The sequence below is a fragment of the Rhizobium sp. 9140 genome, from assembly GCF_900067135.1.
Classification (GTDB): Bacteria; Pseudomonadota; Alphaproteobacteria; order Rhizobiales; family Rhizobiaceae; genus Ferranicluibacter.
Genome location: NZ_FJUR01000001.1, coordinates 1,876,328 through 1,933,453, shown reverse-complemented (window position 1 = coordinate 1,933,453; position 57,126 = coordinate 1,876,328). Strand labels below are relative to the sequence as shown.

Here is a 57,126-nt window from a genome sequence, read left to right as displayed (position 1 = left end):
GCCCATCTTGAAGAGGGCCAGCGCCCAGAAATGGGCGGGCGTCCAGAGGAAGATGATGAGGAAGAGGACGATGCTCTCGATGGACACGCCGCCGGTGACGCAGGCCCAGCCGATCATCGGCGGAAAGGCGCCGGCCGCACCGCCGATGACGATGTTTTGCGGCGTCGCCCGCTTCAGCCACATCGTGTAGACGACGGCATAGAAGAAGATGGTGAAGGCGAGAAAGCCGGCGGCGAACCAGCCGACCACGAGGCCGAGGATGCAGACCGAGAATGCCGAGAGCGTCAGGCCGAAGCCAAGCGCTTCCTCGCCCGTGATGCGACCGGCAGGGATAGGCCGCGTCGCCGTGCGCTTCATCACCGCGTCGATATCGGCATCGTACCACATGTTGAGCGCGCCGGACGCGCCGGCGCCCACCGCGATGCAGAGAATGGCGACGAAACCGATGAACGGGTTGATCTCACCGGGCGCCAATACCATGCCGGCAAAGGCCGTAAACACCACGAGCGACATGACGCGGGGTTTCAGGAGCGCCCAGTAATCGCGCGCCGAGGCCTCCGACAGGCGGATATCGCCGTCGTTGAGGTTTCCGGTGGTGTCGATGACTGTCATTCCGGTTGTGTTCCTTCATGCGTTTTCGGGTGGGGCTGTTGGCCCTTACCCTAAGCGAGGCTGCGGGTTGTGGCTGCCCCTCACCCTAGCCCTCTCCCCGCTTGCGGGGAGAGGGGACGTGCCCCAAGCGTTGGGACGTGTCCCGAGCTGCGTTGTGGAGCGAGCGGTTGCCGCAAGTCCCTTCGCCCCGCCATGCGGGGAGAAGGTGCCGGCAGGCGGATGAGGGGCCAGCTGCGACCCCTCCCCAATCCTTACCGGATGCGGGGCAGCTGCTCCCACTGGTGGAACGGCGGCGGCGACGACAGCTGCCATTCCAGCGTATTCGCGCCCTCGCCCCATGGATTGTCGCCAGCAACGCGCTTCTTGGAGAAGGCTTCCCAGACGCCGTAGAGGAAGATGAGCACGCCGACGGCCGAGATGTAGGAGCCGATCGAGGAGACGAAATTCCAGCCAGCGAAGGCATCGGGATAGTCGATATAGCGGCGCGGCATGCCGGCGAGACCGAGGAAATGCTGCGGGAAGAACACCAGGTTGACGCCGATGAACATGACCCAGAAGTGCAGCTTCCCAATGAACTCGTTGTACATGTAGCCGCTCATCTTCGGGAACCAATAGTACCAACCGGCGAAGATGGCGAAGACGGCGCCCAGCGACAGGACGTAGTGGAAGTGCGCGACGACGTAATAGGTGTCGTGCAGCGCGCGGTCGAGGCCGGCATTGGCGAGCTGGACGCCCGTGACGCCGCCGACCGTGAACAGGAAGATGAAGCCGATCGCCCAGACCATCGGCGTCGCAAAGCGGATCGAGCCGCCCCACATCGTCGCGATCCAGGAGAAGATCTTCACGCCCGTAGGAATGGCGATGACCATGGTGGCGAAGACGAAGTAGCGCTGCGTGTCGAGCGACATGCCGACGGTGTACATGTGGTGCGCCCAGACGATGAAGCCGACGGCGCCGATCGCCACCATCGCATAGGCCATGCCGAGATAGCCGAAGATCGGCTTGCGCGAGAAGGTCGAGACGATGTGGCTGATGATGCCGAAGCCGGGCAGGATCAGGATGTAAACCTCGGGGTGACCGAAGAACCAGAACAGGTGCTGGAACAGGATCGGATCGCCGCCGCCTTCCGGCGCGAAGAAGGAGGTGCCGAAGTTGCGATCCGTCAGCAGCATGGTGATGCCGCCGGCCAGAACCGGCAGGGACAAGAGCAGCAGGAAGGCGGTGATCAGCACCGACCACGCAAACAGCGGCATCTTGTGCAGCGTCATGCCCGGTGCGCGCATGTTGAGAATGGTGGTGATGAAGTTGATCGCGCCGAGGATCGAGGATGCGCCCGCGATGTGCAAGCCAAGGATCACGAGATCCATGGCCGGCCCCGGTTGTCCGGATGTCGAGAACGGTGGATAGATCGTCCAGCCCCCACCCGCGCCGAAGCCGCCGGCCGGGCCTTCCACGAACATGGACAGGAGGACGAGCAGGAAGGCCGGAATGATCAGCCAGAAGGAGATGTTGTTCATGCGCGGAAACGCCATGTCCGGCGCGCCGATCATGATCGGCACCATCCAGTTGGCAAAGCCGCCAATCATCGCCGGCATGACCATGAAGAAGATCATGATCAGCGCGTGCGCGGTCGTGAACACGTTGTACATGTGCTTGCCGCCGTCGATAGCGGCATCGCCTTCGAAGCCGTAGACCATGGATGCCAGACCGTGGAAGATCTGGATGCCCGGCTCCTGCAACTCCGCCCGCATGAAGACCGACAGCGTACCGCCGATGATGCCTGCAAAGATTGCGAAGATCAGGTAGAGCGTGCCGATGTCCTTGTGGTTGGTGGACAGGAACCAGCGTTGGAAGAAGGTCAGCGGCTTGTGGACGTGATCGTCATGCGCGTGGTCGAGCGAATGATCCTGAAGGTGATCGGTGTGCGCGGTTGTTCCGGCCATTGTTCTCAAGCTCCCCGAATTACTGTGCGGCGGCGGTGGCGACGTCGGTCGTCTTCACCGCATCGACGGAGGCCATGAGGGCCTTGTTGGCATCGCCGACATTGGCGGCAGCGGCGGTCAGCCACGTATCGTACTGCTGCTGGCTGACGACGCGGATGGCGATCGGCATATAGGCGTGGTCCTTGCCGCAGAGCTCGGAACACTGACCGTAATAGAGACCTTCGCGATCGGCCCTGAACCAGGTCTCGTTCAGACGACCGGGAACCGCATCGATCTTGACGCCGAAGGACGGCATGGCGAAGGCGTGGATGACGTCGGCCGCGGTGACGAGCACGCGCACCGTCTTGCCGACGGGCACGACGACCTCGTTGTCGACCGCAAGCAGGCGCGGATAGGCGTTCTTGTCTTCCTTGCCGAGCGCCGCACGGTCCTCTTCCTTCATCAACAGGCTGTCGAAGGAGAGCGGGGTTTCGCCGACTTCATACTCATAGGACCAGTACCACTGGTTGCCGGTCGCCTTTAGGGTGAGATCTGGATTGGCCGGCGGGGTCAGCTGCGCGGTCAGAAGCTGGAACGAGGGAATGGCCAGGAAAAGGAGAATCACGACGGGACCAACGGTCCAGGCGATCTCGATGGCCGTGTTATGGCTGGTGCGAGAGGGGACAGGGTTCACCTTTTCGCGGAACTTGACGACGACGACGACCAGCAGCGCCAGCACGAACAGCGTGATCGGAATGATGAACCACAGCGTGTAATGCTCGAACCAGGTAACCTCTTCCATGATGCCGGTCGCGGCCGCCTGGAAATTGGTCTGCCAGTTGACGGGCTTGTCCGCGAGCGCAGTGCCCGCGGAAAGCAGACAGCTTGCCGCCGTCACACATGCTGCGAGACCCGCAAAAGCCTTGTTTTTCACCATTCGTAATTCCCCTCTCCATCCCGCTTTCGCCGGATCGAACAATCTCCGCCCTCTACAGCGCTTCAAACCACAGTTTGTCCAGTGCCGCAACATCTGTCCATGCGTCCCGGCAAACGGCCTGCTCCTCACTTACAGAATGCCACAGAACGGCCGCTGCCGCCACACTGGCGCAGACCGTCTCCATGCGGCATTTCGCGCAAGCGCCGGGCGGCCTTTCGCGCGGAGGTGGACAGGGCGCACCTCCGCGGGATAGATGATGCCGCAGACGTGATGTGTGCGGGGAAAGGCCGGAAATCCGGGTCGTATTTCCGCCACACCGCCCTCTGATAGAACGTCGCCTGCCTTTGACACTTGTCTCTGGCCTTCGATGGAACGGGTTCGGCTTTTCAAGTGTCCTTTGAAAGACGAGCGGCACGAGACGTCACGCGCCCCTTCGGGGGTTTTCATTTCCAGGCCGGCCCTTCAAGAATAGCCGGACTGATTCGGTATTTTGAGGTTTTCATGGGCCTGTCCCTGCTTTTTCGCCCGTCGATCATCGGAGCCGCGCTCGCTCTGGCACTGCCTTTGGGGCTTCTGCCCGTCTCCGCCGTCGCGCAACAGCAGACGCCTGCGGCCCCCGGCACCGTCAAGTCGAACCATGGCGCATGGTCCATCGTCTGCGACCAGCCGGCCGGGGCTTCGGCCGAACAGTGCGCGCTGATGCAGAACGTGATCGCCGAGGACCGGCCGGAGGTCGGCCTTTCCGTGGTGGTGCTAAAGACCGCCGACCGAAAGGCGAAGATCCTGCGCGTTCTCGCGCCGCTCGGCGTGCTGCTCCCGAATGGTCTCGGGCTGAACGTCGACGGCAAGGATATCGGCCGGGCCTACTTCGTGCGCTGCTTTTCGGACGGCTGCTATGCCGAGGTGGTGCTGGAGGAAGAGTTGCTGAAGACCTTCCGCTCGGGCGCGACGGCGACCTTCATCGTCTTCCAGTCGCCTGAGGAAGGCATCGGCATTCCGGTCGATCTCAAGGGCTTCGGCGAAGGTTATGACGCGCTGCCTTAAGGGTTCCCACGGGGTTTCCGCCTTGCCCCTCACTCGGCGCGCGCCTACATAGCGGCTTCACTGACCTGACGGAGTGCCAGACATGAACACCGACCTCATCACCCTGTTCGACGGCGACGAGGCGGCGGTGCGGCGCATCCTTGCGCAGACGCTGCAGGGGGCCGACGATGGCGAGCTGTTCATGGAGCATATCCAGTCGGAATCGCTCTCCTTCGACAATGGCCGCCTGAAAGGTGGCAGCTTCAATACGGACCAGGGTTTTGGCCTGCGCGCGGTGGCTGGCGAGGCGGTGGGCTATGCCCACTCCGGCGATCTCTCGCTGGCGGCGCTGAAGCGCGCGTCCGACGCCGTTTCCGCCGTCACGCGCGGCTATGCCGGCACCTATGCGGCCGCGCCACAGAAGACCAACCGCAAGCTTTATGGCGACGAGAACCCCATCGGCGAGCCGAGCTTCGAGGCGAAGGTTGCGTTGCTGTCGGAAATCGACGCCTATGTTAGGGCGAAAGACCCGAAGGTCCGGCAGGTGACGGCGTCCATTGCTGCCAGCTGGCAGGTGGTCGATATCCTGCGCGCCGATGGCGAGCATGTGCAGGACATCCGGCCGATGACGCGGGTGAATGTTTCCGTCGTCGTCGGCGAGGGCGACAAACAGGAGAGCGGCTCCTTTGGCTTCGGCGGGCGGCGCGGCTTCGGCGACCTCATCACGAGCGAGACCTGGCGCTACGGCGCCGACGAGGCGCTGCGGCAGGCGCTCGTCAATCTCGAGGCGATCGACACGCCGGCCGGCACCATGGATGTGGTGCTGTCGTCGGGATGGCCGGGCGTGATGCTGCATGAGGCCGTCGGCCATGGGCTCGAAGGCGACTTCAACCGCAAGAAGACCTCCGCCTTCGCCGGCCTGATCGGCGAGCAGGTGGCGGCAAAGGGCGTGACGGTGGTGGATGACGGGACGATCGAATCCCGCCGTGGATCGCTGACCGTGGACGACGAAGGCACGCCCTCGGCCTATAACGTGCTGATCGACGATGGAAAGCTGGTCGGCTACATGCAGGACCGGCAGAACGCGCGCCTGATGGGCATGAAGGCGACCGGTAATGGACGGCGCGAGTCCTACTCCCACGTGCCGATGCCGCGTATGACCAACACCTACATGCTGGCGGGCGACAAGACGCCGGAAGAGATCATCGCCTCTGTCAAACGGGGCATCTATGCCGTGTCGTTCGGCGGCGGCCAGGTGGACATCACCTCCGGCAAGTTCGTGTTCGGCTGCACGGAGGCTTATCTCATCGAGAACGGCAAGGTCGGCGCGCCGGTGAAAGGCGCCATGCTGATCGGCAACGGCCCTGATGCCATGAAGCGCATCACCATGATCGGCAACGATATGCAGCTCGACACAGGCATGGGCAATTGCGGCAAGGGCGGACAGTGGGTGCCCGTGGGCGTCGGCCAGCCGCACCTGCGCATGAACGACATGACCGTCGGCGGCACACAGGCCTGATTCGCAGCCCTTCTTCATTCGGCTAAAAAAGCGTTTCATTTCAGTCGGAAGGCGCGACCTTCTCGCCTGAAGTCGCGGAACCTTTCTCTCCTCGCCTCGTTGACGGTGGTCAAAGCCGGACAGTGCGTCCGGCCATCGAAGGAGAGACATCATGGGACGCGGAATTCTTCTCTGGCTGCTTGGGATTCCGATCCCGATCATCATCCTGATCATGCTGTTCGTGCGCTAGGGAGAGAGGGATGGCAAAGCCACTCACCGCCGCCATTCCCGCGGCGGCGGCCTCCGTATCCTCGGCCGAATCCGCAAAATCCGCTGTTAGCTGGGGCGCCATCTTCGCGGGCGCCGTCGCCGCGTCGGCGCTGACGCTGCTTCTTACTCTCCTCGGCTCCGGCCTTGGCCTCAGCCTTGCAACGCCCTTCGGCGGCGATGGCCCCTCGGTCACGACCTTCGCGGTTTCGGCTGCAGTGTGGCTTGTCATCGTGCAGTGGCTGTCTTCGGCCTTTGGGGGCTACATGACCGGTCGGCTGCGCACCAAATGGAGCGGGATCCACAATGACGAAGCGTTCTTTCGCGATACCGCGCATGGCATTCTCGCCTGGGCCATCGCGACCCTGGTCGCAGCAGGCTTGCTCGGTTCGGTCGTCTCCTCGACCATCGGCACCGGCGTTCAGGCTGCGGCTTCGCTGACCGGCACCGCGGCCGCGACGACGGCCGGCGCTGCGGCCACCTCTGATAGCGCCAGCAATGCGACGTCCTACTTCGTCGATACGCTGCTGCGCCCGGCCGATCCACGCACCGTGCAGGCAGGCCCGAACGGCACGGATGTAACCTCCGAGGTGTCACGCATCCTGATGAACGGCGCGACGACCGGCTCAATCTCGGAAGGCGATCGGACCTACCTCTCGCAGCTGATCGCCGCCCGAACCGGCCTGTCCGAAGCCGATGCCAACAGCCGCGTCGATAGCGTGCTGAAGAGCATCGAGGATGCGAAGACCGCAGCGGCAGATGCCGCAGAGACGGCCCGCAAGGCGAGCGCGACCACCGCCCTTATCGGCGCCATGTCGCTCCTCATCGGCGCGATCTGCGCCGGCATCGGCGCGGCGCTTGGCGGTCGCCAGCGCGACGACGACAACCTTTATATTCGTCGTTAAAATTTCTCATGGAGATAAATTTGAAACAGGCCGCGAAAGCGGCCTGTTTCTATGTCATTGATGTGAGATGAAAAAGCTCCGGGCACGAAGCGCATAAATCCCGAAAAGCCCTGACGCTCAGTCCGCGACGCGAATGTCGAACAGAGCATCACCTTTCAGCGTGTTGCTGACGGTGCAGATCTCTTCTGCCGCCTCCGCCAGATGCCGGCGCGTGGCTGCATCCAGATCGCCCGTAAACGTGAACACGATGTCGAAGCGGATGATTCTGCTCGGCTCCTCCTTCGATTTTTCACCCGTGACGTCAGCCCGAATGCCGGTGATCCCGCCAAGGATGCCCATGCGGCTGGCGGCGATTCGCGCGCTGAGCACGAGGCAGGCGGAGAGCGAGGCGTAGAGAAGGTCGATGGGGTTGAAGCCGGGTTGCGAGGCGCCGGTGACGATGTCGAGCGTGCCGCCCGTGACGCTGGTCAGTCGCGGAAAGCCCGTGCGCCCGACGGTCGCCGTAACGCCTGTCGGTCGAATGCGAGCCTTCAATGGCGGCGGCCCGGCCTCTCCCGCGCCATCCGTCATGCCTTCTTCTCCCAGCGTCCCTCGCTGCTCTGCTGCCAGTAGGTGAGCGCGTGGCCCTCGCCCTTCAGCCGCTTCCACTGCGCGCGCGCGCCTTCGAGTTGTGGCTGGTCGTAGCCATCAAACATGAAGACGACGCGGTCGTAAGGGGCGAGATCGGGAGGAACGGCGCCGTCCACCAAAAAGCGGACTGTCGCGTTGTTGGGGTTGCCTGCGCCCGTGGTCAGCAAGACCGGCTGGTTTTCCGGCGAAACCGCTGCATGGGGGCCATCGTCGGTCGCGTGCGGGAGGAAGCTGTCCTCCCGCCAGGTCCAGAGGTGATCGTCCAGCCTGTCGCGCCGTTCCTCGTCGGCCGTCTGGACGACGACCCGCCAGCCGCGCTCGACACTCTTGTCGACCAGCGGCGGCAGGGCATCCTCCAGCTTCGATTCGGTCAGGTGATAGAACAGGATGTCCGTCACGTCGGGTTCATGCCTCTCAATGCTTGCGATCAGCCTTCGTAGTGGGCGCGGACCAGCTCGTTCAGCAGGCGAACGCCATAGCCGGACGCCCAGGACTGGTTGATCTCGTCGTTCGGCGACCCCATCGCCGTGCCGGCGATATCGAGATGCGCCCAGGGCGTATCCTTGACGAAGCGCTTGAGGAACTGCGCTGCGGTGATCGAGCCGGCGTGCCGGCCGCCGGTATTCTTCATGTCGGCGAACTTGCTGTCGATCATCTTGTCGTATTCCGGACCGAGCGGCATGCGCCAGACGCGCTCCTGCGTGAGGAGACCCGCCTGTGTGATCTCGGTGGCGAGCGTGTCGTCGTTGCAGAACAGGCCCGCCTGATGGCCGCCGAGCGCCACGAGGATCGCCCCCGTCAGCGTGGCGAGGTTGATCATGAAGCGTGGCTGGAAGCGCTCGTTGCAATACCAGAGCGCATCGCAGAGCACGAGGCGGCCTTCGGCATCGGTGTTAATGATCTCGATCGTCTGGCCCGACATGGAGGTGACGATATCGCCCGGGCGATAGGCATTGCCGTCCGGCATGTTCTCGACGAGGCCGATGATGCCGACGACGTTCGCCTTGGCCTTGCGCGCGGCGAGGACATGCATGAGGCCGGTGACGGCGGCGGCTCCGCCCATATCGCCTTTCATGTCCTCCATGCCGGCACCCGGCTTGATGGAGATGCCGCCCGAATCGAACACGACACCCTTGCCGATGAAGGCGACGGGCTTATCCTTCTTCGCGCCGCCGTTCCAGCGCATCACCACGAGGCGCGGCGGACGCGCGGAGCCTTGAGCGACGCTCAGAAGCGCGCCCATGCCCAGGTCCTTCATCTCGCTCTCGCCGAGGATCTCGACCTCGACGCCGAGGTCCTCGAGCGCCTTCGCCTTGGCGGCGAATTCGATCGGGCCAAGCACGTTCGGCGGCAGGTTGACGAGATCGCGGGCGATGAACACGCCTTCGGAAACGGCTTCCGACAGCGCCAGCCCCTTTTTGGCCTCATCGGCGATCGCGGTGATGATCGTCACCTTCGTGCGCTGCGGCGTCGGCTCCTCATCCGGCTTCTTCTTGGTCTTATAGCTGTCGAAGCGGTAGGCGTTCAGCTCCATGCCGAGCGCGAAATCGGCGGCCGCACGCGGCGTGATCTCGACACCAGGCGCGTCCAGAAACACGGTGGCGTCGCCTGCGCCGCGCAGCTTCGCCGCTGCGGTTCCACCGGCCTTCAGCCAGTCATGCGCGGTCTGCGCCTTGGGATCGCCCAGCCCGAGAAGGAAGATGCGATCGGCGGGCGAGCCCTCGGGCGCGAGAATATCGAGCGTCGAGAGGGCGCGCGCCTTGAACTTTCCGGCCTTGGCCGCGCGGGCGATGACGCCTGATGGATCGACCGCCGCCGCACCCGCGGCCTCGTGCTCGGCAGCCATCAGGCACAGGACCGTGCCTTCCGTCTTCTTGCGCTGCGCCTTGAAGACAATCTCGAACATTCCGGCCATTTTCGCTCCGATCTTTCCGCCGCCCGGACGCTCGGCCGGGCACCGTCTTTATAGCTGTTTTTCCACAGATGCGATGTCGTCAAACGTTCATCGCGTCTTCGTTATGGACCTAGCCTGACGGGACGCAAAGACCAAGCAAAACCAGCGGACTTTTCGCCATTCTCGGTCTCCCGACCGGAAAAATGAGCGCTCGCACCGGGCGCGCCATCGGATCGGATGCGTCACCAAAAAGACACCAAGCGGGGAAATCTAAGCATCGAAGACGGCGTGAGCGTTGCCGGCCCACCGTAACTTGGCTACTGCGATACCGATGATGATCGAAGCCCAACAGCGCTCACGCGCCAGAGCAGCCCGCCGGACGGACCCGTCCGCGCCGGCATGCGCCCGGAACAGGCCGAGATGACCATACTCCAAAGCTATATTCTCCGGCGTGTCGTGCAGATGTTCCTGTCGGCACTGCTGCCTGTTCTCGGCATCATCTGGACCACGCAGGCGCTGCAACGCATCAATCTGGTGACCGATACCGGTCAGTCGATCGGTGCTTTCGTGCAGCTTGCGACGCTCATTCTGCCGACCGTCATCCCGCTCGTCCTGCCGTTCGCGCTCGCCATCGGCATCACGCAGGCCTTGGCGACGATGAACAACGATTCGGAACTGACGGTGATCGAATCGGCCGGCGGAAGCCGCGGCATCATCCTGCGTCCGATTCTGGGCCTCGCCCTCGCCGTCAGTGCGGTGTCCTTCACCGTGGACAATTTTCTGGAGCCGGTGGTACGCCAGGAAGTGCGCCAGATGATCGCGAGCGCCAATGCCGACCTTCTATCCTCGGTCGTGCAGGAGAACACCTTCCGCAAGATCGCCGACGGGCTCTACATCCAGATCGGCGGCCGGCGCGGCGGTGGCGTTCTTACCGGCATCTTCGTCGGCGATTCGCGCGATCCGAACGTCGAGTTCGTTTACTATGCCCGCGAGGGTGCGGTGGACGAGAACAGCTCGGCGCTGGTGATGAAGGACGGCGAAGTGCACCGGAAGCTGCCCGACGGCGGCGTCTCCATCATCAAGTTCGACAGCTACGCCTTCGACCTCACCGAAATGACCCGCAAGGTGGGTGCTGCAACCCTGCGCGCCCAGGACCAGGATCTCTTGACGCTCCTTCACCCGGACCCCGAGGACAGCAACTACCAGCGCCGTCCGCAGACCTATGTCGCGGAACTGCACCGCCGGCTGACGGAGTGGACGTTCCCGATCATCTTCGCGCTTATCGGCCTCGTCGTCAGCAGCGATGCGCGCTCGCATCGCGAAGCCCGCCTGCACCCGACGGCAACCGCTCTGCTTTTGATGCTGCTCTTCCGCTGGATGACCTTTTATGCGGCGAACGGGGCGGAGGAAGAACCGTTCTTCGTGCCGCTGATGTACGTCATTCCCGCCATCACGACGTTCCTGTGCATTCGCCAGCTCGCGAGCAACAAGCGGCTTGTCATTCCCCGGACCCTCCAGGAGAAGTTCAGCGACCTGACCGGCCGGATCCGCCTGCTGCGTTTCGGCAATTCCGACCGGGAGGCGCGCTGATCCGATGAGCACGCTCAAGATCTATTTCTTTCGCCGGTTCATGGTGACGATCGGCTGGTTCCTCATCGGCGTGTTCTCGCTCGTCTTCATCATCGATTTCAGCGAACTTTCCAACCGCATGTCGAACCTGCCGGGCTATTCGCTCGGCGGCGCGCTGCTGATGACGGCCATGCGCATTCCCATGATCATGCAGCAGACCGTGCCCTTCATCGCGCTTTTTGCCGGCATGGTGACGCTGATCGCGCTCAACCGCCGCTACGAGCTGGTGGTGACGCGCGCGGCGGGCATCTCGGCCTGGCAGTTTCTGCAGCCCTTCGTGCTCGGCGCCCTGCTGTTCGGCGCGCTTGCGGTCGCCATTCTCAATCCGATCGCCGCCTGGGGATCGCGCAGTGCCGAGCTTCTGGAGACCAACTGGGGAAGCTCGTCGTCACGCGGCTCCAAGACCATTCCCTGGCTGCGCCAGATCTATGGTGACGACGACACCATCATCGGCGCCCGCGCCGTGCAGGACGACGGCCGGACGCTCGTCACCGTCACCGTGATCCACCTCGACAAGCAGGGCCGCATCGTCTTCCGACAGGATGCGCAGAGCGCAAAACTCGAAGATGGTTATTGGTTGCTTAACGGTGTCACCGAGACGCGCAACGGCGTGCTGCCGAAGCGTTTCGAAACGGCACGGTTGCCGACCAATCTCCGTGCGGAATTCGTTCAGGAATCGCTCGACAAAGCTGAATCCATTCCCTTTTTCGAGCTTCCCCATAAAATTTCCATCGCGAAATCCTTCGGATTTCCGACCTATGGCATGCAGACCCAGCTTCATTCGCTGCTGTCGCTGCCGCTTCTTCTCGTCGCCATGACGCTGATTGCCGCAAGCGTGTCGCTGAAATTCAGCCGCTTCCACCAGTCGCGCTCGGTAATTCTCGGTGGAATCCTGGCAGGCTTCGTGCTTTATGTCGTGACCGTGCTGGTCAGAGCATTCGGGAGCAGCGGCATCTTGCCTCCGTTCGTTGCAGCCTGGTTGCCGGTTGTTGTCGCGATGGCGCTGGGGTCCACGATTTTGTTGCATCAGGAGGATGGCTAGTGGCGGGCTGTGACCGCAATCATACAAGGCTACTGGCGGCCATACTGCTTTCCAGCGTTGCATGCCTTTCCGTATCCCTAGGCACGTCCGGTTCGGCCTTCGCCCAGTCCGCGCCGACGACGCTTGCGCCGAAACTGCCCGACGACGCCAAGATGGTGCTGTCGGCCAACGAGCTCGTGTACAATCGCGACGCCGAACGCGTCATCGTGCGCGGCGCCGTGCAGATCAATTACGGCGGCTATCAGATGGTCGCCCAGCAGGTTGAATATAGCCAGAAAACCGGACGAATCGTCGCGACCGGCCAGATCGAGCTGATCGAGCCGACCGGCAACAAGATCTATGCCGAGAAGATGGACGTCACGGACAATTTTGCCGATGGCTTCATCGAGACGATGCGAGTCGAGACGACCGACCTGACGAAGCTCGCCGCCGTCAACGGCGAGCGGCGCAATGGCGACGAGATCATCCTGAACCAGGCGGTCTATACGGCCTGTACGCCGTGTGCGACCAATCCGGATTACCGCTCGCTCTGGCACATCAAGGCGCAGCGCATCATCCAGAACGGCAAGACGCACACCGTGCGGCTGGAGAACGCCCGCTTCGAACTGTTCGGCAAGCCGATTCTGTACCTGCCGGTGCTGGAGGTTCCCGACGGCACGGTGAAGCGCAAGAGCGGCTTCCTGTTCCCGCGGTTCCGCTACACGCAGAAGCTGGGTGCCGGCGTCAGCGTTCCCTATTACTGGGCGATCTCGCCCACCATGGATGCGACCGTGACGGCGACAGGCCTGACACGGCAAGGCTTCCTGCTGGAAGGCGAGTTCCGCCAGCGCTTCGAGACGGGGCAGCACGTCCTGCGCATGGCGGGCATCAGCCAGATGGATCGCAGCTCGTTTACGGACGGAACCGTGGACGCGCAGGAGACGGAACGCGGCCTCATTGGCTCGCGCGCCGACTTCAAGATCAATCCGCGCTGGTCGTTCGGCTGGGATGTCCTCGTCCAGAGCGACAACAACTTCGCCAAGACCTATGAACTCTCGACGTTCGACGGCACGACGCATACAAACCAGGCCTATCTGACGGGTCTGGGCAAGCGAAACTACTTCGACCTGCGCGCTTTCTACTTCGATATTCAGGATGCCGATCCGGACAGCGTTGCCGAGAACAAGCAGGCTTACGCGCAGGTTCTCGACTATGACTATACCGCTCCGCAAGCTGTGGCCGGCGGCGAGCTTTCCGCGACCGTCAACCTGACCAACGTCAACCGCAACCGGGAAGACTCCGTCGACGTGTTCGGCGTCGACCGGTTCCGGGGTCTCGAAGGCACGGCGCATCGCCTGACGGCGGAAGCCGAGTGGAAGAAGACCTTCATCGTCCCCGGCGGCCTGTCGCTGACGCCGCTTCTGGCGGCGCGCGGCGATATTCTCGGCCTGACGATGGACAATCCCGGTCCCGCCTATACCGGGGACTATAACGGCGACGACACCTCGACGCGCGGCATGGCGACGGCCGGACTCGAGGCACGCTATCCGATCCTGATGGCGACCGCCAACAGCAGTCACATCTTCGAGCCGATCGCGCAGGTCTATGTTCGTCCGGACGAGAGCAACCCGGGCAGCCTGCCGAATGAGGACGCGCAGAGCTTCGTGTTCGACGCGACCAACCTGTTCGAGCGGGACAAGTTTTCGGGCTTCGACCGCATCGAGGGTGGCTCGCGCGCCAATCTCGGCATGCGCTATACGGGCACGCTCGGCAATGGCTACGGTGTTCGCAGCATCGTCGGCCAGTCCTTCCATCTCGGCGGCGTCAATTCGTTCGCAACCGACGATCTCGTGAAGGTGGGTGCCGATTCGGGTCTTGAGAGCGACCGCTCCGACTACGTCGGCATGTTCGGTATCGATGCGCCCTCCGGCCTGACGGCCAGCCTCAGCGGCCGGCTGGACGAAGAGGATTTCGACCTGCGCCGGACGGACTTCTCGGTCGGCTATGAAGGCATCGCCTGGCAGACAGCCATCACCTATACCAGCATCAAGGCACAGCCGACCTACGGCTCGCCGTACGATCAGGACGAAATCCAGACGGCGGCCGCCTGGCGGTTCCGCGAGTACTGGTCGGTGTTCGGCTCCGTCACCTACGACATTAACAACAGCCTCGTCACCCGCAACGGCCTCGGCGTCACTTATGACGATCAGGACACGCTGTTCTCGCTCGTCTACAAGAACGAGCGCGACCCGGACCAGTCGCTCGCCAACGACTGGTCGATCGGTGCGCGGATCTCCTTCCGCACGTTGGGTGACATCAATGTCGGCGACAGCTCGTTCGACGCGCTGGACTGACCACGGTCCTCGTGACGGAAAACAGGCTCGTGTGCGCGGTTTCGCGCCCACGCTCAGTGATATCGAGGGCTTGTCATCATTCGGCCGCATGGTTTATGCATCCAGCGGGAAACAGGCGCAGCCGCAGGCTTGGCGCTTCATGGAGCGTTGCGAGCCCGTTAAAATGTGCGGCTTGCTCTGAAGGGGATGTCTGATGGGCAACGGAACCGTGCAAAAGCGATCTTCACTGCGAGTGGCGGCAGGTATTCTGCGTGCGGGCCTCTTGGCCGGCGTGCTCTGCCTGCCGACCACCCTGCCCGCTGCCGCAGCGGGTGCGGGCACCGCGGTCGCCGTCGTCGTCAACGGAACGCCGATCACCACCGGTGACATCGCCAAGCGCGCGGCCTTCCTCAAGCTGCAGCGGCAGAGTTCGGCCGGCGCGCGCGAGCAGATGATCGACGAAGTGCTGAAGCGCGCCGAAGTGCTGCGCCTCCAGCAGTCCGTCAGCACCGAAGATGTGGATGCGGCCGTTGCGCGTTTTGCCGCCGGAAACAAGCTGTCGGTGGCGCAGCTTACCCAGGTTCTCGCCCAGGCCGGCGTCGGCATTGACCATTTCAAATCCTATGTCGCGATCTCCATGAGTTGGCCGCGGGCCGTGCGCCTGCGCTTCGGCAGCGGCGGCGGGCGTCTCTCCAACGAGGAGTTGGTGCGCCGCATGCAGGAGAATGGCGGCAACAAGCCGGTGACGACCGAGTACTTCCTCCAGCAGGTTATCTTCGTTGTTCCCGCTGCCAAGCGTAACGCCATCATGGGCAAGCGGCAGGCCGAAGCCAATGCCTCGCGCTCGTCCTATCCGGGTTGCGACGATGCCAAGACCTTTGCCGCGACCATGCGCGACGTTTCCATCCGCAATCTCGGCCGCATGATGGTGCAGGAAATTCCCGAGGACTGGCGTCCACTGGTCGAAAAGGCTGGCGATGGCAAGACGACCACGACCCGCGTGACAGACCGTGGGGTCGAATATCTCGGCATCTGCAAGAAGCGGCAGGTTTCCGACGATCTGGCGGCCGAAGTCGTCTTCCGCGCCGAGGATCTCGGCAAGCAGAAGGGCGGCGAAGACCCCAACAGCGTGAAATACATGGAAGAACTGCGCAAGCGCGCGCAGATCCTGACGAAGTAGCCGGACCATCATGACAGACGAGACCCGGGCGCCGCTGGCCCTGACCATGGGCGACCCGGCCGGTATCGGGCTCGACGTCACGCTGGAAGCCTGGACGCGCCGCGACGCGCTGGAGCTTGCTCCCTTCCTCTTCATCGGTGATCCCGCGGTTCTTGCCGAACGGGCACGCCTGCTCGGCCTCGACGTGTCCATTGCCGAGGCAGACCACCGCTCGGCCGCAGGTCTTTTCGCCACGAGCCTTCCCGTGCTCCCCATCGCCTGTCCGGCGCCCGTGATCGCGGGCCGTGCTGACAGCGCCAACGCGCCGGCGGTTATCGGGGCAATCCAGACGGCCGTACAGATGACGCTGGCCTCCCGGACCGCCGCCGTCGTCACCAACCCGATCGCCAAATCCGTGCTCTATGCGGCGGGCTTTCGCTTTCCCGGACATACCGAGTTCCTGGCAGAACTTGGCAGCGTCGCGCGCAACAAGCCGCTGCTGCCGATCATGATGCTGGCCGGCCCGAAGCTTCGAGCGGTGCCGGTGACGATCCATATTCCCCTGAAGGACGTGCCGGGTCTGCTGACCGCGGACCTTATCTACCGGACGGCCGTCATCACCGCAGCCGACCTCAAGGCCCGCTTCGGCATCGCCGCACCACGGCTCGCGATCGCGGGGCTCAACCCGCATGCCGGCGAGAGCGGTGCGCTGGGGCTTGAGGACGACGCCATCATCCGCCCGGTGGTCGAACGCCTTCAGGCCGAGGGGATCGACGCTGTCGGCCCCCTGCCCGCCGACACGATGTTCCATGACCGGGCGCGCGCGACCTACGACGTCGCGCTCTGCATGTATCACGATCAGGCGCTGATCCCGGCCAAGGCGCTGGGCTTCGACGACAGCGTCAACGTCACGCTCGGTCTACCCTTCATCCGCACCTCGCCCGACCATGGCACCGCCTTCGGCATTGCCGGGCAGCGGGCGAATGGCCGAAACGTGGCGAGGGCGGACAGCCTCGTTGCGGCGCTGCGCATGGCGCGCGAGCTTGCCGACACCGAGCGGGCCAAAATCGAGAGCGCTTCCTGATGACCGCCATCGACGGACTGCCGCCGTTGCGCGACGTGATCCAGCGCCACGGGCTGGACGCCAGGAAGGCGCTCGGCCAGAACTTCCTCCTCGACCTCAATCTCACGCAGAAGATCGCGCGGACGGCCGGCCCGCTCGAAGATGCGACCGTGATCGAGGTCGGCCCCGGCCCCGGCGGGCTGACACGCGCCATTCTCTCGCTCGGCGTCCGCAAGCTGATCGCCATCGAACGCGACAGCCGCTGCCTGCCGGCGCTCGCCGAGATTTCCGATCATTATCCCGGCCGACTGGACGTCATCGAGGGGGACGCGCTGAAAATCGATTTCGCGGAGCTGGCGCGCCAGTCGGGCGCTGACGGCCCGATCCGCATCATCGCCAACCTCCCCTACAATGTCGGCACGCAGCTTCTGGTCAACTGGCTGACATCGGACGTCTGGCCGCCGTTCTACGCCTCGATGACGCTGATGTTCCAGCGCGAGGTGGGCCTGCGGATCGTGGCGGACGAGACGAACGACCATTATGGCCGGCTTGGCGTTCTCGCCGGCTGGCGTACCGATGCCCGCATGGCCTTCGACGTGCCGCCACAGGCCTTCACGCCGCCCCCCAAGGTCACCTCGACCGTCGTGCATCTGGAGCCGCGCGAAACCCCCACCCCCTGCCGGATCGAAGCACTGGAACGCGTGACGCAGGCCGCCTTCGGCCAGAGACGCAAGATGCTGCGCCAGAGCGTCAAATCGCTTGGCGGGGAAGCGCTGCTTGCCAAGGCAGAGATCGACCCGAAGCGGCGGGCCGAGACATTGTCGGTCGAGGAATTCTGCCGGCTGGCCAACTGCCTTTAAGCGCGTTCGAGACGCGCAATCCCCGCGCCTCCGGTAGAGCATTCAGACAAGCTTCGGCGTTTCCGTCAGCAAGCCCTGCACATATTCGAACAGACCGGGGCGGCGGTCGCGGCGGAGGCGTTCGGCTTCGACGATGGCGCGCACGGCAGCAAAGGCCGTGTCCAGATCCTCGTTGACGACGATATAGTCGTATTCCAGCCAGTGCTCGATCTCGGCGCGGGAATTGGCGAGGCGCGTGGCGATGACCTCGTCCGTATCCTCGGCGCGGCGATGCAGGCGGGACTGAAGCTCCGCCATGGTCGGCGGCAGGATGAAGATCGACACGACGTCGCCGGACATCTTGTCCTGAAGCTGCTGGGCGCCCTGCCAGTCGATGTCGAACAGCATGTCGCGGCCTTCCGACATCGCCTCCTCCACCGCATCGCGCGGCGTGCCGTAGAAGTTGCCGTGAACCTCGGCCCATTCCAGCAGGGCTTCCGTCTGGCGCAGGCCCTCGAACTCGCGGATCGACTTGAAGTGATAGTGACGGCCGTCGATCTCGCTCGGGCGGCGCTTGCGCGTGGTAACGCTGACGGAGATGCTCATCTCCGGATCGGCCTCCAGCAGATTGCGGGCGATGGTGGACTTGCCGGCGCCGGACGGCGAGGAGATGACGAGCATCAGGCCCCGGCGTGCAATCGTTGAAGCCTTCGTGGGTGTTTCGGCGGGTCTCATCATTACTCCAGATTCTGGACCTGTTCGCGGAACTGGTCGATGACGACCTTGAGGTCGACGCCTGCGGCCGTGACGGCGGCGGAGGTGGACTTCGAACAGATCGTATTGGTTTCCCGGTTAAATTCCTGGCAAAGAAAGTCGAGCTTGCGGCCGATGGGGCCGCCTTTGGACAGAAGCGCGCGGGCGGCCGCAATATGCGCCCGCAGCCGGTCGATTTCCTCGCGTACGTCCGCCTTGGCCGCCAGCAGCGCCGTTTCCGCATGCAGGCGGTCGCGGTCGAGCGCGGCGGCGTGGCTCGTCAGCCAGTCGATCTGCTGGACGAGCCTTGCGGCGATGGCCGAGGGCGTCCGCGACGGATCGGCTTCGATCGTGGTCAGCAGCGTTTCCATCTCGCCGATTTGCGCCAGGAGCACCTGTTCGAGCGCTGCGCCTTCGCTTTCACGCATTGCGGCGAGATCTGCGAGTGCGAGGTCGAGGCCCTCAAGGACGGCCGTTTCCCGTGCCGCCTTGTCGGCCTCGCTCTCTTCCGGCTCCTTGAAGTCGATCACGCCGCGGATGGCGAGCAGCGTATCGAGCTTCAATGGCGCGGTGTCGATCACGTCGCGCAACTGCTCGCGCAGCGACAGGAGGGAGGCGAGCGCCGTCTGGTTGATGGTCGTCTGGATCTGCGTTTCCCCGGCATTGAGGCTGAGGCCGACCTGCATGTTGCCGCGCGAGAAGCGCGCGGCGATCCGCCGCCGTATATCGGCATCCAGCGCTTCGAGCCCACCGGGCAGGCGCAGCTTCACGTCGAGACCCTTGCCGTTGACCGAGCGCAATTCCCAGGCCCAGCGGCTGCGGCCGGACGTACCCTCGCGGCGGGCAAATCCCGTCATGGACTGCAAGGGCATGGGGGGGACTCCTTGGGGAATACGCCTCGGGGACAAGCGAGCGTTCTGTTTAAGGCCGCAACGACGGCGCCCGCAAGGCCTATTGCGAAAGCGAGCCCGGCCCCGGCGCGTCATCCACAAGGTGACGTGCCGGGGCCGGGCCAATTGTAAGGCTTGGAAGGCCTGGGGGAGACTTAGTTCTGGACAGGCGCCTCTGCGGCGTCTGCGGGCGGAACCGCGCCGGCCGCCTTGGCAGCACTGGCCTTCTCCGCTTCCAGCTTTCGCCAGCGCCGGACATTGGCGTTGTGATCGTCGAGCGTGGTCGCAAAGACGTGGCCGCCCGTGCCGTCCGCCACGAAGTAGAGATCGGCGGTACGCGAGGGATTGGCGACAGCTTCGAGCGCTGCCCGGCCCGGATTGGCGATCGGCGTCGGGGGCAGGCCCTTGATGACATAGGTATTGTAAGGCGTCTTCTTCTCGAGGTCGGACCGCAGGATCGGGCGATCCGCTGGCTTCCCCTCTCCGCCGAAGATACCGTAGATGATCGTCGGATCGGACTGCAGGCGCATGCCCTTGTCGAGACGGTTGAGGAAGACAGAGGCGACGCGCGAGCGCTCGTCGGCGATGCCGGTTTCCTTCTCTACGATCGAGGCGAGCGTCACGAACTCCTCCCGCGTCTTGATCGGCAACTTCGGGTCACGCTTCGCCCAGATCTGATCGACGATGGTCTTCTGGGCGGCTGTCGCCTGGGCGACGATCTCGGCGCGCTTGGTGCCGCGAGAGAACTTGTAGGTATCGGGGCGCAACGTACCCTCGGCCGGAAGGTTCGCCGGCAGGTCGCCTTCGAGAATCGGATCGTCCTGCAGCTTGCGGAACATCTGCTTGACGGTGAGCCCTTCAGGCAGCGAGGCGGAATAGAGGATCGACTTGCCAGACTTCAGGAGTTCCATGATCTCCTGCATCGAGGCACCCGCCTTGATCTCGTACTCGCCCGCCTTCAGGGTCTCGTCATCCAGATAGGCTTCCGACATGAAGCGGAAGACACGGCCGTCGGAGACGATTTGGTTGCGCTCCAGGCTCGATGCGATCTCGGCAATGCCGGCGCCGTTGCGCACGATGAAATTGCTGTTGGCGACAAGCGGTCCCCGTGCCTCATAGGCGGTCATGGCGTAGTAGGCCGTGCCGGCGGCCGCCAGCGTCAGCACGACGATGACCGTCATCAGGAAGTTGAGGAAGATGACCACCTGGCTGCGCGCCTTGCGCGAGCGCCTGGGGGGCTGCGGAACCTTTTCCGGGCGCAGAGCCTCGATCGGCGATTTCGGAATGATCGGCCCCTTGGTGCCGCCCTCGTTCCGGCCGCTCGGAGCCGTGCTGTTTTCTTGTCCGTCGTTCACGCCTGTCCTGCATCCGGAGTTCGCAATCCTGCACGCCCCGCTTCCCGATGCGAACTCCGGAAGAGGTTCGGGACAGCGAAAAAACGATCGAGACAGACCGCCAGCCTGACGGGGCCGCCTTGCGCGAGCGTGGCCACCCCTACCATGTCTCTCGCCAAAAGACGACACCGACATGCAGTGCGTCAACCTGACAACCATCTGCTTCCAACCAAGTCCTTGATGGTGGTCGAAAGCGATGGATCAGGGCGCTGTTTTGAGACGAGCATTGCGGCGAAAAACAGGACCGGAGCGCGGCGACCGGACAATATCGTCCGTTACCCGCCACGGGTCTGCGATCACGTCTGCGCGAGGGCCTCAGGCGTAACGCTGGATGACCAGCGTGGCATTGGTGCCGCCGAAACCGAAGGAGTTCGACAGCGCCACATCGATCGTCTTCTTGCGCGCCGTATGCGGAACGAGATCGATGGCCGTCTCGACGGAGGGGTTGTCCAGATTGAGCGTCGGCGGCGCGATATTATCGCGAATGGCGAGTGCGCAGAAGATCGCCTCGACGGAGCCGGCAGCCCCCAGCAGGTGCCCGATCGCCGACTTGGTCGAGGACATGGAGATGCCGGATGCACTGTCGCCGACGACCCGCTCGACGGCGCCAAGCTCGATCGTGTCGGCCATGGTCGAGGTGCCGTGTGCATTGATGTAGTCGATATCGGAGGGCTGCAAGCCCGCGCGCTTCAGCGCCATCTTCATACAGCGATAGGCGCCGTCGCCGTCCTCGGAGGGCGCGGTGATGTGGAACGCATCGCCGGAGAGACCGTAGCCGACGATCTCGGCATAGATCTTCGCGCCCCGCGCCTTGGCATGCTCGAGTTCTTCCAGAACGACGATGCCGGCACCCTCACCCATGACGAAGCCGTCACGGTCCTTGTCATAAGGGCGCGAGGCCTTGGTCGGATCGTCGTTGTGCTGGGTCGAGAGCGCCTTGCAGGCGGCAAAGCCGGCCAGCGCGATGCGGGAGATCGGTGATTCCGTGCCGCCGGCAACCATGACGTCGGCATCGCCGAGTGCGATCAGCCGCGCGGCATCGCCAATGGCGTGCGCGCCGGTCGAACAGGCGGTCACAACGGAGTGATTGGGACCGCGCAGCTTGTGGCGAATCGATACCTGGCCCGAGGCGAGGTTGATCAGGCGACCGGGAATGAAGAAAGGCGAAACGCGGCGCGGGCCTTTGTCGCGTAGCGTGTAGCCGCCCTCGACGATGCCTTCGAGACCACCGATGCCGGAGCCGATCATCACGCCGGTGGCGATCTGGTCGTCGTCTGTCTTGGGATGCCAGTCCGCGTCGTTCAGCGCCATATCGGCCGCAGCCATGGCGTAGATGATGAAGGGATCGACCTTGCGCTGCTCTTTCGGCTCCATCCAGTCATCGGCGTTGAACGTGCCGTTGGAACCATCGCCGAAAGGAATGCGGCAGGCGATCTTGGCCGGGAGATCCGAAACGTCGAACTCGGTTACGGTGCGGGCGGCGTTGTCGCCGGCGATCAGTCTCGCCCAGCTGGCTTCCGTTCCGCAACCCAGCGGCGATACCATGCCGGTACCGGTGATAACGACACGTCTCATGAACCGCGATCCATCCTCGTAAGGTCTCGATATGCTCCGGCGCGAATGGTCGCTGCCGGCCGACGGAGCCGGTCCCGCGGCGGGACCTCGTCGCGTCTGCCCCGATGGCTGCAGCCACATTTCGGGCCGCCCGAGGGCTCTTCCAGGTCCGGATGAACAGACCGGTCTCCTGGCAGGACCAGAACCGGCGTCACCGGGATGAGCGGGCGGGCTGCTTTCGCGCCCGCCGCACCCGTTCGTTCAGACGAGGCGATTAAGCCTGGGCCTTCTCGATGAACTTGACGGCGTCGCCAACGGTCAGGATCGAATCGGCAGCGTCGTCCGGAATTTCAACGCCGAATTCTTCTTCGAAGGCCATGACCAGTTCGACCGTGTCGAGCGAGTCCGCGCCGAGATCGTCGATGAAGCTTGCGCCTTCAGTTACCTTTTCGGCATCGACGCCAAGATGATCAATGACAATTTTCTTTACGCGTTCTGCGATGTCGCTCATGTCGGATTCCTCGACCTTCGTTTTCTCTTTATCAGGGACGCCCGAGAGCGTTCCCTTGCCAAAGCCTGTTAAACCACTGCGGTTCAACCGGCAATCTTTCAAACCGGAGAGCCCGGCTTTCAAACCGGGAGGGCTCGGACGGGCTCCAGCGAGCCGGCATCCGCGTCTTCTCCGTGATCCGTTCGGACCGTCCGGCGAAGGGCGAAAGCCCCGCGCCGTCCAGACCACTACGGCCCGATTAACACGGTTTAACGGCCGCGCAAAGTCCGAATTTGGGGCGGCAACCCTTGCTCAACAAGCATTTAGGACCGATCCTGCCGCTTGCGAACAGCCTCCCCGTACCCGACTCAGATCATCGCCATGCCGCCATTGACGTGGATCGTCTGGCCCGTGACGTAGGCCGCCTCGTTGGAGGCGAGATAGGCGACTGCGCTGGCCACCTCCGCACCGGTACCCATGCGCTTCATGGGGATGGCGCCCATGATCGCGTCTTTCTGCTTGTCGTTCAGCTTGCCGGTCATCGCGCTTTCGATGAAACCCGGCGCGACGCAGTTGACCGTCACGTTGCGGGTCGCGATTTCCTGTGCGAGCGATTTCGAAAAGCCGATCATGCCGGCCTTGGCGGCGCAGTAGTTGGCCTGCCCGGGATTGCCGGTGACGCCGACGATGGAGGTGATGTTGATGATGCGGCCATGGCGGCGGCGCATCATAGGATGGGTCAACTCTCGGGTCAGCCGGAACACGGCGGTCAGATTGACTTCCAGCACGGCGTCCCAGTCGGCATCGCTCATGCGGACGAACAGGCCGTCCTTGGTGATACCGGCATTGTTGACGAGAATATCGACGCCGCCGAGTTCGCTTTCCGCCTTCTCTCCCAGCGCCTTAACAGCATCCCGATCCGACAGGTTGGCCGGGAACAGGTGCACGCGCTCGCCGAGCGCATTGCCAAGTTCTTCGAGCTTTTCGACGCGCGTGCCGTGCAGACCGACGGTCGCGCCCTGCGCGTGCAGGATACGGGCAATCTCTTCACCGATGCCGCCGGAGGCGCCGGTCACCAAGGCTTTACGGCCTGTCAGGTCGAGCATGATCATCTTCCTTTATCTTCAGTTCCCGAGGCGACCGTCCAGCCGCAGTTCGAGATCAATTGCCCGCAACCGCGAGCGTTTACAGCACGGCCGCGAGAACGGCTTCAATATCGGCCGGCGAATTGACTGCGAGCCCCGTGACGGATTTGTCGATGCGACGGGCAAGCCCGGTCAGGACCTTGCCGGAGCCGACCTCGTAAAGCGTCGTGACTCCGTTTGCACCGAACCACTCCACGGTTTCGCGCCAGCGCACCTGCCCCGTTACCTGCTCGACCAAGAGATCGACGATCTCGTCAGCCGAGGTGACGGGAGCGGCACGCACGTTGGCTATCAATGGCACGACAGGATCGTGGCGTTCCACGGTTGCCAGCGCCTGCCGCATGGCATCCGCCGCAGGCGCCATCAGAGCAGAATGAAACGGCGCGGATACAGGCAGAATGATGGCACGCTTCGCACCGTTCTCGCTGGCCTGCTTTGCGGCCTTTTCCACGGCTTGCCGGTCGCCGGAAATCACGATCTGCCCGCCGCCATTGTCGTTGGCGATCTGGCACGGGCCGATCTCCAACATGTCGGCACAGAGTGCCTGGACGGCGTCATGATCGAGCCCGATGATCGCAGCCATCGCGCCCTCGCCCACAGGCACAGCCGCCTGCATGGCATTGCCGCGAATCCGCAGCAGGCGTGCGGTATCGGCAAGTGAAAAGGTGCCGGCAGCACAGAGAGCCGAATATTCGCCGAGAGAGTGACCGGCAACGAACTGGACGTGTTTGGCAAGATCGAGCCCGCGAGCTTCCAGAACCCTGACGGCAGCGACCGAGACGGCCATCAGCGCCGGCTGGGCATTGGCCGTCAGCGTCAGCCGATCTTCCGGGCCGTTCCACATGACATCCGAAAGCTTCTCGCCCAGAGCATCATCGACCTCGGCGAAAACGGCCGACGCTTCGGGAAAAGCCTCCGCGAGATCGCGCCCCATGCCAACCGCCTGGCTGCCCTGTCCCGGAAACGTAAATGCGATCGCCATGACGAACCTCCTGAATTTTTGGCTTCTCCATTCACATTAAGGGCGGGCGAGTCAAGGAGATAGGGGAAATGGCGGCGGGCAAGCACGACCTCGTGAAGGCTCCGCGAGGCCCCGATGCGTCTCCCGAAGCGCTTGACCTTGTGCCGATGCCGATTATGTTGCGTCGCAGCAGGGCGCCAGCCTCTTTCGCGGATCACCCTCTTTCGTGGATCACCCTTCTTCATGGATCACCCCTCTTCATAGATCACAAGGGGCCGGGTCTCCGGTCTCGTTCGACAAGGTCATTCCTTCATGCAGTACAAACAACTCGGCCGCACCGGCATCGAGGTCTCCACCATTTGCCTGGGGACCATGACGTGGGGATCGCAGAACACGCAGGACGAGGCTTTCGCCCAGCTCGACGCCTCTGTCGAAGCCGGGGTGAACTTCATCGATACGGCGGAACTCTACCCGACGACGCCGCTGTCGGAAGCGACCTATGGCGGCACCGAACGGATCATCGGGAACTGGATGGCGGAGCGCGGCAACCGCGACCGGATCGTGCTCGCGACCAAGATCGCCGGATCGGGCCGCAATTACATTCGCGGCGGCGGCCCTATGACGGCCGACGGCATCGTGACGGCGCTCGACGCCAGCCTTGAGCGATTGCAGACCGACCATGTCGACCTCTACCAGCTGCACTGGCCGAACCGGGGACATTATCACTTCCGCAACGCCTGGAGCTACGATCCGAGCAAGCAGGACACCGACAAGGTGGTCGAGGATCTCGGCGCGCTGCTGCATGCGCTGGATGCACAGGTGAAGGCCGGGAAGATCCGGGCGATCGGCGTGTCAAACGATACGGTGTGGGGCACGCAAAAGCTGATCGATCTCGCCGAGCGCCACGGCCTGCCGCGCGTCGCCTCCGTGCAGAACGAGTACAACCTTCTCTATCGTCCGCACGATCTCGATTTTGCCGAGCTGTCGCATCACGAATCGGTCGGGCTTCTCGCATATTCGCCGCTTGCTGCCGGGCTGCTGTCCGGCAAATATATCGGCGGATCGCGGCCGGATGGCAGTCGCCTGTCGATCAACGGCGATCTCGGCGGTCGGTTTACACCGCATCAGGAGCCGGCGGTCGAGGCCTATGTGGCGCTTGCCCGCGACCACGGGATCGACCCGTCTCAGCTGGCGCTCGCCTTCGTGCTCTCGCGCCCCTTCACGACATCCGCCATCATCGGCGCGACGACGATGGAGCAGCTGAAGATCAATCTTGGTGCCGCCGATCTGGCGCTGACACCGGAACTGGTCAACGGCATTCGCCGGATCCACCGCCTCTATCCGATGCCGATCTGATCGGCATATCGCGCTCTCGATACGGGTGTTTCGCGCTCCGGGTCTTGCAATCCCGGAGAATCCGCGTATAAGCCGCCCTGTTCGAAACACCCGGTCAATCTGGCTGGTGGCTGAACGGAGGGCCGGCGCTCTTGTAGTGCCTGTCGGGATCCTGAAGGGGTCCAGCCTCCCGTGTCTCCGCTCTCGACCGTCTCGAAACAACACTTTCTTGCCGATGCCTCGCGCGTCTTTAAGAACAGTCGTTGAGGCTTAGCGCCGTTGCCGGGTGACGTTAAACGCAAGAAAGGTAAGCCAATCATGGCTCTCTATGAACATGTGTTCCTGGCCCGCCAGGACGTGTCCGCACAGCAGGTCGAAGCCCTCGTCGAACAGTACAAGGGTGTGATCGAAGCCAATGGCGGCAAGGTCGGCCGGGTGGAAAACTGGGGCCTCAAGTCCCTCACCTACCGTATCGCCAAGAACCGCAAGGCTCACTACGTCCTCATGGATATCGATGCTCCGGCACCGGCCGTCCACGAAGTCGAGCGCCAGATGCGCATCAACGAAGACGTTCTTCGTTACATGACCATCGCTGTCGAAAAGCATGAAGACGGCCCGTCCGCCATGATGCAGAAGCGTGACCGCGACGACCGTCCCCGCCGTGATGGCGATCGTCCGGACCGTGGCTTCGGCGACCGTCCGCGCCGTGATGGTGACCGCGAAGATCGTCCGCGCCGTCCGCGCGAAGACCGCGTTTAAGTTCGAAGGGATTATAGACAATGGCTGATATCTCCTCCGCTCCGGCACGCCGCCCCTTCCATCGCCGCCGCAAGACGTGCCCCTTCTCGGGCGCAAACGCTCCGCGGATCGACTACAAGGACGTACGCCTCCTGCAGCGCTACATTTCCGAGCGTGGCAAGATCGTACCGTCGCGCATCACCGCCGTCTCCCAGAAGAAGCAGCGCGAACTGGCCCAGGCCATCAAGCGCGCCCGCTTCCTCGGCCTCCTGCCTTACGTTCTTTCGTAAGTCAGGCTCTGATTGACGAAGGCGGCCGGTCTCGATCGGCCGCGTTCTCCCTTCCGCGATGGGCGCGGATCGGAACGATCGTTTTCGAGCGATCAAACCCATGTTGGGGACGGGTATCGACCCTCCTCTAACTGCCGAAGAGCAGGACAGCGAAACGTGACAGCCATCGACAGGACATCGTTGCTCACCGGCATTCTGGCCGGCGTTACCGCCGCGTTCCTGTCATTCGGCGCAACCACGCCTTCCTCCCTCGCTATTGTTCTCTATGCCGCCTCCGCACTGCCGATCCTGATCGCAGGGCTTGGCTGGGGCAATGTCGCGGCCATCGTCGCGGTCGTCGTTGCAGGTTTCCTTGCGGCTATCGCCGTCTCTCCCTATTTCGCCCTGCTCATCCTCGTCGTCACGCTCATCCCCGCCGCATGGCTGTCGCATCTGGCAAACCTTGCGCGGCCGGCCAGCGAGATCGGCGGACCTGACGATGCGATGGCATGGTATCCGCTCTCGGATATCCTGACCCATCTGGCCGGGCTCGTTGCCGGAGGCATGCTGATCATCGGCGTCGTGCTCGGCTACAGCACGGAAACGGCGGCCGGCATGGTCGATATCGTTATTGAAGCGCTGAAGAGCCAGGAGCCGACCTACAATCCTGATCCCGCCGCTCTCGCGCAGATCAAGGCGGTGTTCAGCGTCGCGCTTCCGATGGTTCAGGGCGCGCTCTGGGTGCTGATGCTGTTTGCAGCCTATTACACCGCAACACGGATCGTGCAGATCTCCGGTCGCAGCCTGCGTCCCCGCGAGGATATCCCCTCGACGTTGCGGATGCATCGCTTCGCCATCTTCGCCTTTCTCGGCGGGCTGGTACTGACATTTGCCGGCGGCTCCGTGGGTGCCGTGGGCGCCCTCGTCTGCGGCACGTTCGGCGCCGGCTTCCTGCTTTCGGGCTTTGCCGTCTTCCATTTTCGGACCCGGGGCAAGTCCTGGCGGCTGCCGGTCCTTTGGCTCGGCTACCTCTCGGTGCTGCTGTTCACCATTCCCGCTTTCTTCTTCCTCCTGTCCGGCCTCATGGATACACGCCGAGCGATCGCGCTGTCTCCCGCCCAGAAAACACCTGGGCAGAAGCCGACGGGAAAGACGCCTGAATAACCATTCCAGACAACCGATACCTGAAAGGACAATACAATGGATGTCATTCTTCTCGAACGCGTCGCCAAGCTCGGCCAGATGGGCGAAACGGTCAAGGTCAAGGACGGCTTTGCCCGTAACTACCTGCTGCCGCTCGGCAAGGCGCTGCGCGCCAACGCTGCCAACAAGGCCCGTTTCGAGAGCGAGCGCGCAACGCTCGAAGCCCGTAACCTCGAGCGCAAGTCGGAAGCCCAGACGGTCGCCGAACAGCTCGACGGCAAGAGCTTCAACGTCGTTCGCTCCGCCGGCGAAACCGGCCAGCTCTACGGTTCTGTCGCGGCGCGCGACGTTGCCGAAGTGCTTGCCGCCGAAGGCTTCAACGTCGGCCGTAACCAGGTCGATCTGAACAACCCGATCAAGTCGATCGGTCTGCATCCGGTGAAGATCCACCTGCATGCCGAAGTCGAAATCACGGTCACGATGAACGTTGCCCGTTCGGCCGATGAAGCCGAGCGCCAGGCCAAGGGCGAAAACCTCAACTCTGCCGACGCTATCTACGGCGTCGACGAAGATGCCCTGCGTCCGGAAGACTTCTTCAACCCGGAAGCAGAATTCGACAACGACGAAGAATAAGCCGTCGCGATCGATTGACGACAAAGGCCCCGGAGCGTTCGCCGCTCCGGGGCCTTTGTCGTTTCAGCCATGCCGTCTCATACGGCTTCCGGTTCATCAATGCCAGGTTCTGGTGTCGGGCAACCCTTCGCCCTCTCCGGCGTCACGCTCGGGCTTGTCCCGGGCATGACGGCAGCGGACTGGCGTCGCTCGACACCGGAACGCTGCCATCGGCAAGCAAGCAACCGGAAGCCGTATCATACCCTCATTCGGCGTCGGCGATCTTCGCGTCGGGATCGAGCGACTTGTCGATGCGCACGACGACCGACAGGCCCGGTGCGAGCCGTTCGGCGGCGGGCTGGTCCGGGTCGATGGAGATGCGGACGCCGACGCGCTGGGCGATCTTGGTAAAATTGCCGGTGGCGTTGTCGGGGCGGATGACGCTGAACTCGGAGCCGGTCGCCGGCGAGAAGCGCTGCACGTGGCCGGTCAGCTTCTGGTGCTCCAGCGCATCCACCGTGAAGGTGACGGGCTGGCCGACCTTCATGCCGTCGAGCTGCGTTTCCTTGTAGTTGGCGACCACCCACAATTCACCCGGCACCACCGACATTAGCTGCGTGCCGGCCGTCACATACTGCCCCAAGCGCACGCCGACTTCGCCCAGATGCCCGTCGCGCGGCGCGCGGATCGCGGTATTGGCGAGATCGATCTCCGCAAGCTCGACGGATGCCTCTGCGCCGGCCACGGCTGCCTGCAAGGAACCGCGATTGACGATGATGGTGGCGAGCGACTGGCGGTCGACCTCGACCGCGGCCTCGGCCTGCGCTTCCGCTGCCTTGGCCTGCTCGAACGTCGCCTGCGCCGATTCGACTTCGCTGGTGGACGCGACGCTGCGGGCCGCAAGCTGGTTCACGCGCTCGGAAGCGAGTTCCGCCCTGCGCAACGCTGCCTTCGCACCGAGAACCTGCGCCTCGCTGGAGGCGATGCTGGCCTTGGCTGAGGCTTCCTGCTGGCGCGAATTGTCGAGGGCCGCCTTCTGCCCGGCGAGCGTAGCGCGGGCCTGCGCCACCTTCTGCTGGTAGATCCGCTCGTCGATGCGGGCGAGCACGTCGCCCTCCTTCACCGCCTGATAGTCGCGAACGGGAACCTCCACCACATAGCCCGCGACCTGCGGGCTCATGATGGTGACGTAGCCCTTCACATAGGCGTTGTCTGTGGTTTCCACCGAGGTAACGAAAGGCGGCAGCCGCCAGGCATAGAGCACGAGCAAGACGCCGATGACGCCGGCAAGAAGGACGAGGATGGTAATGGGAGAGCGGGTGAGCTTGGACATGGCGGACTCTGCTTGAAGACGGCTTCAATGAAAGAATGGTGGCATCAGGCGGGAACGGCTGCCGGGTCGGGGGATGCGACCAGCCGGCGCCAGATCAGGTGGCCGACAAGAATGGCCAGCGAGATCGCGCAGCCGATGAAGATGACGAAGAAGGCATCGTTATAGGCGAGCACATAGGCCTCGCGGCTGACCTGCTGCGTCAGGAGCTGCAGACCCTCGGCATTCAGCAGCGTCTTGTCGGTGATGACCTTGCCGTAGGACCCGGCAAGCTGCGTCACGCGATTGGCAACCAGCGGGTCGGACAGCATGATCTGCTCCGCCAGAAGGTTGGAGTGGAATTTCTCGCGGATGGTGACGAAGGTGCCAAGCGCGGCCGAAGCCATCAGGCTGCCGAGGCTCTGGGTGAACAGAAAGATCACGATGAAATTGACCACGTAGATCGGCCCCTTGGCGAGCGCCGCGCCGAAGCCCGTCGTCATCACCGGCGGCAGAAACATCGCGGCCCCCGCTGCCACCAGCGCCTGGCTCAGATACATCTGCTCCGGGCGCGTGAGGTTGGTCGACTGGCTGTCGAGCCACGCGCCGGCGCCGATGAGGACCAGCGCGATGACATGGGCGAGATCGAGCTGTTTCTTCACCATGAGGAAGGTGCAGAACAGCCCGGCCGCGACCGAAGCGACGAGGACGATCGCGTAGAGCTTCATTGTCTGATCGTTCTGCAGGCCGATCTGCTGGTAGAAGCCGGACACGGTCGCCGTCTGCTCCGACGAGACGGTGCGAAACAGGATGAGGACGCCGGCCATGTGGATATTCGGCCAGGAGAAGATCCAACGCAGGTCGAGCATCGGCTGTGACCGGTTGATCTCGATGGCGACGAAGAGCGAGAGCAGTCCGATGGCAGAGGCAAGCAGGACGCCGAGCCAGGGCGCCTCGAACCACCAGTAGAAGCGCCCGAGCGACAGAATGATGGCGAGACAGCCGAAGCCGCCGGCAAGGATCAGATAGCTGAAGATGTCGAGCGTCTGGATGACTTTCGCGCGCGGCGGCGCGGTGAGCGGCAGCAGGTAGATGAAGGGCAGCGCGATCAGCGCCAGCGCCACCTCGAACGTATAGAGCGCACGCCAGCCGCCATACTGCATGAGGGCGGGCGATATGATGCGGGCGAGCGGCGCGGACAGCAGCGTGTTCATGACCGCGAGGCTGAGGCCCATGGACAGCTTCTTCGCCGGCGGAAAGGCCTCCAGCATGTAGAGAATGCCGATGGTGGACAAAGGCGCGGCCGCGACGCCGTTGACGAAACGGATGATCAGCGCCGAATGCAGATCCGACACGAAGAGATTGGCGAAGGCGGCGAAGACGAAGCAGAGAATGCCAAGCTCGGCGAAGCGGCGCAGGCCATATTGCGTGCGGATCTTGAAGAGCGCCACCGACAGGCTGGCATAGGGCGCCATATAGGCCGCCGACAGCCAGGCGAGTTCGTTGACGGTCGCCGAGAACGCACCCTGCAACTGGTAGAGATTGGCATTGAGCAGGTTCATACCAAGGCCCTGCGTCAGGAACATCAGCACGGACGTGAACATGTAGAGCGAGGCGCGCCCGCGCGAGATATGCACGGCCGGCTGCGGCACGGTTGCCGGCTGGGTGGGTGCCTGTTGGGTGGGTGCCGGTCGGGTGGATGCCTGTTGAGTGGATACCGGAGTGCTCTCCATGGCATCGGGCTCGGGAGCCGTCCGGTTCTCCGGCACGGGCGTGATGCTGTCGGTCACGAGACACTCTCCTGCCCGATCTGGATCATGTTGCCTGCCATGGCCGTCATCACCGCCAGCGCGGTTTCCTTGTCCTTCAAGCTGACGCCGGAGAGAAGGTCCGCGCGGATGCCGCAGGCGATGACCTCGATCTCCTCTGCCAGCGCGCGCCCCATCGGCGTCATGTGGATCTGCTTGGCCCGCCGGTCGGATTTTTCCACGCGGCGCTCGATGAAGCCCTGCGTCTCCATGCCGTCCAGAAGGCGCACGATCGTCGGCGTCTCGATCGCCAGTTCCTCGGCAAGCTCGCGCTGGTTCAACCCATCACGGCGCGACAGCACGAAGAGCGCGCGCGCCCGCGACAGCGTCAGCCCACGCTCCCTGACTTTGGCATCGAAAACGGCGCGGAGCTTCCGGTTCACGGATTGCAAGGCGTCGAACAAGGCGCGATTTGCCAGCTCGTTCAACTGCTACTCTTTCCATACTAGTAGTGTGCTAACTATGTGTGGCCAAAGTAATACAGAAAGACGCCGGTTTCAAGCCGTCGTCATGGCCGTCCACTGCGTTTCATGCGGTCCACGTTTGGCGTATCCTTCCGAAACGATTCGCTGCCGTGACACGTCCGGTGGTCGGTCAAGCAGAGATGGCGCAGGTGGAGCCGATTTCCACCGCACCCGCCCTGAGGCTGTGGAGACCGGTGACAGGCCGTCCCCGCACCCCCGCCCGGCAACTGTGCCGCTTGACTCGGTGCCACTGTCAGCCAATCACAGGACCTCAAGCGGCCAAGACGAGAGATGATGATGAATGAAGCAGCGCGCAGAGTGGCGGCTATGAGCCAGCAGCCGATGGAACCCCAGTACCGGGAAGCTCCGAGCAATATCGAGGCGGAACAGGCCCTGCTTGGCGCGATCCTCGTGAACAACGATGCCTTCTACCGCGTCTCGGACTTCCTGAAGCCTGTGCATCTGCACGAACCGCTGCACCGCAAGATCTACGAAGTCGCCGGCGACATTATCCGCATGGGCAAGACAGCCCATCCCGTGACCGTGAAGACCTTCCTTGCGCCCGACCAGAAGGTCGGCGACATGACGATCTCGCAATATCTGGCGCAGCTTGCCGCCAATGCCGTGACGATCATCAATGCCGAGGACTACGGCCGCGCGATCTACGACCTCGCGCTACGCCGCTCGCTCATCACCATCGGCGAGGACATGGTCAACATCGCCTTCGACGCGCCGCTGGACATGCCGCCGCAAGGACAGATCGAGGACGCCGAGCGCCGCCTGTTCGAACTGGCCGAAACCGGGCGCTACGATGGCGGCTTTCAGGCGTTCAACGACGCGGTGGCGCTGGCCATCGACATGGCGGGCCAGGCCTTCGAGCGCGACGGCCACCTGTCGGGTATCTCCACCGGCATTCACTCGCTCGACGGCAAGATGGGGGGCCTGCAGCGCTCGGACTTGATCGTGCTCGCGGGACGCCCCGGCATGGGCAAGACGTCGCTCGCCACCAACATCGCCTATAACATCGCCGCCTCCTACGAGCCGGAGATCCAGGCGGACGGTTCCTACAAGGCCAAGAACGGCGGCGTCGTCGGGTTCTATTCGCTCGAAATGTCGTCCGAACAGCTGGCGACCCGTATCATTTCCGAGCAGACCGAAGTCTCCTCCTCCAAGATCCGCCGCGGCGAAATCACCGAGCACGACTTCGAGAAGCTGGTCGCCTGCGCCCAGATGATGCAGAAGGTGCCGCTCTACATCGACCAGACCGGTGGTATTTCGATCGCCCAGTTGTCCGCCCGGGCACGCCGCCTGAAGCGCCAGCGGGGCCTCGACTGCCTCGTGGTGGACTATATCCAGCTGATGACCGGCGCCGGCAAATCCGGCGAGAACCGCGTGCAGGAAATCACCCAGATCACGACGGGCCTGAAGGCGCTCGGCAAGGAGCTGAACGTTCCGATCATCGCGCTGTCCCAGCTCTCGCGTGCGGTGGAAAGCCGAGAGGACAAGCGCCCGCAGCTTTCCGACCTTCGCGAATCCGGCTCGATCGAACAGGACGCCGACGTGGTGCTCTTCGTGTTCCGCGAGGAATACTACGTGAAGAACATGGAACCGCGCGACGAGTTCGACCCGAAATACGAGGAATGGAAGCAGACCTTCGAGAAGGTGAAAGGCACCGCCGACGTCATCATCGCCAAGCAGCGCCACGGACCGACCGGCACGGTGAAGCTCGCCTTCCAGTCCGAATACACCCGCTTCACCGACCTCGCCGACCCCTCGTTCACGCAGTACGAGGAGCACTGATCGCGGCGAGTGAACTGCGCGATCTCGCCGAGACGAGCGAGCCTTCCTGAGGCTCGTTCTTTGGAAACTTCTGGGGGCACCATGGACGACGTCTTTTCCGCCGCGGCGAACCGCCTGACCATCGACCTCCAGGCGCTGGCCGACAACTGGCGCCAGATGAAGGCGCGCTCCGGTAAGGCGCGCGCGGCAGCGGTGCTGAAGGCGGATGCCTATGGGATCGGGATCGAAGCGGCGGCGGAGACGCTTTACCGGGCTGGAGCGCGCGATTTCTTCGTGGCGAATGCCGAAGAGGGTGTCGATCTTCGTCCGCTGGTGCCCGAGGGCCGCATCTATGTGCTCGCCGGTCTCTGGCCCGGCATCGAGCCTCTGTTCTTCGAAAACGGGCTGGTGCCCGTCATCAACTCCGAGGAGCAGCTCGCCTTCTTCATGGCGGCTCTATCCGAGCATGGTGATCATCCATGCGTGCTGCATGTGGACACCGGCATGAACCGGCTCGGCCTTTCCATGGAGGAGGCGATGGCGCTTGCCGCCGACCCGGCACGCCCGGCAAGCTTCTCGCCGATGCTGGTCATGAGCCACCTCGCCTGCGCCGACGACCCCACGCATCCGCTGAACGCCCGGCAGTTGTCGGCCTTCCGCGCGGTCAGCGCCGCATACGAGGGCGTCGAGGCGAGCCTTGCCAATTCCGCAGGCGTGCATCTCGGACCCGACTATCATTTCGACCTGACCCGCCCCGGCATCGCCACCTATGGCGGCGAGGCTGTCGGCGGCATGGCCAACCCGATGACGCCGGTCGTGACGGCGGAGGCGCGGGTCATCCAGGTGCGGTCCGTCGAAAAAGGCGGCTCGGCGAGCTACGGCGCCACAGCCGCCTTTGCCCGCGACAGCCGCATCGCCATCGCCTCGGTCGGCTATGCCGATGGCTACCACCGCTCGGTATCCGGCAGCGGTGTCGCGCTGCGGCAGGCCGCACCGTCCGGCGCGTACGGCTTCCTGCATGGCCGCCGGGTTCCCCATGTCGGCCGCGTCACCATGGACCTCAGCCTGTTCGACGTGACCGACCTGCCGGAAAATGCCGTCCGTGCAGGTGATTACATCGAACTCTTCGGGCGCAACATCGCGCTCGACGACGTGGCACGCGCCGGCGGCACCATCGGCTACGAACTGCTGACGAGCCTCGGCCACCGCTACGACCGGGCCTATCGCGAGGCCGACGAGGAAGTTTGACGCGGCATCTTGGAAAGCCGCGGGAGATGCGCTAGAAGAGAACAAAAGGAGATCAGCATGACTGACATCCATTTGAGCGACGAAGACCGCGCCTTCATCGAAGGGCAGCTGAAAACCGGTGCCTACCGCACCGCAGACGATGTGATTCGCGCCGGACTTCAGGTTCTGCGCGAGGAGGACGAGGCGTTGCGGCGCCTGATCAAGGTCGGCGAGGACGATTTGAAGGCGGGGCGTTACGTAACGTTCGAGAAGGCCGGCGACCTGAAGAAACATATCCTCGCACTCGCACGGGAACGACAAGATGTTCGCTCGGCGCCTGAACATGAGCCGTCGGGCACTGAGAGACTTGGCGGACGCGTTTGACTACATTGCGGAAGAGAACGCCGTCGCAGCCGACGCCTTCGTAACCGACATTACGAATCACATCGAAGGGATGGCAGGCCTCGGCCTGATTGGCACAAGCCGTCCTTTCGTTGCCGGCCTCAGGTGTTTCGTCTATCGCGAGCGCTGTATCTATTTTTTCGTTACCGAAACGGAACTGAACATCGCGCGCGTCCTCCACGGCCGCCGGGCAATCTCCGCATCCACCTTTATCGAAAGCGATACCGACTGAATGGCCAAGGCCAGAACGAATTTCATCTGCCAGAATTGCGGCACCGTCACCTCCCGCTGGGTGGGAAAGTGCGAGGGCTGCGGACAGTGGAACACCATCGTCGAGGAAGATCCGCTGGGCGGCATCGGCGGCGGGCCGGGCAAGACGCCGAAGAAGGGGCGCCCCGTGGCGCTGACCACGTTGTCCGGCGAAACCGAAGATGCGCCGCGCATCACGACCGGCATCTCGGAGTTCGACCGGGCGCTTGGCGGCGGCTTCGTACGCGGCTCGGCCGTGCTGATCGGCGGTGATCCCGGTATCGGCAAATCCACGGTGCTGATGCAGGCGGCGGCAGCTCTTTCGCGCAACGGCCATCGTATCATCTACGTCTCGGGCGAAGAGGCCGTGGCGCAGGTGCGGCTGCGGGCGCAGCGGCTCGGCGCTGCGGATACCGACGTGCTGCTCGCCGCCGAAACCAATGTCGAGGACATCCTGGCAACGGTGGCGGAGGGCAAGCGGCCCGATCTCTTCATCGTCGATTCCATCCAAACGCTCTGGAGCGATGTGGTCGATTCGGCACCTGGCACGGTCACGCAGGTGCGCACCGGCGTGCAGGCGATGATCCGGTTTGCCAAGCAGACCGGCGCAACCGTCGTCCTCGTCGGCCATGTGACCAAGGAAGGGCAGATCGCAGGCCCGCGCGTGGTCGAGCACATGGTCGATGCCGTGCTCTATTTCGAGGGCGACCGGGGGCATCACTACCGCATCCTGCGCACGGTCAAGAACCGTTTCGGGCCGACCGACGAGATCGGCGTGTTCGAAATGTCCGACAAGGGCCTGCGCGAGGTCACCAATCCGTCGGAGCTTTTCCTAGGCGAGCGCAACGCGAAATCGCCGGGTGCCGCCGTCTTCGCCGGCATGGAGGGTACGCGGCCGGTGCTGGTGGAAGTGCAGGCACTGGTGGCGCCGACCTCGCTCGGAACGCCGCGCCGTGCCGTCGTCGGATGGGATTCGGCGCGGCTGTCGATGATTCTTGCCGTGCTGGAAGCGCATTGCAGCGTGCGGCTCGGACAACACGACGTCTATCTCAACGTGGCCGGAGGATACCGTATCGCGGAACCGGCAGCCGACCTTGCCGTCGCTTCCGCACTGGTTTCCTCGCTTGCCGGTCTTGCCCTTCCCACCGATTGCGTTTATTTCGGCGAAATCAGCCTGTCCGGGGCCATCCGGCCGGTTGCGCATACGGCCCAGCGTCTGAAGGAATCCGAGAAACTCGGCTTCTCGCAAGCTGTCCTGCCGTCCGCCTCCCCCGACTTGCCCAAGGGCTCGGGCATGGTGTTGGGCGAGATGGAAAGCCTGCCGGATCTGGTCGCGCGCATCGCCGGTTCCAAGGGTGCGCTGCGCCAGACGGATGAGGACGATTGATCGGACGGCGGGAAACCGCAAGACGGCCACTCGGCCATTCCCGCGGAACTCGGGCCAAAGCATATCGGGACACGGCCGCCGTTTCGGTATACATGCTCCGTCCGGTTCCGACAGGGATCGAAACCGGGCTCACGTGCGGTGACTGCAAATGCCCCGGTGCGGACCCCGCCCGGCGCTTGTTCGGAGTAGGACGACCATGCCCATAACCATTCTCGACGGGATCGTGATCGGTGTCGCGCTGTTCTCGGCCGTCCTTGCGATGGTCCGCGGTTTCTCGCGCGAGGTGCTTTCGGTCGCCAGCTGGCTCGGCGCCGCAGCAGCGGCCTATTTCCTCTATCCCTATCTGAAGCCCTACGCGGCGCAGTACACGACGAGCGATGCCATCGCCACGGCCGGTTCGGCCGGCGTCATCTTCCTCGTCGCCCTGATCATCATCTCCTTCATCACGATGCGGATTGCGGATTTCATTATCGACAGCCGCATCGGCGCACTCGACCGTACGCTCGGCTTCCTGTTCGGTGCAGCGCGTGGCGTTCTCCTGATCGTCGTCGCCATGCTGTTCTTCAACTGGATCGTGAAGCCCGAGCAGCAGCCGACCTGGGTCATCCAGGCGAAATCGAAGCCGCTGCTCGACAATCTTGGCACCAAGCTGGTGGCGCTGCTTCCGGAAGATGTCGGCACCACCGTCGTCAACCGCCTGACCGGCAAGCCGACGCCCGAGGGAGAGCTGGACGGCACGACGCCGCCGAACGAGCCGGTGCCGTCGGACGATGCTCCGGCCCTTGCGCCTGCTTCGCCGACGACCAACAACTGACGCTGCTGCGCCAGACATCCCAGCCCGCTTTGCGGGCTGTTGTCGTTTCATTGCCCGTTCCGCCAGTAAAGCTGGTTGAAGACACGATGACGCGCTACGATATGCCAACCGCACCCGCCGAGAAAAAGGTGATACCGCGATGACCCTGCCCGATTCCAACGCTTCTGCTTCTGCCGCCGCCAGCCTGCGTGCGCGCGAGATCCACGACGAGATCGACGGCGATACGCTGCACGAAGAGTGCGGCGTTTTCGGCATTCTCGGGCATGAGGACGCAGCCACGCTGACGGCGCTCGGCCTGCATGCGCTCCAGCATCGCGGACAGGAAGCAGCCGGCATCGTCACCTTCGACGGGCGGCAGTTCTACACTGAGAAGCGGATGGGTCTCGTCGGCGACCACTACACGGATCCCGCAACGCTTGCCAAACTGCCGGGCTTCATCGGCATCGGCCATACGCGCTATTCGACGACCGGCGAAGTGGCGCTGCGCAACGTGCAGCCGCTCTTTGCCGAACTCGAGGTCGGCGGCATCGCGATTGCGCATAACGGCAACCTGACCAACGGCCTGACGTTGCGCCGGCAGCTGATCGCCGATGGCGCCATCTGTCAGTCGACATCGGATACCGAAGTCGTGCTCCACCTTATCGCCCGTTCCAAGCATGCCGGCTCCGGCGAGCGGTTCGTCGATGCGATCCGCCAGGTCGAGGGCGGCTATTCGATGCTCGCCATCACCCGCACCAAGCTGATGGCGGCACGCGATCCCTACGGCATCCGCCCGCTCGTCATGGGCGAGCTCGACGGCAAGCCGATCTTCGCGTCCGAAACCTGCGCGCTGGACATTATCGGCGCGAAGTTCGTCCGCGATGTCGAGAACGGCGAGGTCGTGATCTGCGAGATCCAGCCAGACGGTTCGATCAGCATCGAATCGCGCAAGGCGGAAGCGCCGATGCCGGAGCGGCTCTGCCTGTTCGAATATGTCTATTTTGCCCGGCCCGATTCGGTCGTCGGCGGCCGCAACGTCTATGTCGCCCGCAAGAACATGGGCATCAACCTCGCCAAGGAAGCACCTGTCGAGGCCGATGTCGTCGTCCCGGTTCCCGATGGCGGCACCCCGGCGGCGATCGGCTTTGCGCAGGCGAGCGGCATTCCGTTCGAACTCGGCATCATCCGCAACCATTATGTCGGGCGCACCTTCATCGAGCCGACGCAGTCGATCCGCGCCTTCGGCGTGAAACTGAAGCATTCCGCCAACCGCGCGATGATCGAGGGCAAGCGGGTCGTTCTGATCGACGATTCCATCGTGCGCGGCACGACCTCGCTGAAGATCGTCCAGATGATCCGCGAGGCGGGTGCGCTGGAAGTGCATATCCGCGTTGCAAGCCCGATGATCTACCATCCGGATTTCTATGGGATCGATACGCCGGACGCCGAGAAGCTGCTGGCCAACCAGCATGCGGACCTCGCTTCCATGTGCGCCTTCATAGGCGCGGATTCGCTGGAGTTCCTGTCCATCGACGGTCTCTACCGCGCCGTCGGCGGCGAGCCGCGCAACCCCAAGGCGCCGCAATTCACCGACCATTATTTCACCGGCGACTATCCGACGCGCCTGCTCGACCGCGAAGGGACCAGCAATGTGCGCAAGCTGTCCGTCATGGCGAGCAATGGCTGAAGCATGAACCCGATCGACCTGAAGGGGCGCATTGCCCTCGTGACCGGCGCCTCGCGCGGCATCGGCTATTTCACGGCTCTCGAGCTCGCCCGTGCCGGCGCGCAGGTGATCGCCTGTGCGCGAACCGTCGGCGGGCTTGAGGAGCTGGACGATACGGTCAAGGCCGAGGGCGGGCTTCCGGTTACGCTGGTACCTTTCGACCTGGCCGACATGGACGCGATCGACCGGCTGGGCGCAGCTATCCACGCGCGCTGGGGCCGGCTCGATATCCTCGTCGCCAATGCCGGCGTGCTCGGCACGATTTCGCCCATCGGCCATGTCGAGGCGAAGGTGTTCGAGAAGGTCATGACCATCAACGTCACCGCGACATGGCGGCTGATCCGGACGGTGGAGCCATTGATGGTTCAGTCGGATGCCGGGCGGGCGCTCATCCTCTCCTCGTCGGCCGCGCACACGTGCAAGCCGTTCTGGGGTCCGTACTCCGCCTCCAAGGCGGCCGTCGAGGCGCTGGCGCGGACATGGGCCGGGGAAACCCAACGCCTGCCCTTGCGCATCCTGTCGGTCGATCCGGGCGGCACGCGCACGGCCATGCGGGCGCAGGCCATGCCGGGCGAAGATCCGCAAACCGTTCCGCACCCCTCTGAGATCGCCCGCATGCTCCTGCCGCTCGTCGGCCCGGACCAGACGGAGACCGGCAAGCTGTTCATTGTTCGCCAGAAGCGGATCGTGGATTACCGCCTGCCGGATTGAGACCGCAGGCGCGGCCTGCGCGGTGTGTCAGGGCAAAGCCACTTTCGCCGCTACATTCCCATCACCAGCCGCAGGGCGATCGCGAACATCACCACGCCGATGATCGCCTCCAGAATGCGCCACGCCGACGGCTTCTCGAAAAGCGGGCGCAAGCGACACGCGCCATAGCCGAGCGAAAAGAAAAACAGGAAGGAAGCCGACATCGCGCCGATGGCAAAGGCGGTCTGTGCGCCGGGAAACCGCGTCGAGATGGTGCCGAGCAGGATGACGGTGTCGAGATAGACATGCGGGTTGAGCCAGGTCAGCGCGAGGCAGGTCGCAAGCGTGACGCCGAGGCCGCGTCCCGTCTGCCCGGCGATATCGAGAGCACCGGACGCACGAATGGCCGACAGCAGGCTGCGCGCGCCGTAGACGAACAGGAAGGCAGCGCCGCCATAGCGCATGAACGGATCAATGCCGGGGAGGATCTGCGCAATCTGGCGGAAGCTCGTGACACCCAGGGCGATCAGGGCAGCATCGGACACCGCGCAGGCGAGGCAGACGGCGAGGATATGCTCGTTGCGAAGACCCTGTCGCAGCACGAAGGCGTTCTGCGCGCCGATGGCGACGATGAGAGTAAGGCCCATTGCGAGGCCGGTCGTAAAGGCGCCCACGGTCATATCGTCGAGCAGTGCGGCAGGCGGCATCGATCTCTCCCGAGGTGGCGTGAGCCTCGATAGCTTTCACCATCGGATTAGGATAGTTAAATATTCTAACCACGATGAAGGACAGCTAACGATGCTCGACTATATCTCGCTTCGGGCGGTGTCTGCCGTCGTGCAGACAGGCAGTTTCGAAAAGGCGGCACGCCTGCTGAACGTCACGCCGTCTGCCGTTTCGCAACGGGTGAAGACGCTGGAGGAGCGATTGGGAACGGCGCTGGTCATTCGCGGCTCGCCTTGCACGGCGACGGAAAAGGGGACGTGGCTCTGCCGGCACATGGAGACGGTGGGCATGCTGGAGAGCGAGCTTTTCACCCACCTGCCGGCCCTTGCCGATCCGCTGTTGCCCGGCGCGCGGATCACCCTGCACGTCGCCACCAATGCCGACAGCCTCGCCACCTGGTTCCTGACGGCGGCATCGACATTCTCCCGCGCATCGCCGCATCTCCTCAACATCGCGGTGGACGATCAGGACCATACGGCGGAGTGGCTGCAACAGGGGCGCGTGCTGGCGGCCGTGACGTCGCTGGAGGCGCCGGTTTCCGGCTGTCGCCGGACACCGCTGGGCGCCTTGCGGTATCGCGCGACAGCGAGCCCGGATTTCGTGGAGCGATATTTTGCGCAGGGCCTGACCGCAACCGCCTTGGCCCAGGCGCCAGCAATGACCTTTAACCAGAAGGACCGGCTTCAGAGCCGGTGGCTCCGGCAGACGCTCGGCGAGGAGCCGGTGTGTCCCACGCACTGGCTGCCTTCCACGCAGAGCTTCGTGGAGGCGAGCCTCTCAGGAATGGGATGGGGCATGAACCCGGAGATCCTCGTCGGCGAGCACTTGGCCAGCGGCCGGCTGGTCGAGCTTATCCCGGATACCCCGCTGGATGTGCCACTGTTCTGGCAGATCAACCGGCTTGCGGCCGACCAGCTGACCGCGTTGACACGGGCCGTGGTCGATACGGCTCGGGCTGTGCTTCACCCCTTGTAACGCATGCCGCCATCCGCCGCCGAGCTCATTGCCCCGGCAGGCCGTCGTCCCGCACACCCTCCGGGTGCTCCGGCCATTTGCTGCCGTACTTCTTTTTCCAGGCGCGGGCACCGAAGGGGAGTGTGGCGAGATAGGCGATGGCGGTGATGACCATGGTTTCCCAGGTGAAGCTCATCAGGGTCGCGACATAGATGACCACGGCCAAGATGACCGGGAGAACGAGATCGCGGCGAACGCGATTTTCCGACTTGCCGGACCATACGGGCAGACGGCTGACGAGCAGGAAGGCGATGAGCAGCGTATAGGCCGAGAAGACGAGGCCCATGGTGCGGCTGGGCTCGACACCGATGAGGCCGAGATAGACCGGCAGCAGCACCAGCATGGCGCCGGCCGGCGCGGGAACGCCGACGAAATATTCCGACTGCCACTTCGCCTTGATGTCGCGCTCGGCCATCACGTTGAACCGCGCAAGACGCAGGCCGGCGGCGATGACGTAGATCAGGGCGGCGATCCAGCCGATCGACTTGGCCTCGTCCAGCACATAGGCGAACAGCACCAGTGCCGGGGCGACGCCGAAATTGACGATATCGGCGAGCGAATCCATCTGCACACCGAATTTCGAGGTGGCCTTCAAGAGACGCGCGATGCGCCCATCGACGCCATCGAGAAAAGCCGCCACCAGCACCATGGCCACCGCCAGCTCGAACCGCCCTTCGAAGGCCAGCCGCACGCCGGTGAGGCCGGCGCAGATGGCCAGCACCGTGATCAGGTTGGGTATGAGCAGACGTAGCGGGATCTCCCGCAGGCGCGGCCCGCGGGCCTCGTCGTCGTTCGGCCCGTTCGGCTCATAGGGGGGAAACGGCGTCGTATCCATGGCGCTTGGGTCCTCGGGAGCACGGCGGGACGGGTCGTCCCTGCGGAAGAATTGTAATTCAACATAGCGCGGCGGCGGAAGCGTTCCAGCGCGGTCTCACATCATCCCCGATCAAAGGGGCTTGATCGGGGCATCACCTCGACATCAATCGCGGCGGCCGAGGGTCGGGCCTTTGTCGGAGCCGAATTCCGCCAGCACGGTCTCGCCGGCGATGGCGAGCTGTCCGAGGCTCACGCGCGGCTCGGCGCCGGCGGGCAGGAAGACATCGAGGCGCGAGCCGAAACGGATGAGGCCGAAGCGCTGACCGGCCTGCAGCTGCTCGCCCTGCGAGGACCAGCAGATGATGCGCCGGGCGACGAGGCCGGCAATCTGCACGGTGCCGATGGCGCCATGCGCCGTCTCTATGACGAGGCCGTTGCGCTCGTTCTCGCTGCTGGCCTTGTCGAGTTCGGCATTGACGAACTGGCCTGCGCGATAAGCGATGCGCGTAATGGTGCCGCGCATCGGGGCGCGGTTCACGTGGCAATTGAAGACGTTCATGAAGACGGAAATGCGCAGCATCGGCTCAAGGCCGAGGCCCAGCTCTTCCGGCGGAACGATATGGGCGATAGACGAGACGCGCCCGTCAGCCGGGCTGATGACGAGATCGTCATCGACTGGCGTCACGCGCTCGGGATCGCGGAAGAAATAGGCGCACCATGCCGTGAGGATGAAGCCGATCCAGAGCAGCGGCTCCCACAGGAAGCCGAGAAGAAGGGAGACGACGAAGAACCCGGTAATGAACGGATAACCGGCCTTGTTGATCGGCACCAGCGTGTTGCGAACGGACGTGATCAGGCTCATGAGGGCAGCGTCTCCATTAAACTCCGCTCCTGCACCTATAGGGAAATGTCCCCTGCGGCAACAATCGCTGTTATCAGGGAGATATGGAGCATCGTTGCCGAAACGGTAGCGTCGCAACGCACGAAACCCGCAGCGAGGAACAGGATCTCCCGACGTTTACGCCGAAGCCTGCGGGAATCCTGCTACACCGCCGGAGGGCGGCGGGTAACGATGCCGAGGTCGTCTTCGTCCTGCACCTTCTTTAGCTGCTCGGCGGCCTGGGTCGCTTCGCGCTGGCGGCTCCACATCGAGGCGTAGAGGCCGTCCCGGTCGATCAGTTCGCCGTGCGTGCCGCGTTCGGCGATGACGCCGTCCTTGAGAACGATGATCTCGTCGGCTTGGATGACGGTGGAGAGGCGGTGCGCGATGACCAGCGTCGTGCGGTTGCGCGAGACGATATCGAGTGCGGCCTGGATCTCCTGCTCCGTGCGGGTATCGAGCGCCGAGGTGGCCTCGTCGAGGATGAGGATCGGCGGGCTCTTCAGCACGGTGCGGGCGATGGCCACGCGCTGCTTCTCGCCGCCCGACAGTTTCAGCCCGCGCTCGCCGACCATGGCGTCGTAGCCCTCCGGCAGCGTCTCGATGAAAGTACCGATCTGAGCGATCTCGGCAGCGGCCTCCACCTCCGCCTGCGAAGCGGAAATGCGGCCGTAGCGGATATTGTAGGCGATGGTGTCGTTGAAGAGCACCGTATCCTGCGGAACCATACCGATCGCCGCGCGCAGGCTCTTCTGCGTCAGGCTGCGAACGTCCTGCCCGTCGATGGTGATAGACCCTTCCTGCACGTCGTAGAACCGGTAGAGCAGGCGCGACAGCGTGGACTTGCCGGCGCCCGAGGGGCCGACCACGGCGACGGTCTTGCCGGCGGGAACCTCGAAGCTGATCCCCTTCAGGATCGGGCGTGCCGGATCATAGGCGAAATGCACGTCCTTGAAGACGATGGCACCCTTGTCGATCGCGAGTTCCCTCGCGCCGGGACAGTCGACCACCTCGGCCTGCACCTCGAGCAGATCGAACATCTGCTCGATATCCGTCAGGCCCTGCCGGATTTCGCGATAGACGAAGCCGATGAAGTTGAGCGGGATCGAGAGCTGCATCAGCATGGCATTGATGAAGACGAAATCGCCGATGGTCTGTTCGCCGCGCTGCACCGCGAGCGCGGACATGACCATCATGATGGCCGTGCCGAGACCGAAGATCAGCGCCTGACCGAAGTTCAGCCAGCCGAGCGAGGTCCAGACCTGCGTTGCCGCCTTCTCGTAGCGCGCCATCGACTGGTCGAAGCGCGTCGCCTCCATCTGCTCGTTGCCGAAATATTTGACGGTTTCGAAGTTGAGCAGCGAATCGATCGCCTTGGTGTTGGCGTCCGTGTCGCTGTCGTTCATCGAGCGGCGGATGGAGATGCGCCAGTCGCTCGCTTTGATGGTGAACCAGATGTAGACCGCAACTGTGATGGCAGTGACCAGCAGGTAGGAGAAACCATAGCCCCACCAGAAGATTGCCGCCGTCAGCAGAAATTCGATCAGCGTCGGCACGGTATTGAGAATCGTGAACCGGACGATCGTCTCGATGCCCTTCGTGCCGCGTTCGATGATGCGCGACAGGCCGCCGGTGCGGCGCTCCAGGTGGAAGCGCAGCGACAGCTGATGCATGTGGACGAAGGTGCGATAGGCGAGTTGGCGCACCGCATGCTGGCCGACGCTGGCAAAGAGCGCATCGCGCAACTGATTAAGCCCGGCTTGCAGGAGACGCGCCATATTGTAGGCCACGACCAGCATCAGGGCGCCGGTCATGACGGCCGGGAGCACCCCGTCCATGTCGGCGCGGCCGTTCAGCGCGTCGGTCGCCCATTTGAAGAAATAGGGGACGAGCAGCAGCACGACCTTGGCGATCAGCAGGATCACCGTTGCCCAGACCACGCGCATCTTCAGGTCGGCGCGGTCGCTCGGCCACATATAGGGCCACAGGTTGAGGATGGTCTGGAGCGGATTGCCGGCATCGGCCGACACGGTCTTCTTCTGGTCCGTCATGTCTCTTCGATTTCCAGCCGGCAGGGCCGTGCGGCCGACAGCGGGAGCGCCGGTCAAACATGCAAACGGCGCCCCTCGGGAAGGCGCCGTTTGCGTCGAGCATCACATAGGCCTACCCGGCTGCCGCGGCAATGGCCTTGCGGACATGCCTTGCGGATGCCACCGGCGGCGCCGTCGTCAGGGCGTGTGCTGCATGTGCCGGCGGTGGATTTCCTGCGATTGCGCATCCGGCAATGCCGTCTCGGGAACGCCGAAGACCTGACCCGGCAGGATGCGGTCGGGATCGAGGATCTGGTCCTCGTTGGCCACATAGATCGTGGTGTAGCGCACCCCTGCCCCGTAGACGCGGCGCGAGATTTGCCAAAGCGTATCGCCACGGCGGATGATCACCGAGCTCTTGCTCTGCTGCAGCGGGGCCTGCTGCACCGTTTCCGGCTCGCCGCTGGCCGTCTGCGAAGACGGCACGCCGGTGGGCTGCGATGGAGCTGCGCCCGGCGCGGTCGAAGGCGTGCCGGCATCCGTGTTCGGAGCTGGCTGGCCGGCAGTGGACTGGCTTGTCGATGGCTGGCCCACAGGTGCAGGCGATGTCGCAACGGCCGGAGCCGTCTCCAGCACGCGGGCCATGGCCGTGTCCAGACGACCGATGACCGCGCCGACGGCTGCAGCATCGCGCGGCAGCGGCTTCAGGATCGCAAGCGCTTCGCCGGCGGCCTTCGTGGTGGCGTTGACGCGGTCGGTTACGCTCGCCCGCATGCCGGCGACCGGCTTGACACCGGACAGCGACGTCAGGGCGATTTCCGTGGCGGACCGTGCGGCTGCGAGCTGGTCGAGACCGGGCAGCTTGCCGCCGGCATAGAGACCCTTCAGCAGCGCGAAAGCCTTGGCCGCTTCCATGCGCGAAGCATCGAATATGGCGCCGTCGAAGGCCGGATCGGAGCCGCTGGCCGGTGTCTGGGCAACGGCCGAGATCTGGTCGCCTTCCGGACGTTCGAAGGGAACGGCGGCGCGCATCTGCACCTTGCCGTCGGCGCCGACCATATCGACCCGGATGACGTGCTGGCCGACGGACAGGCTGAGTTCGCCATCGATGACGAAGCGGCCCTGTGCGTCCGCCTTGCCTTCGCCGACCAGTTGGTCGTCGGCATAGATGCGCACGGTCGAGCCCGGACGGGCCGTGCCGGCGACAAACAGCTTGCGGCCTTCGATTTCGACGGCGGAGACGGCAACCGGCGAGGCCGGTGTGCCCGGAGCCGAGACGCCCGGAGACATCGCGCCATTGGCTGGAGCGGGCACGGATATCGTGGGCTCGTGCGTCTGAAGGGCGGCCTGATCGCCGGCAGCAGGTGCTGCGCCCGAGGGTGCAGCCGGGGCTGTCTCTGCTGGAGCAGCCAGCTCGCTCGGCGCGGTCAGGATCCGGCTTGCCTGCCCCGGCTTCGTCACCATGGCGAGAAGCTGGCCGTTGTCGACCTTGGGAATGGAAACGGTCGCCACTTCGTCGGAGGCGGTAACGGCGCCGGAGGGCGTCGTGCTGCGCAGCGTCAGCTGATAGTCGCCGGGCGGAAGCGGCTTGTCGAAGACGGCCGCAAAATCGCCGGTGCCGCCGACATCGGCGGTGCCGACGACGGCATTGCCGTTGACGATCTCCAGCTTGCTGTTGGGCTCGGCCCGCCCGGCAATGACGGTCGAGCCATCGGGCTCGACGCGCAGCACGTCGAAGCTCGGCGTATCGGTGCCGTCAGCCGTTTTGGCCGGCGCAGCGGGTGTCGCGGTCGAAGACGGCGCGGCAGCCTCGCCCGACGGAGCCGGCTGGGCGGTGTTCGCCTGATCGCTCGTGGCCTGGCTCGTGGGGTTTGCGGCATCGCCGGCACCGGGGCGGCTGCCCTTGGCGTCGGCCGTGGTGGTATCGCCGCTGCCCGGGAGCGCGCCGGGCGCACTTTCCGCCGTTGTCGAGGGGCTTTTCGCACCCGCGCCTTCGGCAACCGTTGGCACGGCCTCGTCACCGACATTGGGCAACACGACGAAGATCATCAAAAGCGTGGCAATTGCCAGCACGACGAGCGCGACCAGACCTGCCGTATTCTTCCTCATGCACCTCTCCACCACGGACGTTTCGGCTGACCATGTTCGCCAAAAACGCTTGCCGTGTTCTGCAGCCCCAACCAGAGGGCCATATCGTCTCGCGCGCAGGCGGCTCTGCACAACGCGCATCTTTTGAAATTGCTAGCGATATCCAGCCTTCTTCACAAGCAGCGATGCATGTTCTGAAGGCTTCGTGCGTGTCTTTTTACACGTTTTGCCTGTTCCGTACCTTGACGCGATGCAGGACCGGATGTCTGCTTCCCCCATGAGTGATCAAACTGTTCCGATTCGATCCATCTGCGTCTATTGCGGTTCCCAGCCCGGACGTGAGCCCGAATTCATGGACGCGGGCCGCAGGCTCGGCAAATCCATCGCAGAGCATCATATGCATCTCGTCTATGGCGGCGGCACCAAGGGAATCATGGGCGCCGTCGCGAGTGGCGTCCTGTCCGGCGGTGGCCGCGTGACAGGCATCATACCACAGTTCCTGATCGATATGGAGGCCACCCGGCACTCGCTCGGTCAACTGAGCGAGCTGGTCGTGACGGCCGACATGCACGAGCGCAAGCATAAGATGTTCGAGCGGGCCGACGCCTTCGTGACGCTGCCGGGCGGCATCGGCACGCTGGAGGAGATCGTCGAGATCATGACATGGGCGCAGCTCGGGCGGCACCGCAAGCCGATCGTGCTCGTCAACATCAACGGCTTCTGGAACCCGCTGATGAAGCTGATCCACCACATGGCCGATAGCGGCTTCATCCACACCGCGCATCTCGTGCAGCCGCTGGTCATCGATGATCCGGATGAAGTGGTGCCCGCGCTGAAAGCCCACTGGGCCGGTACGGTCGATCGCGGCGGCGAGAGCGATATCATCGACAAGCTGTAAGGTGCAGCCGCGTCAAACGCGCGGCTCACATTGCGGCTAAGCGTTGCCGAATCAGACCTTCCGAACCGCTGCCGCCTGTCGGGCATTCCGGCTTTCCACGAGCATCGAGCCCGTGTAAATCACCAGCGCCATCCAGATCAGCCCGAACGCCATCAGCTTCACCATGCCGAACGGCTCGTGAAAGACGAACACCGCGATGAGAAACACCATGCTTGGGGCGATATACTGCATGATGCCGATGGTGGAGAGGCGCAGGAGCTTCGCGCCGTTGGCATAAAACAGCAGCGGCACGGCGGTGACGACGCCAGAGGAAACGAGCCAGACCACATCGGCGATGCCTGTATCGGTAAAATGCCCCTGTCCCGAGCTTTCCAGATAGAAAATATAGGCAAGCGACGGCACGGAGAGGAGCATGACCTCCAGAAAGAAGCCCTGGTTCGGGCCAACCGGCAAGGTCTTGCGGAAGAAGGCGTAGAACCCCCAGGATATGCAGAGCCCGAGCGACACCCAGGGCAGCCCGCCGGCATCGACGGCGATGATGGCCACGGCGGCGACCGCAAAGCCGATGGAGACCAGTTGCGCCCGGTTCAGCTTTTCCTTCAGCAGCACGGCGCCGAGGAAGATCGAGAAAAGCGGATTGATATAGTAGCCGAGCGCTGCCTCCAGCGTTCGCCCGACGCTGATGGCCCAGACATAAATGCCCCAGTTGAACGTGACGAGCGTCGCCGTCAGCGCTGCCATGGCCAGCATGCGCGGCGAGCGCAGCGCGACCTTGAGATCCGCGGTGCGGCCGAGCCACAGGATGAACGCGCCGACGAGCGGTACGGACCAGACGATACGATGCGCAACGACTTCGGCGGCCGGAATATGGCCGATGCCCTTCATGAACAGCGGCAGGAAGCCCCAGCAAGCATAGGCGATGGCGGCGAGCAGGAAGCCGCGCGGGCTGTCGCCGTTGCCGGGAACGACGGCCGTCGGCACGGCGCCGGTCGTTGCCAGCGGCTCGTCTGTCCTATCAGCCATGTCGCGGCCCTCCTCCGGCCTCTGCACCCCTGCCCGCGCGCTTCCCGTCACATGGAAGATGAAGCCCGGGTGACGCATGTCGCTTCAAGGCGCGGCTTACGCGAAAAGGCGTTGCCGCTCCAATTCATTTCCCTGAACCATCGACGAATTCTGGTGACACACGACCGTCGCTTTTGCCTGCGAGATTTCGGGTGGCGGGTTCTCTCGTCGCAATGAGCCGTCCGCCGCCCGTCCGAAGGTCGCCAAGCCCGCCTTTTTGTATATGGTCCCTCAGAAGTGATCCGGCACGAAAGGAACGTCATGTCCTCCCCCGCAGCGCCCTTCCTCCCCACCGCACGTTCTGCAGCCATGGCCGTGACCCGCCGCACCTTCCTCGGCGGGCTTGCGTCGGCCTCCGGGCTCGTCATGCTGCATCCGTTCGCCGCGCATGCCAGCGCCAACCAGGCGCATCTGCGCCTCATGGAAACGACCGACATTCACGTGCACGTCTACCCCTACGATTATTACGGCGACAAGCCGAACGAGACCCTGGGTCTTTCACGCACCGCCTCGATCATCGACGCCATCCGCGCCGAGGCCGGGAACACGCTGCTGGTCGACAATGGCGACTTCCTTCAGGGCAACCCGATGGGCGACTTCATGGCCTACCAGAAGGGCCTTCATGAGGGCGACGTCCATCCGGTCATCAAGGCCATGAATTTACTTGGCTACGAGGCAGGCACGCTCGGCAATCATGAGTTCAACTACGGGCTCGACTTCATGGCAAAGGCGCTTTCCGGCGCGAACTTTCCGTATGTCTGCGCCAACCTGACAAAGGGGACGCTGGCGGAAGACCCGACGAAGGACGCGCTGTTCTTCAAGCCCTATACGATCATCGAGAAGACTGTGACGGACGGCAGCGGTGCGGCGAGCGTGCTGAGGGTCGGGCTGATCGGCTTCGTGCCGCCGCAGATCATGCTCTGGGACGTGAAGAACCTCGAAGGCAAGGCGCAGACGCGCGACATCGTGGAGGCCGCCCGCGCCTGGGTTCCGGTGATGAAGGAAGACGGCGCCGACATCATCGTCGCGCTGTCGCATTCCGGCATCGACGGCACCGGGCAGACGGAGCGCATGGAAAATGCGTCCCTCTACCTTGCCGGCGTCGAGGGCATCGATGCGGTGCTGACCGGGCATCAACACCTCGTCTTCCCCGGTTCGAAGAGCTTCGACGGCATTGCCGGCGTGGACCCGGTCAAGGGTACGTTGCAAGGCAAGCCGGCCGTCATGGCGGGCTTCTGGGGCTCGCATCTCGGGCTCATCGATCTGCTGCTGGAGAAGGACGGCAAGAGCTGGAAGGTCGTTGATTTCACCACGGAAGCCCGGCCGATCTACCACCGCGAGGACAAGAAGGTCGTGGCCGACGTCAACGACCGCGCCGACGTGCTGACCGCCGCCAAGGCGGAACACGAGGCGACCCTTGCCTATGTCCGCACGCCCGTCGGCAAGACCTCGGCGCCGCTCTATTCCTATTTCGCACTGGTGGCCGACGACCCCTCGGTGCAGATCGTTTCACAGGCGCAGACCTGGTACATCAAGGACATGCTGAAGGAGACGGCGTGGAAGGACCTGCCCGTTCTCTCGGCCGCAGCCCCCTTCAAGGCGGGAGGCCGTAGCGGCGCGGACTACTATACCGACGTTCCCGCCGGTGACATCGCCATCAAGAACGTCGCCGATCTCTATCTCTACCCCAACACGGTGCAGGCGGTGGTCATTACCGGCGCGCAGGTGAAGAACTGGCTGGAAATGTCGGCCGGCATGTTCAACCGGCTGAAGCCGGGCGAGAAAGACCAGCCGCTCCTGAGCTCCGGCTTCCCGTCCTATAATTTCGACGTGATCGACGGCGTGACCTACGAGATCGACCTGTCGCAGCCGACGCGCTTCGACACCGACGGCAAGCTCGCCAATGACGCCGCGCACCGCATCACGGACCTGAAGTTCAATGGTCAACCCATCGATCCCGCACAGAAATTCGTCGTCGCCACCAACAATTACCGGGCCGGCGGCGGCGGCAAGTTCCCCGACATCGCCAGCGACAAGGTCGTCTTCGCCGCCCCCGACACCAACCGCGACGTCATCGTCCGCTACATCCATGATCAGGGCACGATCAACCCGACGGCGGACGCCAACTGGCGCTTCAAGCCCCTGCAAGGCACGACGGCCCTCTTCGAAACCGGCCCGAAGGCGCGACCGCTGCTGGGGCAGGTCAAGGCAGCGAAGATCGAGGATGCGGGGGATGGCGCGGACGGGTTCGCACGGTTCCGGCTGGTGTTGTGAGGCTATATCCATAAGACCTATTCCGCAGCAGCCACGATGTCCGGTGCCACGCGACCGTCTGCAAGACCCATTCCCGTTTCAGACGCGATGCGATAAAGTATCCGGAGAACATCAAGGAGCCGAGGGCATGCAGGCATTTCGCATCACTCTTCCGGACGACATGGCAACGCTGGTGAAGGAGAAGGTCGCCTCCGGCGAATATGCGACGGAGAGCGATGTGATCCGCGAAGGTCTCATGACCATCGCTGTGCAGGACGCCGCATTCGAAAGCTGGCTCCACGACGAAGTTCTGCCGACTGTCGATGCGTTGGCAAGGGAGCCCGGCCGCGCCATGAGTGCGGCCGCATCCTGGGCGGCGATCAAGGACCACATCGACAGATCCAGTTTCGACGACAAGACGTGAGCGATCTGCCTGTCCAGTTCACGCCTGAGGCCAACACCGATCTAACAGAACTCTTCGACTACCTTGCACCGCGCGCCGGGACCGCCATTGCGCTTAAATATGTGAGCGACATTCATCGCCATTGCCTTGGCTTCGCTTTGTTCCCGAGCGCGGTTTCGCAAGAGAAGACCTGAGACCCGGGCTCCGTGTCGTCGGTTTTCGCCGCCGGGCAAGCATCGTCTTTCAGGTGAAGGATGAGCAAGTGACCATCATTCGCATCTTCCATCGCGGCCGCGATCTTCGCGTTTCCGAGGACTGATCTACTCCGCCGCAGCCGCCACCGCGCCGTCGCGGTTCTTCAGCAACTTGAACACGATACTGTCCATCAGTGCCTGGAACGAGGCGTCTATGATGTTGTCGGAAACGCCGACGGTCCACCAGCGGGCGCCGGTGCCATCGGTGGATTCGATGAGGACGCGGGTGATGGCCTCCGTGCCGCCGTTGAGGATGCGGACCTTGTAGTCCGCGAGTTCGAGGTCGGCGATCTCGTGCTGGTATTTGCCGAGATCCTTGCGCAAGGCGAGATCGAGCGCGTTAACGGGACCGTGACCTTCGGCAACAGAGAGCGTCTCCTCGCCATCGATGAAGACGCGAACGACGGCTTCGGAAACCGTCTTCAGCTGACCGTTTGCGTCGAAGCGGCGCTCGACCATGACACGGAAGCTTTCGACATGGAAGAAATCCGGCACGTGGGCAAGGGTGCGGCGGGCGAGGATGGCGAAGCTCGCATCGGCGCCCTCATAGGCATAGCCGGTCGCCTCGCGCTCCTTGACGATGGAAATCAGTTTGTCGAGACGCGGGTCGTCCTTGCCGACGACGATGCCGCGGCGCTTCAAGGCATTGATGAAATTGGCCTTGCCGCCCTGATCCGACACCATGACCTTGCGCAGGTTGCCGACGCTCTCCGGCGTCACATGCTCGTAGGTGCGCGGGTCCTTCAGCAGCGCGGAGGCGTGAATGCCCGCCTTGGTGGCGAAGGCGGAGGCACCGACATAGGGCATCTGGTGGTCGGGCGAGCGGTTCAGCAGTTCGTCGAAAGCATGGGAAAGCTTTGTCAGCTCCTGCAGCCTTTCGGTATCGATAGCCGTCTCGAAGCGGCTGGCATAGACGTCCTTCAGCGCGAGCGTCGGGATGAGCGTGACGAGGTTGGCATTGCCGCAGCGCTCGCCGATGCCGTTGAGCGTACCCTGGATCTGGCGAACGCCGGCCTCGACCGCGGCCAGCGAATTGGCCACCGCCTGCCCCGTATCGTTATGCGCGTGGATGCCGAGGCGGTCGCCCGGGATGCCGGCGGCGATGACGGCCGCGACGATCGTGCGGATCTCCTCCGGCTGCGTGCCGCCGTTGGTGTCGCAGAGCACGACCCAGCGCGCGCCGGCATCGTACGTGGCCCGGGCGCAGGCGAGCGCGTAATCGGGGTTCGCCTTGTAGCCGTCGAAGAAATGCTCGCAATCGACCATGGCCTCGCGGCCGCTTTTCACGACGGCCTCCACGGAGGCCTCGATGTTGTCGAGATTTTCCTGATTGGTGCAGCCGAGCGCGACGGCGACGTGATAATCCCAGCTCTTCGCTACGAGACAGATCGTGTCGCTTGCCGACTGCAGAAGAGCAGCAAGCCCCGGATCGTTGGCGGCGGACACCCCGGTGCGCTTGGTCATGCCAAAAGCGACGAAGCGGGCGTTGCGGGTGCGGCGCTTGGCGAAGAAGGCGGTATCCGTCGGGTTCGCGCCGGGGTACCCGCCCTCAACATAGTCCATGCCGAAATCGTCGAGCATGGAGGCGATCGCGATCTTGTCCTCGACGGAAAAGTCGACGCCGGGCGTCTGCTGGCCGTCGCGAAGGGTCGTGTCGAAGAGAAAGATGCGCGCGCGTTTCATGGATCAGGCTTCCTTGCCGGCAAAGGTGTCCGTGGCCCGGATCATGCGGTCGAGGATGCCGGGCTCGCTCATCGCATGGCCGGCGCCTTCGGCCAGATGGAACTCCGCCTGCGGCCATGCCTTGTGCAGGGCATAGGCGTATTTTACAGGGCATGGCATGTCGTAACGGCCCTGAATGATGACGCCGGGAATGCCGTGGAGGCGGTGGGCATCGCGCACGAGCTGGCCTTCGTCCATCCATCCGGCATGCACGAAATAGTGCGTTTCCAGCCGGGCGAAGGCATCGGCGAAATCGTCTTCGGCGAACTTGCTGCTCGTGTCCGGCTGCGGCAGCAGCGTGATCGTCTCGCCCTCCCACGTGCTCCAGACCTTGGCCACGTCGCGGCGCAACGCCAGATCGTCGCCCGTCAGGCGGCGATAGTAGGCCTGCATCATCTCGTGACGCTCATCGGGCGGAATGGGCGCGACGAAGCGTTCGTACTTGTCGGGGAACATCTCGGACACGCCGAACTGGTAGTACCAGTCGAGTTCGGCCTTGGTCAGCGTGTAGATGCCGCGCAGCACGAGTTCGGAGACATGCTCCGGGTGAGTTTCGGCATAGGCGAGCGCTAGCGTCGAGCCCCAGGAGCCGCCATTGACGAGCCATTTATCGACCCCCACCATCTCGCGCAGGCGCTCGATATCCGCCACCAGATGCCAGGTCGTGTTCGCCTCGAGCCCCGCATGCGGCGTGGACTTGCCGCAGCCGCGCTGGTCGAAGAGGAGCACGTCGTAGAGCGCGGGGTCGAACAGGCGACGGTGGTTCGGGCCGCTGGTGCCGCCGGGTCCGCCATGCAGGAACACGGCGGGCTTGGCGCCGGGTGTGCCGCAGCGTTCCCAGTAGATCGAATGCCCGTCGCCGACATCGAGATGGCCAGAGGCATAGGCTTCGATCGGCGGATAGAGGCCGCGCAGGCTGTCGGCGTCGTGCTGGAAGGTCATAGGCTCAGTCCATGGCTTGGCCAGTCGGCCGTATCGTGATCGGGGTGCTGAAAGGAAATGACGGATTCCTGCTGGGCGTAGTAGTCGGGATCGCTATGCACCGGCTGGTCGAAAATGGTGGTGACCCAGGGGATGCGGGCCTCGACATTGACCTGTATCTGCGGCGCGAGATCCGTGCGATCATCGAAGGCGCCGATGGCGATTTCGAGCCCGCCGGGATGGCGATAGGCCAGCGGCGTGCCGCAGGAGGCGCAGAAGCCACGGGCGATATTGATGGACGACTGAAACCATGCAGGTTCGCCCCGGCTCCAGGTCAATCCGTTTTCAGGAGCGGTAATCAGAGGACCGAAGAAGCCGCCAAAGGCCTTCTGGCACATGCGGCAATGGCAGATCGACGGGCGGCCGAGCTTGCCTTGGATTCGGAAGCGCACGGCGCCGCACTGGCAGCCGCCCGTTCTCTCGCCACCTGTTCTCACGTCGTCGCTCATTGCGGTCTCTCCAGCAGTGGCCAATGGTCGGTCTCGTGGTCGGGGTGCTGATAGGACACCAGCGTACTCAGAAAAGGCGCGGCCGTGATGTCGGCCATCGTGTCCTGCTCGGGAAGGTCGCGGATGCCGTCGACGCAGGGGAGTTTGGCCTCCGTGCCCCATTGGATAACGGGCGCGATCCCCTCAGGGGCATCGAAGGTGGCAATGGCCAGCGCCACACCATCCGGCGCCTCATAGGTCAGCGGCGTTCCGCAGTCGGCGCAAAAGCCGCGGCGGACATGGTTGGAGGACTGGAAGTGCTTCGGCTGCCCCCGTGTCCAGACGAGCTTTGCCTGTCGCACGGAGACCAGCGGCATGTAGAAACTGCCCGATGCCTTCTGGCACATGCGGCAGTGGCAGACCGAGGCGTCGCCAAGAGCGCCTTCCACCCGGAAGCGGACGGCACCGCACTGGCAGCCGCCGGCGTGACGATCATCGGTCATGATACGATTCCTTTCTGGTTAGGAATAGCCGAAAACCCTGCTGCGTCAGAGGTGTGACGCCGGCCGCTCACAGTCTGAATCGTCGTGCGCAAGCATCGCATGAACGAACGGATCATCGCATTCTTCTCCCACGCCAGACATCGATCATTGCGTCTCGCCGGCCGATCCGGCGATTCCGCCCATTCCCCATTCCCCATTCCCCATTCCCCATTCCATGC

General features: G+C 63.9%; 53 protein-coding genes (1 of these 53 running past the window's edge). 27 read left to right on the top strand and 26 right to left on the bottom strand.

Annotation, left to right across the window (positions count from 1 at the left end; genetic code table 11):
• The 3 genes from GA0004734_RS09035 to coxB form a co-directional block, all read right to left on the bottom strand.
• Positions 1–612, bottom strand: the 5' portion of a protein-coding gene (locus tag GA0004734_RS09035; protein ID WP_092933075.1) for a heme o synthase. 342 nt of this gene lie to the left of the window's left edge; only the first 612 of its 954 coding nucleotides appear in the window; its start codon is at positions 610–612; its stop codon lies off the left edge, out of view.
• Between the two features lie 251 nt (positions 613–863).
• A complete protein-coding gene (gene ctaD / locus GA0004734_RS09030) occupies positions 864–2,555 on the bottom strand; it encodes a cytochrome c oxidase subunit I (RefSeq protein ID WP_092933073.1) in 1,692 nt (563 codons plus the stop codon).
• 19 nt (positions 2,556–2,574) lie between these two features.
• Positions 2,575–3,468: a cytochrome c oxidase subunit II gene (gene coxB, locus GA0004734_RS09025; RefSeq protein WP_092936102.1), complete on the bottom strand. Its 894-nt coding sequence runs from the start codon at positions 3,466–3,468 to the stop codon at positions 2,575–2,577.
• Between the two features lie 504 nt (positions 3,469–3,972).
• Between coxB and GA0004734_RS09020 the strand changes: the two genes are divergently transcribed.
• The 3 genes from GA0004734_RS09020 (at position 3,973) to GA0004734_RS09010 (ending at position 7,164) form a co-directional block, all read left to right on the top strand.
• Positions 3,973–4,515 carry an invasion associated locus B family protein gene (locus GA0004734_RS09020; RefSeq protein ID WP_092933071.1) on the top strand — a complete coding sequence of 181 codons (543 nt, stop codon included), beginning with the start codon at positions 3,973–3,975 and terminating at the stop codon, positions 4,513–4,515.
• An 82-nt stretch (positions 4,516–4,597) separates the two neighbouring features.
• Positions 4,598–6,013: a metalloprotease TldD gene (tldD, locus tag GA0004734_RS09015; RefSeq protein ID WP_092933069.1), complete on the top strand. Its 1,416-nt coding sequence runs from the start codon at positions 4,598–4,600 to the stop codon at positions 6,011–6,013.
• A 239-nt stretch (positions 6,014–6,252) separates the two neighbouring features.
• Positions 6,253–7,164: a hypothetical protein gene (locus tag GA0004734_RS09010; protein ID WP_092933067.1), complete on the top strand. Its 912-nt coding sequence runs from the start codon at positions 6,253–6,255 to the stop codon at positions 7,162–7,164.
• Between the two features lie 117 nt (positions 7,165–7,281).
• On the opposite strand, the gene GA0004734_RS09005 is transcribed toward GA0004734_RS09010, so the two are convergent.
• Genes GA0004734_RS09005 through GA0004734_RS08995 form a run of 3 tightly spaced genes read right to left on the bottom strand, consistent with a single transcriptional unit; the run spans position 7,282 to position 9,700 of the window.
• Positions 7,282–7,734 (bottom strand): OsmC family protein, encoded by a 453-nt coding sequence (locus GA0004734_RS09005; protein WP_092933065.1) that lies wholly within the window; start codon positions 7,732–7,734, stop codon positions 7,282–7,284.
• Positions 7,731–8,192, bottom strand: a complete 462-nt coding sequence (locus tag GA0004734_RS09000; RefSeq protein ID WP_092933063.1) for a DNA polymerase III subunit chi — start codon at positions 8,190–8,192, stop codon at positions 7,731–7,733. Before GA0004734_RS09000 ends, GA0004734_RS09005 begins: the two co-directional genes overlap by 4 nt.
• 29 nt (positions 8,193–8,221) lie before the next feature.
• Positions 8,222–9,700, bottom strand: coding sequence for a leucyl aminopeptidase (locus GA0004734_RS08995; RefSeq protein ID WP_348626096.1), 1,479 nt, complete (start codon positions 9,698–9,700; stop codon positions 8,222–8,224).
• Between the two features lie 408 nt (positions 9,701–10,108).
• Here GA0004734_RS08995 and lptF point away from each other — a divergent pair, with 408 nt between their 5' ends.
• The 6 genes from lptF to rsmA all read left to right on the top strand — a co-directional run bounded on the left by lptF (position 10,109) and on the right by rsmA (position 17,753).
• Positions 10,109–11,278 (top strand): LPS export ABC transporter permease LptF, encoded by a 1,170-nt coding sequence (lptF, locus tag GA0004734_RS08990; RefSeq protein ID WP_092936100.1) that lies wholly within the window; start codon positions 10,109–10,111, stop codon positions 11,276–11,278.
• Positions 11,279–11,282: 4 nt separating this feature from the next.
• The gene (gene lptG, locus GA0004734_RS08985; protein WP_092933059.1) at positions 11,283–12,359 is read left to right on the top strand and encodes an LPS export ABC transporter permease LptG; all 1,077 of its coding nucleotides are present in this window, start codon (positions 11,283–11,285) and stop codon (positions 12,357–12,359) included.
• The gene (locus tag GA0004734_RS08980; protein ID WP_092933057.1) at positions 12,359–14,692 is read left to right on the top strand and encodes an LPS-assembly protein LptD; all 2,334 of its coding nucleotides are present in this window, start codon (positions 12,359–12,361) and stop codon (positions 14,690–14,692) included. The genes lptG and GA0004734_RS08980 overlap by 1 nt, the downstream gene beginning before the upstream one ends.
• Before the next feature lie 193 nt (positions 14,693–14,885).
• A complete protein-coding gene (locus tag GA0004734_RS08975) occupies positions 14,886–15,851 on the top strand; it encodes a peptidylprolyl isomerase (RefSeq protein WP_245292380.1) in 966 nt (321 codons plus the stop codon).
• A gap of 10 nt (positions 15,852–15,861) precedes the next feature.
• Positions 15,862–16,914, top strand: a complete 1,053-nt coding sequence (pdxA, locus tag GA0004734_RS08970) for a 4-hydroxythreonine-4-phosphate dehydrogenase PdxA (RefSeq protein WP_092933055.1) — start codon at positions 15,862–15,864, stop codon at positions 16,912–16,914.
• Entirely contained in the window at positions 16,914–17,753 is an 840-nt protein-coding gene (gene rsmA / locus GA0004734_RS08965; RefSeq protein ID WP_092933053.1) for a 16S rRNA (adenine(1518)-N(6)/adenine(1519)-N(6))-dimethyltransferase RsmA, read from the top strand. The genes pdxA and rsmA overlap by 1 nt, the downstream gene beginning before the upstream one ends.
• A gap of 42 nt (positions 17,754–17,795) precedes the next feature.
• Here rsmA and gmk read toward each other — a convergent pair whose 3' ends face one another.
• The 7 genes from gmk to fabD all read right to left on the bottom strand — a co-directional run bounded on the left by gmk (position 17,796) and on the right by fabD (position 24,940).
• Complete coding sequence (gene gmk / locus GA0004734_RS08960) at positions 17,796–18,467, bottom strand: guanylate kinase (protein ID WP_092933051.1); 672 nt, start codon at positions 18,465–18,467, stop codon at positions 17,796–17,798.
• Positions 18,468–18,469: 2 nt separating this feature from the next.
• Positions 18,470–19,357, bottom strand: a complete 888-nt coding sequence (locus GA0004734_RS08955) for a YicC/YloC family endoribonuclease (protein ID WP_092933049.1) — start codon at positions 19,355–19,357, stop codon at positions 18,470–18,472.
• 173 nt (positions 19,358–19,530) lie between these two features.
• Positions 19,531–20,730, bottom strand: a complete 1,200-nt coding sequence (gene mltG / locus GA0004734_RS08950) for an endolytic transglycosylase MltG (protein ID WP_092933047.1) — start codon at positions 20,728–20,730, stop codon at positions 19,531–19,533.
• 354 nt (positions 20,731–21,084) lie between these two features.
• Positions 21,085–22,344, bottom strand: coding sequence for a beta-ketoacyl-ACP synthase II (gene fabF, locus GA0004734_RS08945; protein WP_092933045.1), 1,260 nt, complete (start codon positions 22,342–22,344; stop codon positions 21,085–21,087).
• Positions 22,345–22,597: 253 nt separating this feature from the next.
• Positions 22,598–22,834, bottom strand: coding sequence for an acyl carrier protein (locus GA0004734_RS08940; protein WP_062468856.1), 237 nt, complete (start codon positions 22,832–22,834; stop codon positions 22,598–22,600).
• Between the two features lie 347 nt (positions 22,835–23,181).
• On the bottom strand, positions 23,182–23,919 hold the full coding sequence (gene fabG / locus GA0004734_RS08935) for a 3-oxoacyl-[acyl-carrier-protein] reductase (protein WP_062594962.1): 738 nt from the start codon (positions 23,917–23,919) through the stop codon (positions 23,182–23,184).
• A gap of 79 nt (positions 23,920–23,998) precedes the next feature.
• Positions 23,999–24,940, bottom strand: a complete 942-nt coding sequence (fabD, locus tag GA0004734_RS08930) for an ACP S-malonyltransferase (protein WP_092933044.1) — start codon at positions 24,938–24,940, stop codon at positions 23,999–24,001.
• Positions 24,941–25,231: 291 nt separating this feature from the next.
• Between fabD and GA0004734_RS08925 the strand changes: the two genes are divergently transcribed.
• From GA0004734_RS08925 to rplI, 5 genes are all read left to right on the top strand, one after another.
• Positions 25,232–26,275 carry an aldo/keto reductase gene (locus GA0004734_RS08925; protein WP_092933042.1) on the top strand — a complete coding sequence of 348 codons (1,044 nt, stop codon included), beginning with the start codon at positions 25,232–25,234 and terminating at the stop codon, positions 26,273–26,275.
• Positions 26,276–26,572: 297 nt separating this feature from the next.
• A complete protein-coding gene (gene rpsF / locus GA0004734_RS08920) occupies positions 26,573–27,013 on the top strand; it encodes a 30S ribosomal protein S6 (RefSeq protein WP_092933040.1) in 441 nt (146 codons plus the stop codon).
• Positions 27,014–27,033: 20 nt separating this feature from the next.
• Positions 27,034–27,282, top strand: a complete 249-nt coding sequence (gene rpsR / locus GA0004734_RS08915) for a 30S ribosomal protein S18 (protein WP_062468866.1) — start codon at positions 27,034–27,036, stop codon at positions 27,280–27,282.
• Between the two features lie 156 nt (positions 27,283–27,438).
• Positions 27,439–28,425 carry a DUF2232 domain-containing protein gene (locus GA0004734_RS08910; protein WP_092933038.1) on the top strand — a complete coding sequence of 329 codons (987 nt, stop codon included), beginning with the start codon at positions 27,439–27,441 and terminating at the stop codon, positions 28,423–28,425.
• Between the two features lie 36 nt (positions 28,426–28,461).
• Positions 28,462–29,037, top strand: coding sequence for a 50S ribosomal protein L9 (rplI, locus tag GA0004734_RS08905; RefSeq protein ID WP_092933036.1), 576 nt, complete (start codon positions 28,462–28,464; stop codon positions 29,035–29,037).
• 244 nt (positions 29,038–29,281) lie between these two features.
• On the opposite strand, the gene GA0004734_RS08900 is transcribed toward rplI, so the two are convergent.
• The 3 genes from GA0004734_RS08900 to GA0004734_RS08890 form a co-directional block, all read right to left on the bottom strand.
• Positions 29,282–30,349 carry an HlyD family secretion protein gene (locus tag GA0004734_RS08900; protein WP_092933034.1) on the bottom strand — a complete coding sequence of 356 codons (1,068 nt, stop codon included), beginning with the start codon at positions 30,347–30,349 and terminating at the stop codon, positions 29,282–29,284.
• 44 nt (positions 30,350–30,393) lie between these two features.
• Positions 30,394–31,929: an MFS transporter gene (locus tag GA0004734_RS08895; protein ID WP_245292496.1), complete on the bottom strand. Its 1,536-nt coding sequence runs from the start codon at positions 31,927–31,929 to the stop codon at positions 30,394–30,396.
• A gap of 182 nt (positions 31,930–32,111) precedes the next feature.
• Complete coding sequence (locus tag GA0004734_RS08890) at positions 32,112–32,561, bottom strand: MarR family winged helix-turn-helix transcriptional regulator (protein ID WP_092933032.1); 450 nt, start codon at positions 32,559–32,561, stop codon at positions 32,112–32,114.
• 333 nt (positions 32,562–32,894) lie between these two features.
• Between GA0004734_RS08890 and GA0004734_RS08885 the strand changes: the two genes are divergently transcribed.
• The 8 genes from GA0004734_RS08885 to GA0004734_RS08850 all read left to right on the top strand — a co-directional run bounded on the left by GA0004734_RS08885 (position 32,895) and on the right by GA0004734_RS08850 (position 40,871).
• Positions 32,895–34,397 carry a replicative DNA helicase gene (locus tag GA0004734_RS08885; protein ID WP_062594835.1) on the top strand — a complete coding sequence of 501 codons (1,503 nt, stop codon included), beginning with the start codon at positions 32,895–32,897 and terminating at the stop codon, positions 34,395–34,397.
• A gap of 81 nt (positions 34,398–34,478) precedes the next feature.
• Positions 34,479–35,624, top strand: a complete 1,146-nt coding sequence (alr, locus tag GA0004734_RS08880) for an alanine racemase (RefSeq protein WP_092933030.1) — start codon at positions 34,479–34,481, stop codon at positions 35,622–35,624.
• Positions 35,625–35,681: 57 nt separating this feature from the next.
• Positions 35,682–35,987: a type II toxin-antitoxin system ParD family antitoxin gene (locus GA0004734_RS08875; RefSeq protein WP_092933028.1), complete on the top strand. Its 306-nt coding sequence runs from the start codon at positions 35,682–35,684 to the stop codon at positions 35,985–35,987.
• Complete coding sequence (locus GA0004734_RS08870; RefSeq protein ID WP_175386284.1) at positions 35,971–36,237, top strand: type II toxin-antitoxin system RelE/ParE family toxin; 267 nt, start codon at positions 35,971–35,973, stop codon at positions 36,235–36,237. Before GA0004734_RS08875 ends, GA0004734_RS08870 begins: the two co-directional genes overlap by 17 nt.
• A complete protein-coding gene (gene radA, locus GA0004734_RS08865) occupies positions 36,238–37,641 on the top strand; it encodes a DNA repair protein RadA (RefSeq protein ID WP_092933024.1) in 1,404 nt (467 codons plus the stop codon). It abuts the gene before it with no gap.
• Positions 37,642–37,837: 196 nt separating this feature from the next.
• Entirely contained in the window at positions 37,838–38,455 is a 618-nt protein-coding gene (locus tag GA0004734_RS08860; protein ID WP_092933022.1) for a CvpA family protein, read from the top strand.
• Between the two features lie 139 nt (positions 38,456–38,594).
• The gene (gene purF, locus GA0004734_RS08855) at positions 38,595–40,121 is read left to right on the top strand and encodes an amidophosphoribosyltransferase (protein WP_092933020.1); all 1,527 of its coding nucleotides are present in this window, start codon (positions 38,595–38,597) and stop codon (positions 40,119–40,121) included.
• Between the two features lie 3 nt (positions 40,122–40,124).
• On the top strand, positions 40,125–40,871 hold the full coding sequence (locus tag GA0004734_RS08850; RefSeq protein ID WP_092933018.1) for an SDR family NAD(P)-dependent oxidoreductase: 747 nt from the start codon (positions 40,125–40,127) through the stop codon (positions 40,869–40,871).
• A 50-nt stretch (positions 40,872–40,921) separates the two neighbouring features.
• Here the strand turns inward: GA0004734_RS08850 and GA0004734_RS08845 are convergent, their stop codons facing one another.
• On the bottom strand, positions 40,922–41,557 hold the full coding sequence (locus GA0004734_RS08845) for a LysE/ArgO family amino acid transporter (protein WP_245292379.1): 636 nt from the start codon (positions 41,555–41,557) through the stop codon (positions 40,922–40,924).
• Positions 41,558–41,648: 91 nt separating this feature from the next.
• Between GA0004734_RS08845 and GA0004734_RS08840 the strand changes: the two genes are divergently transcribed.
• Positions 41,649–42,551 carry a LysR family transcriptional regulator ArgP gene (locus tag GA0004734_RS08840; RefSeq protein WP_092933016.1) on the top strand — a complete coding sequence of 301 codons (903 nt, stop codon included), beginning with the start codon at positions 41,649–41,651 and terminating at the stop codon, positions 42,549–42,551.
• A gap of 25 nt (positions 42,552–42,576) precedes the next feature.
• Here GA0004734_RS08840 and pssA read toward each other — a convergent pair whose 3' ends face one another.
• From pssA to GA0004734_RS08820, 4 genes are all read right to left on the bottom strand, one after another.
• Positions 42,577–43,425, bottom strand: a complete 849-nt coding sequence (pssA, locus tag GA0004734_RS08835; protein ID WP_092933014.1) for a CDP-diacylglycerol--serine O-phosphatidyltransferase — start codon at positions 43,423–43,425, stop codon at positions 42,577–42,579.
• A gap of 144 nt (positions 43,426–43,569) precedes the next feature.
• Complete coding sequence (locus tag GA0004734_RS08830) at positions 43,570–44,268, bottom strand: phosphatidylserine decarboxylase (RefSeq protein ID WP_092933012.1); 699 nt, start codon at positions 44,266–44,268, stop codon at positions 43,570–43,572.
• A 182-nt stretch (positions 44,269–44,450) separates the two neighbouring features.
• Positions 44,451–46,337 (bottom strand): ABCB family ABC transporter ATP-binding protein/permease, encoded by a 1,887-nt coding sequence (locus tag GA0004734_RS08825; RefSeq protein ID WP_092933010.1) that lies wholly within the window; start codon positions 46,335–46,337, stop codon positions 44,451–44,453.
• A gap of 177 nt (positions 46,338–46,514) precedes the next feature.
• Positions 46,515–48,425 carry a LysM peptidoglycan-binding domain-containing protein gene (locus GA0004734_RS08820; RefSeq protein ID WP_092933008.1) on the bottom strand — a complete coding sequence of 637 codons (1,911 nt, stop codon included), beginning with the start codon at positions 48,423–48,425 and terminating at the stop codon, positions 46,515–46,517.
• Between the two features lie 256 nt (positions 48,426–48,681).
• Between GA0004734_RS08820 and GA0004734_RS08815 the strand changes: the two genes are divergently transcribed.
• Positions 48,682–49,302 carry an LOG family protein gene (locus GA0004734_RS08815; RefSeq protein WP_092933006.1) on the top strand — a complete coding sequence of 207 codons (621 nt, stop codon included), beginning with the start codon at positions 48,682–48,684 and terminating at the stop codon, positions 49,300–49,302.
• 51 nt (positions 49,303–49,353) lie between these two features.
• Here GA0004734_RS08815 and rarD read toward each other — a convergent pair whose 3' ends face one another.
• Positions 49,354–50,325 carry an EamA family transporter RarD gene (rarD, locus tag GA0004734_RS08810; RefSeq protein WP_092936092.1) on the bottom strand — a complete coding sequence of 324 codons (972 nt, stop codon included), beginning with the start codon at positions 50,323–50,325 and terminating at the stop codon, positions 49,354–49,356.
• A gap of 348 nt (positions 50,326–50,673) precedes the next feature.
• On the opposite strand from rarD, the gene GA0004734_RS08805 reads away from it, so the two are divergent.
• From GA0004734_RS08805 to GA0004734_RS26395, 3 genes are all read left to right on the top strand, one after another.
• Entirely contained in the window at positions 50,674–52,638 is a 1,965-nt protein-coding gene (locus GA0004734_RS08805) for a bifunctional 2',3'-cyclic-nucleotide 2'-phosphodiesterase/3'-nucleotidase (protein ID WP_092936090.1), read from the top strand.
• Positions 52,639–52,765: 127 nt separating this feature from the next.
• Positions 52,766–53,041 carry a ribbon-helix-helix domain-containing protein gene (locus GA0004734_RS08800; RefSeq protein ID WP_175386282.1) on the top strand — a complete coding sequence of 92 codons (276 nt, stop codon included), beginning with the start codon at positions 52,766–52,768 and terminating at the stop codon, positions 53,039–53,041.
• The gene (locus GA0004734_RS26395) at positions 53,038–53,214 is read left to right on the top strand and encodes a type II toxin-antitoxin system RelE/ParE family toxin (RefSeq protein WP_245292378.1); all 177 of its coding nucleotides are present in this window, start codon (positions 53,038–53,040) and stop codon (positions 53,212–53,214) included. Before GA0004734_RS08800 ends, GA0004734_RS26395 begins: the two co-directional genes overlap by 4 nt.
• A 126-nt stretch (positions 53,215–53,340) precedes the next feature.
• Here GA0004734_RS26395 and cimA read toward each other — a convergent pair whose 3' ends face one another.
• Genes cimA through GA0004734_RS08775 form a run of 4 tightly spaced genes read right to left on the bottom strand, consistent with a single transcriptional unit; the run spans position 53,341 to position 56,908 of the window.
• On the bottom strand, positions 53,341–54,957 hold the full coding sequence (gene cimA / locus GA0004734_RS08790; RefSeq protein WP_092933004.1) for a citramalate synthase: 1,617 nt from the start codon (positions 54,955–54,957) through the stop codon (positions 53,341–53,343).
• 3 nt (positions 54,958–54,960) lie between these two features.
• Positions 54,961–55,938, bottom strand: a complete 978-nt coding sequence (gene pip, locus GA0004734_RS08785) for a prolyl aminopeptidase (protein ID WP_092933002.1) — start codon at positions 55,936–55,938, stop codon at positions 54,961–54,963.
• Complete coding sequence (locus GA0004734_RS08780) at positions 55,935–56,426, bottom strand: GFA family protein (RefSeq protein ID WP_092933000.1); 492 nt, start codon at positions 56,424–56,426, stop codon at positions 55,935–55,937. Before GA0004734_RS08780 ends, pip begins: the two co-directional genes overlap by 4 nt.
• Positions 56,423–56,908, bottom strand: coding sequence for a GFA family protein (locus GA0004734_RS08775; protein WP_092932998.1), 486 nt, complete (start codon positions 56,906–56,908; stop codon positions 56,423–56,425). The genes GA0004734_RS08780 and GA0004734_RS08775 overlap by 4 nt, the downstream gene beginning before the upstream one ends.
• Positions 56,909–57,126 lie beyond the last annotated feature (218 nt).

Coding starts and splice junctions, on each gene's coding strand:
- ctaD (WP_092933073.1), bottom strand. CDS start 2,555: ATGGCCGGAACAACCGCGCACACCGATCACCTTCAGGATCATTCGCTC.
- GA0004734_RS09020 (WP_092933071.1), top strand. CDS start 3,973: ATGGGCCTGTCCCTGCTTTTTCGCCCGTCGATCATCGGAGCCGCGCTC.
- tldD (WP_092933069.1), top strand. CDS start 4,598: ATGAACACCGACCTCATCACCCTGTTCGACGGCGACGAGGCGGCGGTG.
- GA0004734_RS09010 (WP_092933067.1), top strand. CDS start 6,253: ATGGCAAAGCCACTCACCGCCGCCATTCCCGCGGCGGCGGCCTCCGTA.
- GA0004734_RS09005 (WP_092933065.1), bottom strand. CDS start 7,734: ATGACGGATGGCGCGGGAGAGGCCGGGCCGCCGCCATTGAAGGCTCGC.
- GA0004734_RS08995 (WP_348626096.1), bottom strand. CDS start 9,700: ATGTTCGAGATTGTCTTCAAGGCGCAGCGCAAGAAGACGGAAGGCACG.
- lptF (WP_092936100.1), top strand. CDS start 10,109: ATGACCATACTCCAAAGCTATATTCTCCGGCGTGTCGTGCAGATGTTC.
- lptG (WP_092933059.1), top strand. CDS start 11,283: ATGAGCACGCTCAAGATCTATTTCTTTCGCCGGTTCATGGTGACGATC.
- GA0004734_RS08975 (WP_245292380.1), top strand. CDS start 14,886: ATGGGCAACGGAACCGTGCAAAAGCGATCTTCACTGCGAGTGGCGGCA.
- pdxA (WP_092933055.1), top strand. CDS start 15,862: ATGACAGACGAGACCCGGGCGCCGCTGGCCCTGACCATGGGCGACCCG.
- rsmA (WP_092933053.1), top strand. CDS start 16,914: ATGACCGCCATCGACGGACTGCCGCCGTTGCGCGACGTGATCCAGCGC.
- gmk (WP_092933051.1), bottom strand. CDS start 18,467: ATGAGACCCGCCGAAACACCCACGAAGGCTTCAACGATTGCACGCCGG.
- GA0004734_RS08955 (WP_092933049.1), bottom strand. CDS start 19,357: ATGCCCTTGCAGTCCATGACGGGATTTGCCCGCCGCGAGGGTACGTCC.
- fabF (WP_092933045.1), bottom strand. CDS start 22,344: ATGAGACGTGTCGTTATCACCGGTACCGGCATGGTATCGCCGCTGGGT.
- GA0004734_RS08940 (WP_062468856.1), bottom strand. CDS start 22,834: ATGAGCGACATCGCAGAACGCGTAAAGAAAATTGTCATTGATCATCTT.
- fabG (WP_062594962.1), bottom strand. CDS start 23,919: ATGCTCGACCTGACAGGCCGTAAAGCCTTGGTGACCGGCGCCTCCGGC.
- fabD (WP_092933044.1), bottom strand. CDS start 24,940: ATGGCGATCGCATTTACGTTTCCGGGACAGGGCAGCCAGGCGGTTGGC.
- GA0004734_RS08925 (WP_092933042.1), top strand. CDS start 25,232: ATGCAGTACAAACAACTCGGCCGCACCGGCATCGAGGTCTCCACCATT.
- rpsF (WP_092933040.1), top strand. CDS start 26,573: ATGGCTCTCTATGAACATGTGTTCCTGGCCCGCCAGGACGTGTCCGCA.
- rpsR (WP_062468866.1), top strand. CDS start 27,034: ATGGCTGATATCTCCTCCGCTCCGGCACGCCGCCCCTTCCATCGCCGC.
- rplI (WP_092933036.1), top strand. CDS start 28,462: ATGGATGTCATTCTTCTCGAACGCGTCGCCAAGCTCGGCCAGATGGGC.
- GA0004734_RS08900 (WP_092933034.1), bottom strand. CDS start 30,349: ATGTCCAAGCTCACCCGCTCTCCCATTACCATCCTCGTCCTTCTTGCC.
- GA0004734_RS08895 (WP_245292496.1), bottom strand. CDS start 31,929: ATGTTCACGTCCGTGCTGATGTTCCTGACGCAGGGCCTTGGTATGAAC.
- GA0004734_RS08885 (WP_062594835.1), top strand. CDS start 32,895: ATGAATGAAGCAGCGCGCAGAGTGGCGGCTATGAGCCAGCAGCCGATG.
- alr (WP_092933030.1), top strand. CDS start 34,479: ATGGACGACGTCTTTTCCGCCGCGGCGAACCGCCTGACCATCGACCTC.
- GA0004734_RS08875 (WP_092933028.1), top strand. CDS start 35,682: ATGACTGACATCCATTTGAGCGACGAAGACCGCGCCTTCATCGAAGGG.
- radA (WP_092933024.1), top strand. CDS start 36,238: ATGGCCAAGGCCAGAACGAATTTCATCTGCCAGAATTGCGGCACCGTC.
- GA0004734_RS08860 (WP_092933022.1), top strand. CDS start 37,838: ATGCCCATAACCATTCTCGACGGGATCGTGATCGGTGTCGCGCTGTTC.
- purF (WP_092933020.1), top strand. CDS start 38,595: ATGACCCTGCCCGATTCCAACGCTTCTGCTTCTGCCGCCGCCAGCCTG.
- GA0004734_RS08850 (WP_092933018.1), top strand. CDS start 40,125: ATGAACCCGATCGACCTGAAGGGGCGCATTGCCCTCGTGACCGGCGCC.
- GA0004734_RS08845 (WP_245292379.1), bottom strand. CDS start 41,557: ATGCCGCCTGCCGCACTGCTCGACGATATGACCGTGGGCGCCTTTACG.
- GA0004734_RS08840 (WP_092933016.1), top strand. CDS start 41,649: ATGCTCGACTATATCTCGCTTCGGGCGGTGTCTGCCGTCGTGCAGACA.
- pssA (WP_092933014.1), bottom strand. CDS start 43,425: ATGGATACGACGCCGTTTCCCCCCTATGAGCCGAACGGGCCGAACGAC.
- GA0004734_RS08830 (WP_092933012.1), bottom strand. CDS start 44,268: ATGAGCCTGATCACGTCCGTTCGCAACACGCTGGTGCCGATCAACAAG.
- GA0004734_RS08825 (WP_092933010.1), bottom strand. CDS start 46,337: ATGACGGACCAGAAGAAGACCGTGTCGGCCGATGCCGGCAATCCGCTC.
- GA0004734_RS08820 (WP_092933008.1), bottom strand. CDS start 48,425: ATGAGGAAGAATACGGCAGGTCTGGTCGCGCTCGTCGTGCTGGCAATT.
- GA0004734_RS08815 (WP_092933006.1), top strand. CDS start 48,682: ATGAGTGATCAAACTGTTCCGATTCGATCCATCTGCGTCTATTGCGGT.
- rarD (WP_092936092.1), bottom strand. CDS start 50,325: ATGGCTGATAGGACAGACGAGCCGCTGGCAACGACCGGCGCCGTGCCG.
- GA0004734_RS08805 (WP_092936090.1), top strand. CDS start 50,674: ATGGCCGTGACCCGCCGCACCTTCCTCGGCGGGCTTGCGTCGGCCTCC.
- GA0004734_RS08800 (WP_175386282.1), top strand. CDS start 52,766: ATGCAGGCATTTCGCATCACTCTTCCGGACGACATGGCAACGCTGGTG.
- cimA (WP_092933004.1), bottom strand. CDS start 54,957: ATGAAACGCGCGCGCATCTTTCTCTTCGACACGACCCTTCGCGACGGC.
- pip (WP_092933002.1), bottom strand. CDS start 55,938: ATGACCTTCCAGCACGACGCCGACAGCCTGCGCGGCCTCTATCCGCCG.
- GA0004734_RS08780 (WP_092933000.1), bottom strand. CDS start 56,426: ATGAGCGACGACGTGAGAACAGGTGGCGAGAGAACGGGCGGCTGCCAG.
- GA0004734_RS08775 (WP_092932998.1), bottom strand. CDS start 56,908: ATGACCGATGATCGTCACGCCGGCGGCTGCCAGTGCGGTGCCGTCCGC.